Raw genomic sequence first — 53,809 nt, forward strand, 5'->3', positions numbered from 1 at the left:
GGGCCCGACAACGCCAGGCCTGGCCTCCAGCGACTGGAGCTGTCGCTCGCCGGTCGTATCGAGGACCATGAAGGGATCGGCCAGACCAGCAATCCCAAGGTCGGCGTCCTCTACAACCCAACGCCCGATCTGCTCGTGCGCGCCAGCTACGGCACCTCGTTCCGCGCCCCGTCGCTAAGGGAGTTGAACAGCGCCTACCGGCTCGGCCCGGTCTTCCTGGACCGCGCCGGCTCCAATGTGATCAGCATCGTCCAGTATGGAGGCAACCCCGACCTCATCCCGGAGACTGCGGAGTCGTGGACGGCGGGCTTCGTCTGGACGCCCGCGGCCGCCGAAGGGCTGCGAATCGAGGCCGGCTGGTTTCGGACAACCTTCGAGGACCGGATCGCGAACCTGGTCGCGGAGAACCTGATCAACGCGCTCAACGACCCGACCCTGGCCCCCTTCATCCGCTATGTGAGTCCCGGCTCCAACGCAGACGACCTGGCCTATGTCCAGTCTCTTCTCAGCCACCCGGGCAACTTCAATCCGAACGTTTTCCCGGCGACCGCCTACGGCGCCGTCATCGACAACCGGTACGTCAACGCCTCCGCCTTGGAGGTCGAAGGGCTCGACCTTTCGACGCGCTATCGCTTCACCCTGGGCTCGGACGACATCTCGCTCGACGCGACGGTGACCCATCTCCTGACCAACGACCGGACGGTCACCGCTGCATCCCCAACCGAGGACCTGCTCGGCGCCCCGAACTTTCCGGCGCGCTGGCGGGGCCGCTTCGGCGCCCAGTGGCTCCGGGGTCCGCTCACGCTCGGCGGCGCCCTCAATCATGTCAGCGGAGGACGCGATCGGGTCAACGGTCGGGGGATCGACGACTGGATCACCATCGACGGCCAGGTCCGCTACGACCTTCAGAACGGATGGGGTGAAGGTCTTTCGCTCACCCTGAATGTGCTCAATCTGACCAATGAGGAGCCGCCCTTCTACGATGCGCCGGCGGGGATCGGTTACGACGCCGCCAACACTAATGTGCTGGGCCGGCAGATCTCCCTTCAGCTCGTCAAGCGCTGGTGATCGTCCATGCGCACGGTCGCTTTGGCCCTCGCGGGCCTGCTCGCGACGGCGTGCCCGGCGTTGGCCCGGCAAGAGCCGCTCACGGTGGATGTCATTCTGGGGCTCGAGAGCTTCGGACGGGTCGCCATCGATCCGTCCGGCGCGGTCGCCGTCTTTGAGGAGCGGCGCGCCCGAGGCGATCTTCCCCGCCATGATCTGGAGGCCGAAGGCGCCAACCGGTACGCCCGGCTCTACCGCATCGACCTCGATGCCCCGGGCCGTCCGCGACCGCTCCTGCCGATGGCGGAAGACACCGGCTATTCCCTCGGCGCCTTCTCGCCGGGCGGCCGGCGTCTGGCCGTGCTTCGGCTTCGGAACGACGAATGGCGGCTCGGGATCGTCGAATTCGCGACCGGACGCGTGGTCTGGACTGAGGTGGCGCCCGAACTCGGCCTGTGGGGCCGGTCCCTGGAATGGCTAACCGACGACACCCTCGTTGTTCTTGGCATGCCGGACGGGGCGCTTCCTCCGAGACTGGCCGGTCCCCGCGCGGAACAGGCGCGTCTGCTGGCGTTGAGGGCGGCGGCGACGGCTGGGTTTCCGGCCGCGATCACGGTGGGCGGGGACGGACCGCCCGAGGCCCTGTCGCCGCGACGCCTCTGGCGGATCGACGCCGTCACCGGGGAGGCCGCGGCGATCGCCGACGGTCCCTTCCTCGACCTCGAGGCCTCTCCGGACGGACGATACGCCGCGATGCTCCTGGATGGTCCCCTCCTGTCGCCGCCGTCCGCCGACACCGCGAGCGAGGTGCGCCGCGCCCGGGGGCTGGAGATCGTTGATCTAACAACCGGGGCCGCCGTCCGGCCGCCTGAGACCGGCAACATCTCGACGAGCCTGCTGGCTTGGTCGCCCGCCTCCGACGCCCTTCTGGTGGCGACGATCGGCGACGAACCGGCCCGGCTTTTGACCGTGGCCCCGGACGGCGCGACGCGGGACGTGACCCCGGCCGGGGCGCACCCCATCACGCCGATCGACTTCCAGGGCATGGCGACGGCCGAGGGCGGTTGGCTGGGCGGCGTCCCGATCTTCAAGGGCCGCTCCGGGTCCCGCGAGGGCTGGTTCGTCGCCGGCGCCGACAGCCTGCCGCTCACGGGCCTGTCTCCGGACGCCCGGCTCGTCGCCGAGGGTCGCTCCTCGGTTCTGTTCACCAGCGGCGGTCGCGTCACGCGCCTTGGCGCAAGCGGCGAGCTCGCCGATCTCGGGACCGCCGCGTCGGTCGTAAACTCCCGTGGTCCCTTCGGATTGCGGGCGCAGAGCGGTCCGCTGAAGGCGACCTTCGCCGTGGTCGCGCGTCCAGACGGGCGACTGTGCCAGGTCTGGGCCGATCCTGAGGCGGAGTCCCGATGCGTCGAGGCGACGCCCGGGGCCGCGATCAGCTGGAGCCGAAAGATCGGCCTCGACCGGAGTGGGCCCGAGGAGGGACCCATCGTACTTCGCCTGCAGCGCGGCCAACGCCGGGAGGTGGTCTGGCGGCTGAACCCCGAACTCGACCGGATCGCGGTCGCGGCGCCCCGACGGATCACCGGCGTCGGCGGCGCGAACGGCTGGCTCTACCCCCCGCCGAACCCGATGGTGCCGCCGCCCGTGATCGTGGTGCCCTATCAGGGCGAGGCCTACCCCGCCCCGCCGTGGTGGATGCGGCGGGAGTCTACCAGCCTGTCCCTTGCGCCCCAGCTGATGGTCGCGGCGGGCTACGCCATCCTCATCCCGGACCTCCCCGCAACTCCGGAACCGGCGGATGGCCTCGCCCAGCGTATCCTGTCGGTCGTCGATGCGGCGGCGAAGGAAGGGCTGGTCGATGGGGACCGCATCGGCCTGTGGGGCTGGAGCTTCGGCGCCTGGTCGGCGGTGATGAGTGCGGCCCAGTCTCCTCGCTTCGACGCTGTGGTGGCGCTGAACGGGCCGATGAATTTCTCGACGGTCATCGGAGACGTCGGCTCGACCCTGCGGCTGGAAGGCGGGCATTCTCTCGCCGCGACGGCCAGCGCCCGCTGGCTGGAATCCGGCCAGGCCGATATGCGCGACGCCTACTGGCGGGCCCCGGACCGGTATCGCCGCAACAGTCCGTTTGAGCAGGCGGACCGCATCACCGCGCCGACGCTTCTGGTGGTGGGAGAGTACGACTTGATGCTCGGGCAGTCGGAGCAGCTCTACGGCGCTCTGCACCGTCTGAACCGCCCTGTGGCGCTGACCCTGCTGATCGGCGAGGACCACGGCGTTCAGAGCCCGGGCAACATCCGGCTCTACTACGACCAGGTCCGGGATTGGTTCGACCGGCATCTCAGGGGATCCGACAGTCCAGCCGCTCGCGCCAGCGACGCACCCAGGCCTCCGTTAGCGCCAGACTGAGCAGGTGGGAATGCCCGCCGCGCCACAGCAGGGCGTCGCGGGTTGAGGCGGTCCTCGAGGCCGGGAGCGATCAACCCCGCCTCCGCCAAGGCTCCGCCGAGCAGATAATCACGCAGGAAGTCGAGATGCCTGGCGACCGCGCCGCCATAGTAGGCGCCCAGTTCGCCCTTCGAGCGACGATCCAGGATCGAAGGTGGAAGGACGTCCGCGAAGGCGGCGCGCGCGGCGGCGCGGTCGCGTCCGCCCCAGGTCAGATCGACCGCCGACAGGGCCAGCCCCGCCTCCACCACCGGCTGGCTAAGCAGCGGATTGATGCAGGGACCGAGACGGTTGCGAACCGCCGGCCCCTGAAAGGTCTGACAGAAGGCCAGGGCGGACATCTGCAAGGCCTTGGCCGGTGGCACGCCGTCCAGATCGTCAAGCCAGGGATGCTCCCAGCCGGCCCGATGGCGGACCTCTTCGCGCCAGTCCTTGACCAACGCCGTCGGCCACAGGGGGCGCCGAAGCCAGCGCGAGAGCCGATGCAGGACCGTCCACCGCGCCCGACCTCGCCGCTCCCAGATCTCGTCCAGTCCGATCAGCAGGCTGGGCATCTGAAAGAAGACCGCGTCGCCGCCCTGCCCCGTCAGCGAGCCCCATCCGCCCGTCGCCTCGATCCGGTCGGCGATGTCGTCGTTGTAGTCTGGATCGATGTCGTTAGCGGCCGGCCGGAAGGCCTCGGCGCAGGCGGCCAGACGGGCGGCGTCGAGCCTTAGGCCGTCGCGCCGCACCTCTGTCAGGCTGAAGCCGTGCAGCCCTGCGACCGCGCGGGCGTAAGCCCTTTCGTCGCCCTCGGGCTGATCGACGTAGTGATTGACCCATTCAGCGACGCTGCGGCGCTGGTCGAGGGTCATGACGCCGGCCACGATGGCGGAGTCCAGGCCGCCGCTGACCTCGGCGATCCAGCGCCTGTCGCCCGCCAAGGCCCGCACGGACCGTTCCACTGTCCCTCGAAGGTCCGGCTCCGGACGCGAGGCCCGGTCGCGATACACCTCTGCGGGTCGCCAAATCTGGTGCGCCCGGTTGACGCCCTCCCCGACGACCCGCAGTTCGCCTCCGGCGACGGCCTGCAATCCGGTCAAGGCCAGCCGGTGCCGGTGCTCGCCGGGGCGCGCCACCAAGGCGGCGACCGCGTCCCAGTCCAGCGCGATCCCGTCTGGCAACCAGGGATCGATGACGGCTGCGGCGCTCGTCGATATCAGGGTCACCCCAGCCTTGCGCCAGACGACGCAATCCAGCGCGCCCGACGGATCGCGGATCACGGCGACATCCCCCTCGACCCGCCGGACCAGAAGGTATCGCCCCCAATGGTCTGAGCAGACGATGCGGGCGCGCGCCGCGTCCAGACGTCGGCATCCCAAGGCGCCTCGCGCTCGCAACGGCAGCGCCTGCCCCTCGCCGTCGTAGACCTCGCCGATCACCACGCCGTGTCCGTCGAGCCCCCGGGCGACCTCGAGCCGCCCGCTGGTCGGGGCGAACACCTGGATGAAGGGATCGTGGGACTTGCGCGACCAGCCGTTCCGGCTCAGGCGCTGCCGAACGGGCGCGACCAAGGCGTCGAGCGCGGCCGGGTCGTCGCCGACGAGAATGATCGCGCAGTCCGCTCCCATCTCAGATCACCATGATCGGCCGGTAGACGGTCAGGGTCTCCGGGGCCTCGCTGACGCACTGTTCGCCGATCTGTAGCCAACAGTGGGCGAGAAAGGGGAACGTGCGAACCCCGAACACCCAGTCCGCGTCGAGATCCGCCGCATTGAGGAAACGCAGCAGCAGTTCCGCTTGGAGAAGACAGGCGCCGGTCCAAGGCGCCAGCGGCAGCAGCTGACGGAACACTTCAACCCGCGCGGCGAGCGCGTCGGGATCCGACCGGCGCCGCCGCCGCCGGGCGTATCGCCGGCTAAGGTCAAGGAGCGTCGGCCGGCGCCGCACCACGTCGAGCCAGATGACGCCGAAGGTTGCGAGGTCCCGCAGGGTCGGCCGGATCGGCGGCGCGGGCGGAAGGCGCGCGGACCGCAGAGCCGGCGGCGGGACCCGGTCGTCCGGCGCCGACGTCGGATGCACCAGTTCCTCGGCGGCCAGACGAAGAAGATCGTCCATCGACCCCAGAGCGCGCCGTCCTTCGATCCGGAGATCGCCGCACTCCGGCAGGCACAGATAGGCGTCTGCGGCGAGATCGAGAAGGACTAGATCTTCACCGACGCGGACCGCGTGAATTCCCTCGGCGAGCCAGCCGCAGTCACCGTCATCGGCGCGGAGCGCATCGGCCATTCCTAGACCCTTCCTTGTTGCGGCTAAATTCGGCTAGTCCGCTCTGCGGCAGGCCCCGGCGGGGCCGTCCGATACGGACGGCCCCCTGGGCTCATTCCGGCGGCATCGTCCAGTGACGGGCCGGGTTCAACTCGGTGAACGGCCCCATCAGGATCGCCCGAGTCAGCCGACGGGCGGCCCCCAGACGCAGGACTCGCGTCGCGGTTTGGATCTTCATGGATCCCTCTCCTATGTCAGGATGGCCTCTTGGTGCGGCGTCCGGGGCAAGGCCGGGCCCGGACGTCCGGGCCGCCGAAGCGGCCCGTCCGATCATTCGCTGGGCGGAATGGTGTACTTCAGCACCGGGTTCAGCTCGTCGAATTCGCCGCGCGAGACCGCGCGGGTCAGGGTGCGGGCAGCCCCGAGGCGCACGAGGCGCGAGGTGCTCTTGGTCATGGTCGTCTCCTGTTTTGAAGGCCGACAAAACGTCGACGACGAACCATCAGCGCCTGAAAGCAAATCGATTCAAACTATATTTCGTGTATACTTCGACTGATCTGGATCGATCCGTCGGATCCGGGATGCGAGCCCCGTGGCGGCGGTCCGCCACCGCGCGTAGTAGGCCTCGACGTCGCTCCCCGGCACAGGACCGGCGGCTTTGGTCGGACCATTCAGGCGTCTGAGCGGCGCCAGGCGACGCCGCACGCGAACGAGACTCTCGACCAAGGGCTGATTGTCGCAGGCGTCGGCCAGGTCGTCGATCCACGCCTCGACCGCCGCGTCCGAGCCGTCCCGAGGCTGGGCGGCCGGCACGCAGAGCGCCGCAAGACGCACATGGGCGGCCTCCAGGTCCAGGAGGCCCAGAACATCCTCCAGAGGGGTGGCGCGCGTGAAATAACCCAGACCGCGGCGATCCTCGACGAGACCTTCGCCGCACAGGCGGGACAGGGCTTCGCGCACCGGGCTGGTGCTCAGCCCGAGCGACGCGGCGATGTCGACCACGGACAGATGCTGGCCGGGCGCGAGGCCATCCTCGAGCGCGGCGCGCAGGCTGGCAAGCGCCTGGCCAAAGGGATCGCGCTGCCTCACGACCGCCTGCGGCCCCGCCCGCAATGCAGATCGACGACCGGCAAGCTTCGGGGTGATCGCGTCATGGGCGCCTCCTATACTGATGTCCGCAAGAAAGTTGCGTGGTATCCGTAGCTTTTATGCTGTTGATCTTTCTAGGCTTTCATTTGACGCATCGCTAAGGCATTTTTCAACCTGTAGGGGTGCACTCGCTTCGTAGTCGTGTAGCGCCGAAGGCGAGGGAGTAACTGGAGACATGGACGCCCGACACACCCAGACGGCGAACGCGGTGCTCTCCTCCAGCCTGCGTCTGATCAGGTCCCACCGGCGGATGCGGGCCGCGGACGTCGCCCAGGGCATGAACATGGCGCTGCGCTCCTATGAGCATTTCGAGTCCGGCGCCGGTCGGATCAATCTCGAGCGCATTCACCGCTTTGCCGAAGTCACCGAGAGCGATCCGCACGGGATCCTCGCCGCCCTGGCCCTCGGGTCACCCGCCTTCGCCTTGCGGTGCGCCGACAACAAATTGGCGACAATCCTCGCCGTGGCGCTGCAGGAGTTCGACGAAGAGGCCGGAGACGCCATCGGCGATCTGGACGCCCGCACCATCATCAACGCCTTCACTAGAACCCTGAAGGACCTCGCCGATCAGTCCGTTCGACGCGACGCCGAAGCCGAGGCCTGGCTTGAACACCGCCGCGGACGGTTGATAGCGCCCGCCCGGGACGATGGGACCGGCGACGGCCCCTAGCACCTTCCTCCACGGTCGTAGACTTGCGGTCCGAGAGTCGCGGACTGGCGCGCGGGACAGGTTGCGCGGTTGGATTCGGGGATGAAAGTCGTCACGCCTCATCCCATCACCGCCTCCTCTTCCTGCGACCGTCTTTCGGCTCGCCAACGGGAATGTTTGGGCCTGGCGGCTCTGGGTCTGACCTCCGCCATGATCGGCGATCGTATCGGCCTGTCGCCCCGAACAGTCGACGAGCATCTCATGGCCGCCTGCCGGATTCTCGGCGTCCGGACCCGCGTACAGGCCGTGGCGCAACTGGCAGCCGCGCAGCGGCCGCCGGAACCGCGAACCTTCCTACCGTAGATTCCCGGCGGGAGGGTCGCGGGTCGCGGTCGTCGGGACTCATCGGTTTTGCTTGGGGCTCACGTTGGAGCCCGCCTTGTTGGACCTCGCCCTGATCCTCAGCCTGTCCCAGGCCTGCGCCCCGCAGGTGGCCCCGGAAACCCTGGCGGCCGTCGCCTATGCGGAAAGCCGCTTCAATCCGAACGCCATAGGGGTCAACCGCGGTCCCCGGCCCGCCCGTGCGCCGCGCGACACGACCGAGGCGGCCCGTGTGGCGCGGAGCCTTCTGGCCCGGGGCGCGAACCTCGATCTCGGCGTGGCCCAGATCAATAGCGACAATCTTGGATGGCTCGGCCTCTCTGTCGAGGCCGCCTTCGATCCGTGCCGCAACCTCGCCGCTGCCGGGACCGTCCTGCGCGCGGGATACCGTCCCGTCGAGGGAGTCGATCGTCAGACGACGCTGAGGGTCGCCCTCTCCCGCTACAACACCGGCCATCCCGAGCGCGGCTTCCGCAACGGTTACGTCGCCAGGGTCGAGGCCGCCGCCGCCACCCTCGGCCTGCAGGTGCTGCGACCCGTCGAACCCCTCGCTGACGCTCCACCACCCCAGCCCTCGCCGCCATCGCCGCCGCCGGATTGGGATGTGTTCTCGCGCGCCCGGACGAGCCTCGTCCTGACCTTCACCGCAACCCCGGACAGGGAGATTTCACGATGACCGCCCCCGCGACCGTTCGCAGGCTCGGCGCCGCCGGCGCCATCGCCCTCGCCTCCAGCCTCATCCTGGTTCAGCCGGCCTTCGCCTCGGCCAATGTCGAGGGTCTGCTGCAGAACGTCGTCGACATGCTCACCGGCAACACCGCCCGGCTGCTGGCCGTCCTGGCGGTCGTGGTGGTGGGCATCCTGTGGATGTTCGGCCTGTTCGATCTGCGACGGGCGGCCATCGTGGTGCTCGGCATCGTGGTCGTCTTCGGCGCGGCCGAAATCGTCAACCTGATCACCGGCGGCGCCTGATGGACGCCCCGCCCCCCTGGCTGACGATCGGATCGATCACGGCGCTCCTGGCCCTGGGCCTGATGCTCGGCCTGAAGCTGATCTCGCCCAAACGTTTCGCCCAGATCGTCGCCGGCCTAACCTCCGGCCTCGCCATCGGCCTCGCCCTGTCGCGTCTGCCAGCGGGAGGCGCGCATGGCTGAGGAACGCCTGACCGAGGATCCGTTGTTCCTGGCCTGCACCCGGCCGGCGATGATCCTGGGCGTGCCCATGGAGGCCATGGGCGTCAACGTCATCCTGTCGGGCGTCGTCTTCCTCGTCGGCGGCAGCCTGCTTTATCTTCTAGTCGCCCCGGGCCTGCATCTGGTGTTTCGGGCGATCTGCCGAGCCGACCACAACGCCTTTCGACTGCTGTTCGTCTACGTCGACACCAAGGGCCGGTCGCGCAACGCGGCGCTCTGGGGCGGCAGCTCGGTGACGCCGCTCTCCCTGGTCCGGCGCTATCGGCCGGTGGAGTTGTCCCGTGGCTGAGGGAAGCGTCAGCGCCGCTCGGCTCCGGCGCGAGGCCGACGCCCGGCCGCACCTGCCCTATGCGCGGCATGTCTCGGACGCCGTGGTCGCGCTCGACAGCGGCGCCCTGATGATGGTGTTCCAGATCGACGGGGCCAGTTTCGAGACCGCCGATGCGCGCGACCTCAATGACTGGCACGTCAAGCTGAACCAGGCTTGGCGCAACCTCGCCGACGACCGCCTGGCGGTCTGGCACCATGTGGTGCGGCGTCCGGTCGAGCTGGATCGGTCGACGGGATTTCGCTCGGACTTCGCCGGCGAACTGGGCGGCCTCTACGACGACCGTGTCGCGGGGCGACAGCTCTGGATCAACGAGCTCTTCGTCACCCTCGTCCTGCACCCCGGTCGCGACGCTGGCGATCGGGCCGCCGCGCTGGCCCGTCGGCTGAAGGCGGCGCGCCGGGCGAACGCCGAGGTGGAGATCGCCCACATCCAGCGGATCGAGGAGGCGGGGCGCGACCTGGTTCAATACCTCGACCGCTACGCGCCGCGCCGGCTGGACCTCTATGAGCGGGGCGGCCTGTGGTTCTCGGAGCCGATGGAGATCATGCGTCTGGTCCTGACGGGCCGGCGCTCCCCGGTTCCGATCGTCTTCGGCCACCTCGGCGCGGCGATCCATACCGTGCGGATCATCTTCGGCCGCGAGACCCTGGAGCTTCGGGACGTCGCCGACGCCCGCTACGCCGGCGTCCTGGCCGTGAAGGAATACCCGGCGGCGACCCGTCCGGGCCTGTGGGACGACCTGTTGAGCGTCCGCTTCGGCTTCGTCGCCAGCCAGTCCTTCGCCTTCCTGTCCAAGGCCGCCGCCCGCACGGTGATGGAGCGCAAGCAGAACCAGATGGTGTCCGCGCGCGATCGTGCGGCTTCCCAGATCAACGGCCTGTCCGAGGCGCTCGACGACCTCGTCAGCAACCGCTTCGTCATGGGCGAGCACCAGGCGTCGATCCTCGTCCACGGCGACACCCCGTCGGCCCTGGCCGATCACCTGTCCAAGGCGCGGGCCATTCTGGCGGACTCCGGTCTGGTGGTGGCGCGCGAGGATCTCGGACTGGAGGCGGCCTTCTGGTCGCAGTTCCCCGGCGCCTTCGCCCGCCGCACCCGGCCCGCCGCCATCACCTCGCGCAATTTCGCGGCCTTGGCGCCGTTCCACGCCCATCCCGTCGGCAAGGCCCGGGGCAACCATTGGGGCGACGCCGTCGCGGTGCTGCGCACCACGGCCGGTTCACCCTTCTGGTTCAACTTCCATGTCGGCGATCTCGGGCACACCTTCATTTGCGGGCCGTCCGGGTCGGGCAAGACGGTGGTGCAGAACTTCATGCTGGCGCAGCTGGAGCGGTTCGACGCCCAGCAGTTGTTCATCGACAAGGACCGCGGTGCCGAGATCTTCGTCCGCGCCTGCGGCGGGACCTACCTCGCCCTGCGCAACGGCGAGCCCACGGGCTTCGCGCCCTTCAAGGCCCTCGAGCCGACCCCGGCCAACCGCGCCTTCCTTGTCCGCCTCGTCCGCGCCCTCGTCGATCGCCCCAATGAAACCCTGACCGTGCCCGAGGCGCGCGCCATCGACCACGGCGTCGCCGCCCTGGAGGCCTTGCCGCGCGAGCGTCGTTCCATCGCCGCCCTGCGCAGCCTGCTTGGCCAGGGCGACGCCGGCGGCGTCGGGGCCCGGCTGGAGCGTTGGCAGCGCGGCGGCCCCCTCGGCTGGGTGCTCGACAATGACGACGACGCCCTCAGCCTGGAGGCCCGCTTCGCCGGCTTCGATATCACCCAGGTGCTCGACCACGACGAGGTCCGCACCCCGGCCATGATGTATCTTTTCCACCGCATCGCCGAGCGGGTCGACGGCCGTCGGCTCGTCCTCGACATCGACGAGTTCTGGAAGGTGCTGGGCGACCCGGCCTTCACCGATCTCGCTCAGGACGGGCTCAAGACCTGGCGCAAGCAGAATGCCCTGATGGTGTTCGGCACCCAGTCGCCGGCCGACGCCCTGCGCTCCCCGATCGCCCACGCCATCCTCGAGCAGTGCGCAACCAAAATCTTCCTGCCCAACGCCCACGGCCAGGCGCGCGACTATGTCGACGGTTTCGGCCTCACCCACGAGGAGTTCCGCCTCGTACGCGAGGTGCTGACCCCGGAGTCGCATCGCTTCCTGGTGAAGCAGGGCCACGACAGCGTGGTGGTGGAATTGGATCTCGGCGGCATGGACGACGCCCTGTCGGTCTTGTCCGGCCGGTCCGAGACCACCGCCCTGCTCGACCGGCTGCGCGCCGAAATGGGCGACGACTACGCGCGCTGGCGCGACCCCTTCCATCACCAGAGGAGGTTCCTGTGAGAGCCCGCATTCCCTTCGCCGCGGCGGCCGCCGCCCTCGTCCTCGCCGCCGCCCCGACGGTCCAGGCGCAGCAGATCGTCCACGATCCCCGGGCCCTGGCCCAGATGATCGAGGAGGCGCGCACGACGCTGGACCAGCTGAGGGCGCTGCAGACCCAGGTCGAACAGGGCCGGCAGTTGTTCGACAGCCTGAACGACCTGTCCGGCGTCAACGCCCTGGCCGGCGAACTCGGCTTGCCGACGGTGCGCAATCCGCTGCCCGACATGCGCGCGCTTCGCGCCGCCGCCGACGGCGACCTGTCCGCGCTCGGCGACCTGGCCGACCGCGCCGACGCCATCCGCCGCGACACCCGGCTCTATACGCCGCCGGCGGGCGACCTCGATCCGGCGGAGGCCTACTACCGCGACAGCCTCGAACGCGCCGGCGCGCGCACCGCGCGCGATCTGGCCGTCGGCGAGGCGGTCGGCGGCGCCGCGGACCGGCGTCTACAGGGTCTGGAGACGCTCCGCTCCGCCCTCGACACAGCACCCAACGCCCGCGCCGTCCTCGACCTCGAGGCCCGCCTCGCGGCCGAGCAGGCGTTGATCCAGAATGAGCAGGTCCGGCTGCAGGGTCTCGCCCTGACCCAGGCGGCTGAGGCGCGCCTCGAGGAGCAGCGCGCCCGCGAACGGGCCGAAGCCGCCCGGACGGCGCGCATGGACGTCTATGAAAGGGCGTTCCGGTGAGACGCTCCGCCCTGATCGTCGCCCTCGGCCTGGTCGGCTGCGGGTCGCCCGAGCGGACCGCAGAAGACTTCGCCGCCGATCCCGACGCGGCCGAAGCGATCGTGGCGGCCTGCGACGCCGGTCGAGCCGAGCGCGAATGCGAAGCGGCGCGTCAGGGCCTGGCCGAAGCGCGTCGGCAGGCGCGGATGCGCGTCTATGAGCGGGCCTTCTGAGGATCCCGACGATGAGCTTTCGCGTCTTCGAGCCCAGCTATGACTTCATCGACGAACGGCTCAACGTCTTTCTGGGCGACCGCCTGTCGTCGGTGATCGCCGAAGTCGAGGGTCCGCTGCGCATCGCTCTGGTCCTCTATGTCGTGCTCTACGGCGTCGCCATCCTGAGGGGCGCGATCAGCGAACCGGTGATGGACTTCGCGGTCCGGTCGCTGAAGCTGGCCTTCCTCTATCTGCTGGCGACCACGGCCGCCTATTCCACGTTCGTCACCGAGCCGCTGTTCACCGGCCTGCCCAACGCCCTGACCCGGGCGGTCAGCGGCGCGGACACCCCCAGCGTCGGCGCGGCCTTCGACCAGTTCTTCGCCTATGCTGCCTGGCTGGGCGAGGACATCTCGCGCGACGGCTCCGCCTTCAATCCGGGCCCCTGGGTGGTCTCGGCCGCCGTCTTCATCATCGGGACCCTGGCCGCGGCCCTCGGCTTCGGCGTGGTGCTGGTGGCCAAGCTGGCTCTGGCCCTGCTCGTCACCTTAGGCCCGATCTTCATCGCCTGCGCCCTGTTCGACGCGACCCGCCGCTTCTTCTTCGGCTGGCTCAGCCAGGCGGTGAACTATCTCGTCCTGTTCGCCCTGATCATCGTCATTTTCCAGCTCGTCCTGTCGCTCGTGCGCGACCAGTGGGGCGCGATCCAGGGGGCCGACCCGATGATCGGCGGGCTGATCTTCATCGCCCTATGCCTGCTGGGAGCGATCTTCTTCCTGCAGACTCCGGCCATCGCCGCCGGCATCGCGGGCGGAGCCAGCGCTGGCCTCGCCGACTTCGCCAACGCCGCGGCCTTGGGCGGGAGCGGCTCAAGTCGCTCCCAGGGTCCGCAAGAAGCCAGCCGCCAACCGCCCAGGGGCGGCGGCTCCATCCGACCGAGAGGCGCCTGACATGATCTATCGCTCCCTCCTGTTCGCCGGCCTGATGCTGTTGGGCGGCTGCGCCCACCAGAGCGATCCGGCCCTGCCGACCTGCGACGGCTCGGCCCGGCGACCGGCCAATCCCCACGGCTCGGTGCTCGCGCCCCAGGCCGGACCACGATCGGCCGAGGCCGCCGTCGATGCCGGCCCCGACGCCGGAACGGGAGGCTGCGCATGAGCGGCGTCCCCTCCTCCGAGCTGAAGCGCTACTTCACCGAAGCGCGGCGCTGGGACCAGGACCGCCTGGCCTCGGCGCTCCGGTCGCGCCGGCTCGCCTGGTCGATAGCGGCCACGGCCACGGGTCTGGCGGTGATCGCGACCGGCGCGGTGGCGATGCTGACGCCGCTGAAGTCCACCGAACCCTTCGTCATCCGGGTGGACCGGACGACTGGCGCGGTCGACGTCGTGCGTGGCCTCTCGGCCGAGGACGGGCCGGTCCGCTACGACGAGGCCGTCAGCAAATATTTCCTCGGCCAATATGTGCGCCAGCGCGAGGGCTACCTCGATCCGGCCGCCGAGGACGCGTTCCGTCTGGTCTCCATTCTGTCGGCGCCGGCCGAACAGCGGCGCTGGGCTGATCTGTTCCGCGGCTCCAATCCCGACAGCCCGCAGAACGTCTACGGCCGCGACGGCGAGGCCGTCATCTCGATCCGCGCCATCGGCTTCATTAACGACGGCGTCGCCAACGTCCGCTTCCACCGAACGGTCCGCCAGGCCCAGCAGACGGTGGAGAGCGACTGGATCGCCACCATCGCCTTCACCTACACCCGCGCGCCGATGTCGGAACCGGACCGGCTGAGGAATCCCCTCGGCTTCCAGGTGACCTCCTACCGCGCCGATCCGGAGGTCATCCGATGAAACGTCCCCTCGCCGTCCTTTGCCTGGCCGCCGGCCTCGCCCTCGCATGCCCGGTCGCGGCGCAGACGCCTCAGGACCCGCGCATCCGCGAGCTCGCCTATGATCCGGCCGCCGTCTACCGGATCGCCGGGGCCTTCCGCACGGCGACCCAGATCGTCTTCTCGCCCGAGGAGACGATCCGTCACGCCGCCATCGGCGACAGCGTCGCCTGGGAGGTCGCCGCCGAGGGGTCGGTGCTCTTCCTCAAGCCGCGCGAACGCCATCAGGCGACCAACCTCCTTGTCGTCACCGAGCGCGCCGGCGCGATCCGCCACTACGCCTTCGAGCTCGTCGCCCGCGAGCCCGGTGATCGGACCGCGATCGCCTATCAGGTCCGGTTCCGCTACCCGGCCGACGACCAAGCCGAGGCGGCCCGGGCGCTGGCCGTCCAGGCCGAGGCGGTGGAGCAGCGCCTCATCGGGCTGGAGCTGGAGCGCGGCGTGGTTGAAGGGATCCGCAATCTCGCCTGGTCGGCCCAGGGCGACGCCGCTCTGCAGCCGAGCGAGGTCAGCGACAACGGCCGTTTCACCGTGCTGCGCTTCCCCGGCGTCCAACCCCTGCCGGCCGTGTTCGAGGTCGGCGACGACGGCTCGGAACGGCTTATCCCCTATGACGTCCGCGGCGAGTTCGTCGTCATACACGGCGTGACGCGCGGCCTGCGGCTGCGGCGGGGGCAGTCGGTCCTGTGCCTGTTCAACGACGCCTATGACGCGCGCGGCGTCGCGGTGGGTACGGGCACGGCCTCTCCGGCCGTTGACCGCGCCCCCCTCGGAGGCCGGTCATGACCGCGCCCGATCCCATGCCGCCCATTGACGGGCCGCCGCCTCCGCCCGCCGCGCCCGGCGATCGCGGGATCTCGCCGATCGCCGGGCGGTTCGGCGGACGGCAGGGCAAGGTCATAACCCTGGCCGCTCTGGCCGTCGGCTGCGGCGTCTTCCTGATCGCCAGTTGGGATCGCGGCGACGCCGAGGGCAGCGAACCGTCGCGTCGCGACGAGCCCGCCCGGCAGACGACGCCGTTCGAGCCCGCCCGTCGCGAGCCGCCGCCCCTGCTCAGCGAGGCCGCCTTCGATCCGGATGCGCCGGTCTTGAGCGACGAAGATGCCATCCCGCCCCTGGAAGTCGCGCCCCGGGGTGAAGCACCGCCCCGTTCCGGCCCCGGTCCCGCGGAACAGCGGCGCGCCCTGGCCGAAAGCGCCCGGCGGGCGCCCGTGCTCGCCTATAGCCGGGCCGGCCGCCAGCCCGGCCCGCCGCCGATCCCGACGACCCCGACGACCCCGACGACCCCGACGCCTCTAGGCGAACCGACGTCGCTCGACCAGCTCCGTCAACTCACGCCCGTGGGCCAGACCCGCGCTGGCCGCCTGCCCGACCGCAATCTGCTGGTCACCGCCGGAACCAGCGTGCCCTGTGTCCTGCAGACGGCCCTGGACAGCACCACGCCCGGCTATGTCACCTGCGTCCTGCCGCGCGACGTCTGGTCCGACAACGGCGCCGTGGTGTTGATGGAGCGCGGCACCCGGGTTCTGGGAGAATACCGCGGCGGTCTCCAACAGGGCCGCCGCCGGCTGTTTGTGCTCTGGACCCGGGCGGTGACGCCAACGGGGGTCGCCGTCGCCCTCGCCTCGCCCGCCGCCGACGCTCTCGGCCGGTCGGGGTTCGACGGCGTGGTCGACACCCATTTCTGGGACCGGTTCGGCGGGGCGCTGCTGCTCTCCATCGTCGACGACGGCGTTTACGCCGCCGCAGGCCAAGGCGAAGGCGCCTCCTCCCTGGCGCGCGTGCCGTCGGACGCCGCCAGCGTCGCCCTACAGGGCTCGGTCGAGATCCCGCCGACGCTGCGCAAGGGCCAGGGCGCGGAAGTGTCGATCTTCGTCGCGCAGGACCTGGATTTCGCCGGAGTCTATCGGCTGCGGTCCCGCTGATGGACGACACCTCGGTCCTGGATCATTACCTTGCGCCGCTGCGCCCCTTCCTCGAACCGGCCGCCGTGACCGAGGTCGTCATCAACCGACCGGGCGAGGTGGGGGTCGAGGCGGACGGGGCCTGGCAGTGGACCGAGGCGCCCGAACTGACCGAGGCCTGGCTGCGCACCCTGGCGGTGGCCGCCGCGGCCTACACCCGTCAGGACGTCGGCCCCGAGCAGCCGATCTGCTCGACCACCCTGCCCGGCGACGTGCGCTGCCAGATCGTCCTGCCGCCGGTGGCGGCGGACGGGGGCCTTTCCCTGACCCTGAGAAAGCCGTCGCGGCGGCGTCTGGGGCTGAAGGCGTTCGCGGACGCCGGCCTGTTCGATGCGGTCGCGGACGCTCAGACGGACGCCACGGACCACGTCGACGCCGAACTGATGCGTCTGCGCCGGGCCGGCGACTGGCCGGGCTTTCTGACCCTGGCGGTCACGGCCCGACGCAACATCCTCATCTCCGGCGCGACCGGGTCGGGCAAGACGACCTTGGCCAAAGGGCTGATCGAGCTCATCCCGGACCATGAGCGGCTGCTGACCATCGAGGACACCCGCGAGTTCGTCGTGCCGCACCGCAACGTCGTCCATCTGGTCTATTCCAAGGATGGACAGGGGCTGGCCCGGATCGGCCCGAAGCAGCTTCTGGAAAGCGCCCTGCGCATGCGGCCGGACCGCATCCTGCTGCAGGAGCTTCGCGACGGCACGGCCTTCTTCTACCTGCGCAACGTCAACTCGGGACACCCGGGCTCGATCACCACGGTGCACGCGGATTCCGCCGCCCTCGCCTTTGAGCAACTCACCCTGCTGGTGCGTGAATCCGAGGGCGGGCGCGACCTGCCCCGCGAGGACATCCGCGCCCTGCTGCATCTTCTCGTCGACGTCGTCATCCAGATGAAGAAGGTCGACGGGCGTTTCCGTGTGACGGAGGTCTGGCATGACCCGGTTCGCAAGCGCCAGCCCGGGAGCTAGGGCGGCGGCCTTCGCCGTCGGCGGTCTGGCCGCCGTGGTCTTGCTGGCCGTTCTCGCCGCCCTCATCGCTCTGATGGGCCTGGGCCAATTCTCCGACGCCATCGATCCCGCCCGCGTGCCCGGATGGTTCTGGTACTATCGCCAGGATCCGGAGGTGCGGCGCTGGCTGACTGTCGGCATTTCGGTCTCGGCTCTGCTCGGCGGCGTCCTCGTCACGGCCGCGCTGCTCGCCCGGCGCCGGCCCCTGCACGGCGCCGCCCGCTGGGCCTCGGGATCCGAACAGCGACGCGCGGGTCTGCGGGCCGACCGCGGCGTCGTTCTCGGCCGGGCCGACGGCGGCTTCCTCATCGCCGATGGACCGGACCACGTCATGCTCTACGCCCCCACCCGCACCGGCAAGGGCGTCGGCGTGGTCATCCCCAACCTCCTGGCCTGGCCCGACTCCGTGGTGGTGCTGGACATCAAACGCGAGAACTTCCTCGCCACGGCCGGCTATCGCGCCGAGGCCGGCCAGACGGTCCATCTGTTCGATCCGCTGGCGCGGGACGGCCGCACGGCGCGGTTCAATCCGCTCGGTCATGTCGATCGCACGGACCCGATCGCGGTGCTGGACGAACTGCAGCGCATGGCGGCGATGCTGTTCCCGGTCCACGAGCGGGCCGATCCCTTCTGGGCGGAGGCTTCTCGAACCGGGTTCATCGGCGTCGGCGGCTATGTCGCGGCCACGCCCGACCGGCCCTTCACCTTGGGCGAGATCTTTCGCCAGCTGACCGCAGGGGACGCCCGCGCCCAACTGCCCCGGATCGTCGCGGCCCGGAACCGGGAGGGTCGCCCGCTGCCGGACCCGGTCGTGGCGGCGGTCACCGACTTCACCAGCTCCAGCGAGAACACCTACGCTTCGGTGCGCCAGTCGATCACCACCCGGATGGGGCTATGGCTCAATCCCCGGGTCGACGCCGCCACCGCCGCCTCGGATTTCGACCTGCGCGACCTGCGCGGCGGCCGGCTCTCCCTCTATCTGGGCGCCACGCCGGATAACATGCTGAGGATCCAGCCGCTCTATGCGCTGCTCTTCCAGCAGTTGGTCGACCTGAACAGCCGCGCCCTGCCCGGCCCCGCCGACCGGCCCGCCCTGATCGTGCTCGACGAATTCGCCCGTCTTGGGCCCGCGCCGGTCCTGGCCCACGCCTTCGCCTGGGTCGCCGGCTACGGTCTGCGGCTGCTTGCGGTGCTTCAGAGCCCGTCCCAGCTGAGGGCCATCTACGGCCCGGACGTGGCCGAGGAGGTGATGACCAACTGCGGGGTGGAGATCGTCTTCGCGCCCAAGGAGCTCAAGATCGCCCAGGAGCTCAGCGATCGGCTGGGCGCCTATACGACGGACGGCCGCAGCCGCAGCCGACCGACGGGACTGAGCCAGGGCCGCCGCAGCACGACGGTTTCCGACCAGCGCCGGGCGCTGATGCTGCCCCAGGAGCTGATGCAGCTCCCGCAATCAGCTCTGATCGTGCTGAAGGCCGGCCTGCCGCCGGTTCGGGGCCGGAAGATCGCCTATTTCCGGGAGCGCGTCTTCCAGCGCCGGCTGCGGCCCGCCCCCGACCTGGCGCCGGTCGCCGCGCCGACATCGCCCCCGGTTCCGGAGGAGGATCCGATGGATTTCGACGTCATTGCCCGGGCCTTCGCCGTCGAAGGCCTGCCGCCGCCTCCCGCCGGGGCGGATGAGAGCGCCGTCGGCGCCTGGCTGGACCGCGTCGTCGATGCGGCCGTGCTGGAGCGCGAGCCATGAAGCCCCCCGACGCCGGCCCATCCAACCGCCTCGGCCCTGCGCCCGGCCCGACCGGGTCGCGCCGTTCGACCGCGAAAGGCGATGTGCCCGAAGCGGTGCTCGATCGCTATCTGGTCGAGCGCGACCTGCGGGGCCGGCCCGAGCGCTTCTTCCGCGATCATCGCGCGGCCGAACCGATGTTCCGCGACCGCGGCGGCTCGCTCGTCTCCAGCCAAGCCTATCCGGACGCTGTCGTCGACATGCTCAAGATCGCGCGCCACCGCGGCTGGGACCGGATCCAGGTATCCGGCGATCCGGCCTTCCGACGCGAGGTCTGGATCCAGGCCCAGGCCCTTGGGCTGGATGTGCAGGGCCACCGACCGCGAGAGCGAGATCGACAGGCCGCCGGCCTCGACCGTCCGTCGCCTCGGCGGGACGCCGAAACCGCGAAGGCGCACGACGCGCTCGCCGAGCGTTTGGCGAAGGCCGCCATCGTGGTGGCGCGCCTGGTCCCCGACGCCGCGATCCAGACACGCCTGATTGAGGCCGCCTGGGCGCGCGCGGACCGACCCCGCCCGACGGAACGGGAACCGGCGCGCGAACGCGACCGGCAGCGTTAGCGGCGCCCTGTCTAGAACTGGTTTTTCAGGTAGGGCGAGACCGTGAAGGCCGGAAACGCAAGGCCGCCCCGCTTCAGGTTCATCAGGTCCCAGTACATGCCGAGCGCCAGAGGATCGCGGATCTCCGTCGGGACGTCGAAGCTGTAGTCGCCGTCGAACCGATCGCCGCGCCGCCAGGCCCGCGCATATTCCGGCGACAGATAGTCGAACAGGGCCCGCCGGATCTGGTCCAGGAACTCCGCGATGGTGCTGGCGTGATAGGAGAAGACGTCCCTGTAGAACCAGTGCTGGAAGTCCGGAAGGGTGCGATAAACCGTGCCCTCATCGACATCATGGCCGTGCCGGGCGAGCATTTTGCGGATCTGTTTCACCCGCGCGCCCAGCCGTGAAAAGTTGTGCTTGTTGGCGTCCCCGACCACCTTGAGCAGCCAGATCCGTGAGACACGCAGGTCCAGGGACAGATCCAGTTCGGAAAGCCAGACGGCCGGACAGTAGCATTCGGCGTTCAGCCAGTCGGCGAAGGCCGAGGCCGCCGCCGCCAGCCCCGAGGCGTCGGGACCGAGTTGCGGCTGGCGGCCGATGGCCTCGAGATAGAAGAGATAGGTCCGGTCGGTTTCGCGCGGAGCTTGGCCCGACGGCGCGAAGGCGAATGGCAGGGCCGAGGGTTTCGGCTGGGCCAGAAAGTCCGCCAGAAGGATCGCGAAGACCCGTTTGTGCGAGCCGGACTCGAACACCAGATTGGTCGGCCGGGACGTCACCGGATACTGGAAGATCTCGAAATTGACCATGTCATCGATCATGTCCCAGACGGCCTTGAGCAGGATCGCCTCCTGCTCGATGGCGGCGTAGGTCATCGTCACGCCGCCGCGGCGTTGGCGCGCCGGGCGAGATCCGCACAGGTCTCCATCAAGGCCTCGAACGGTTCGGCGTCCGCCTCCAGCAGACCATCCTCGACCATCCGGCGATAGTCCTCGCCCAAGGCCTCCAGGGACGCGCCTTCCGGCTTCAACTGAAGACCGCCGGCGACAGCCCGACCGTAGTCGATCTCCGCGCCGTCGGCGGTCTCGCGGAAGAACATCGCCTTGTGCCGCGCGACCGCCTCGGCGACCGCGCGATCGGTGATCGCCGTCCCCGCGAAACCGGCGGCGTCCAGACGGGCCAGATCGTGCCAGTGACGCGAGAAGCGATCCCCGCGCAGACGGCCCTGGACGCAATAGACATGGGCCGCCGTGGCCTTCTCCCAGAAGGTTCGTTCGGCGGCCATCACCCGCGGCGTGGCGGTCGGGAACGCCACCCCCGGCAGATGAGCGGCCGCATCGCAGACCACCGGACGGGGCGCGCTCGGTTCACCGGTCGCGCGGGCCCCGAACTCGAGCATCACGCTGGGAGAAACATAGCCCGTCCCGGTGCTGGTCGGGGCGTAGTCCACGAAGGCCTTAGCCCCCTCGATCCGCACCTCGGCGGCGACGCCGTCGGCGGCCAGCCGCGCCTCGAGCATCGGCCGAACCTCGCCCTCGACCCAGAGCGGCAACAGCCGCTGAACGTCGCGCGACCAACGCCGCTCCTCGGCGCGGGTCGCCGGCACGGGGTCTTCGGGCGCGTCGGCCAGGTCCGGAAGGAGGCGACGGATGTCATAGGTCAGGTCGATGTCTTCGGAGAAGCGCTGGATGACGTCATAGGCCTTGGACAGGGACGTGCCGCCCTTGAACACCAGCGCCTCGCCCAGGGGCGCCTCGAACAGGGCCCGAAGCGCCCACACCACCCAGACGTCCTTCTCCAGCAGATGCGCGGGACGGCCGGACTCGGCCGCCGCGGTCGCGAGCGCCTCGATCCGCTCCTCGGCGGACAGCTGCAGGAAGACGTCAGACATGCGCCGCCTGGCTCACCGACCGCGCCAGCCAGGTCGGCAGACGCGGCCCGACGGACACCAACTCCCCGAACGCCGAAGGCCCAAGCTTGCGCTTCAGGGTTTCGAGCGCCTTTCCGGCCTTCTCCGGCCCCAGCCACGCCAGGGCGCGAACCGCCTCGCCGGCGGGACGATCGGCCAGCAGCAGCTGCCATGCGGGCGCGTGCTGGAACTCCACCGTCTGCTTGCCGACGCTGAAGGTGCGGCTCTTCCCGTTGGTCAGATAGACCATGCGGATCGGCACCTGGGTGGTCAGGCCCAGGGCGTTGGCCGCCGCCGCGCCATTGGAGGCGACGACCTCGCCGCGCTGTTCGCTCACGGCGCGCACAACCTTTTCGATCGAGGGCGTGCGGGCGCCGAACCGGCTTTCGAGCGGACGCATGTACACGCCGCGCCCGGCGCGCAAAAGTCGCCCCCGACGAACCAGCCGAGACAAAGCCTGGTCCACCGCCGCGCGGCTGCCCAGATGCAGCAATGCCTTGGCGGCGATCGGCGCGCCTTCCGGCAGCATCGAAGCCCGCTCCATGATCTGATCGGCGAGAACTTGCATGATGACCTCAGTGTCAGAAATATAGGATAACTTCTGACACTTCGCAAACGCGACCAACGGGGCGTCAAGGCCGGCGCCTATCGTTCACGAGTTCGGCCGGGATCGCGTTGCGCCTCGCCTCTCTTCCGTAGCGCCTGATCGCGCGTCATCGGCGCTGGCCGGTCCCGAACGAACCGCTCCACCAGAGCGGCGAGAGCGCGATCCTCTGCCCGCTCCGATCGCGACAGACGCATCGCCTCAGCCACCAAGACTCGCCGGATGGCCCACTCACGCGTCCGGATAGCGTCCAGCCAGGGCGCTTCGCCGCCGCCCGCCGTGAGTGCGGCCCGATAGGCGGCGGCGAGCACTTCGGGCAGCGGCCCCTGCCCCGCCACGAACCGCTCGCGCATCTTGCGCACCGAGATGCGCTCGGCCTTGCGGGTCACGCCGCGCGTCCGGCGCGGCGTGGCCTCGGCCTCGATCGACCGGTCGCGAAGGGCGCGCGCGAAGTCTTCCCGCCAAACCTGCAGGTCCGCCTTGCGGGGATTCAACCGCTCGCCGTCCCGCCCCAATCTTCGCACCGCCAGATGGACGTGCGGATGGCGGCCTTCATCATGCAAGGTGAAGACATAGGGAAAGCGCTCGCCGAACGTCCCGGCTGCAAAGGCCCTCGCCGCGTCCTCCAGGCGGACGGCGTCAGTCCCGGCCGGCATGCTCAGCACGATCGAGAGGGTGATCGAGGCGTCACGCCTGCGCCCCGGCTCAAGCGCGAACTCCTCGGCCCAGTCGCGCGCCAGCTCCCGCACTTGCCCACTGCCGTCCAGCCGCTCTCCGTCGGGCCCTTCAAGCGCCAGGGCGCCGTTGCGGCTGATGTAGTCCAGGTGCGCCTTCAGATGGGCGCCGTCCCGGGTTCGTCCAGTGATCTTCACCATCACCTCGGGTACGCGGAGCGCCACCCGAGCGAACCGGACGGACGGATTGCCGCCATCCCCGCGAGACGGGCGCAGCACCGCAGGCGTGATCCGGGCGCGCCGGATCTCGACGGGCGGACGCAGCACCTCCTCGAACCCGCGCGATGCCCGAAAGTCGGTCACGACGCCGGCGCCCAGTAGGCGAGATTGCCCTCGAAGGCCTCGCCGAGCGCTTCGACCCAAGCCGAGATTTCGGCCTGAAAGGCGCCGAGTTGCGCCAGTTCCAGATCCAGCACCGCGCCGTCCATTACGGCGGTGTTCAGCGCGCGGGCGATCTGGTTGATGTTCACGCCGATCCGCCTGAGCTCGCGGCGCACCTCGATCAGGGCCAGAGCGTCGAGCCGGCTGAACTGCGGCCGATCATGCAGGCGGCGACGGATGAGCGCAACGCTCCACTGGGTTCGAGACAGCCCCATCGCCGCCGCCTCGCGCTCCAGGAGACGCAGGTCCGCTTCGCCAAGACGCAGGGTCAGCTTGCCCGACCGCACCGCCACCGGTGCTTCCTCCGGCGCCGGGAGAGCCGCCTGGGCGGCGCCGTCCATGAGCCGCCGGAGAAGTCGCGAGCGTCCGCCTCGACCGGCCGCGGCGGCGTCGAACCGGCGGATCAGATCGGGCGAAACGCGAAGGGTGAGGCGGTCCATGGGAGAGTGGGTCTGTCAGACATTGCCGGCGCAAAGCCTATCCTGCCCTAGACCGTCACCCCCTTCGCCCCGTAGGCCTCCGGTGCTGCCCGCCCTCCCCTCGGCGACCGAAGCCGGCCGCTCGCCCGCCGCCCTGAAGGGCGCCCCAGCCGGGCGGTCCACAATACTGCGGCCGCCGGTCCACAGTCTCAGGCGTTCTGACTTGTTCGCCGAAACGAAATCTGATTTCGTTTCGATATGACGCAGCCCCATGGTCCTGTGGGCCGTCAGGTCGATCAGCAGCCGGTCCGACAACGCCGCTCCGCCCTCGTCGGGCGCGTCCGCGCCTGCCTGCGCCCCACCGTCCGCACCGTCGTCCGCCGCCTCTTCCTCCGACCACGGCGACGGCGGATCGGCGGGCACGTCCTCGGCCCGGACCAGACCGCGTTCGAAGCGGGCGAGGCCGTCGTGGCCGAGCATCACCATGACCCCGGCGCGCGCCCTGGCCTCGGGGGCGTAGGCGAAGTCGGGACCGAAGGCCTGCAAGGCCTTGTCGATCTCCTCCAGCCGCGCGTCGGCCTCGGGGGACAGGCCGTCGTCACCGGCCTCCGAAACGATGCCGTCGTACTCCTCGGACAGGGCCGCGATCTCGGCGGCGTCAGCCTCCGACCGTTCGACCGCGACCGGATAGACGCGACCGAACGCGGACAGGTCGGGATACTCCAGAGCCGCTTCGGCCCACTTCCAGCCCTCCCGCCCGCGCGCTTCGTCAGCCAAACCGGTCAGCTTCTCGCCGACGAGCCGGTCGAGCAGGACCACGTCCTCCAGCCAGCCCCCACCATCCTCAGTGAACAAATCCCGGAGGATTCCCCCGCCCGCCGCCTCATAGGCCTCGACGCCGACGAAGCGGACGCGCCGGTCGCCCACCGCCACCTTGGCCTCGGTCATGGCCCGGCGAATGGCGTGGACGGGACGATACTCGCCCAACTGCTCGAACACCTGCCGCTGCCGGTTCTGATCCTCGCTGACGCAGAAGGCCATCAGCTGGTCCAAGGCCAGCGCCCCGGCCCGATAGGCCGCCATCAATTCAGGCGCCGCCGCGCCCAGCCGCAGCCGCTGACGCACGACATGGGCCGACACCCCGAACCGGGCGCCGATCTCCTCGGCGCCGTAACCCCTCTCTTCGGCGAGCCGCTGGAAGGCCTCGAACTGGTCGGCGGGATGCATGGCCTCGCGCGTCATGTTCTCGTCGAGACTGATCTCGTGGGCGTCGTTCTCGGCGTCCACGATGCAGCGCACCGGATGGGTCCGCTTGATCGCCTTGCGCTTGGCCAACAGCCGCAGCCCCTGACGGCGGCCCTCGCCGATGGTCACGAGGTAGTTCCCGGTCGGAACGCCCTCCCCGTCCCGCTCGACCTCGACCACAGGCGGCTGCAACACTCCCTTGGCCTTGATGGAGGCCGCGAAGGCCTCGATGGTCGCCGGGCTGTGCGGGGTCTTCCTCGCATTCTTCGGCGAGGCCTTGAGCCGGTTCAGCGGCACGATCACCTCCGCGCCATGCTGCGGCGCGGTCGCTTCGGTCGGGGCGGTTTGGGTGGATTGAGCAGTCATGTCTCTGCCTCCTTTGGGCAAGGGTTGCAGGCACGCGAACCGCGCGCCTGAAACCCTGCCCGTCGGCGAGACCGGGGTAGCAAGGGCCAGGGCGGACCGGCCGGAGGGGGATCGCCCGACCTGCACAAGCCTGACCGTGATGATTGGCATGACGCCCTTCGCCTGCGCGGAAGGTCGGGGAGACCGGCCGGGCCGGCGGCGAAGCCGCTTTACCCTGGCCTGCGCGAGGGCGTCGCCCTTAGCTCTTGGCGGCGGCGTCGCCGGCGCGGTCGCGCGCCTCCAGACCTGAAGCGTCGCAAGGGCGTGGCGCGGACACTTTGCGCCCGGCCGATTGTCGCGCCGGGATCTCCGGCGGCCTCAGTTTTGTATCAGTCGAAGCAGCGTTCCGTCGGGATCGATCAGGGCGCCCACCCAGCCGCCCCAGTCCTCGACCCTCGGCGCATGCAGGCGCGGCTGGCCCCAGCAGGTTTCGGCGAGTCCCGTCGACTTGCAGATCTCATAGAAAGTGTCGAGATCGTCCAGTCGCAGGCAGCAGCTGAAGTCGTTGGTCGACGGGTCGAGGTCGGGATGGGGGAAGAACTCCAGCGTCAGTTCGCCACGCGTCAGGATCATCCAGCCGTCGTCGCGCCAACCCTGGACGAAGCCAAGGGCGATGTAGAAGCGCGAGGTCGCTTCGAAGTCGCGGGACGGGAGGTTGGGGGTTGCGTGATCGCTCATCGCGCCAGACTAAGCGCAGCAACCCTTTCCATCCACCTGGATCGGCGGACAGGGCACGTCGGCGTAGGAGCAGAAGACGCAACAGTCACCGGCCTTGGGCTTGAGCGTTCGACCGCAGCCCAGGCAGTCATAGAAATACAGGCAGGCGTTCGTGGGCATGGTCTCGGTCGCAGAGTGGCCGCAGTGCGGGCACACCAGCGTGGACTGCAACTCCACCGCGGCCGTCATCGGGCCACCGCCAGGCGGGGCAGCGCCCACGGCTCGATGATGGGTTGCCAGGCCAGAGACAGCGTGACCAGCACCGTGGCCGCCACGAGCAGCCAGAACGCCACACGCGACGGCCGCCGGCACGACGCATCGCGGCGACATCGCTGGCGCCGCCGCCAGTGAAGCGCCCATCCTGCGAGCAAGGCCGCGATCGCGACGAGCGTCAGCCAGCCGCGCATCCCGGCGATCACCGCCGCTCCCGCGAACGTGACCCCTGCGAGCGAGAGCGCGAGCGGCAGGACGCAACAGGCGGCCCAAGCGAACAGGGACGCGGCGGCGCCGGCGGCGGCTGACACGCTGACCGCCATCTCCGGAACGTTTCCGTTTTTGTTTTCTGGCGCGTCCATGGCTTTCCCTCGCTCGATCGATCGCTAGGATGCAACCCGTAGCGGCTACGGGATCAAGCGGAAATGTCGGCGAGTGTCTTGACGATCGGAAAGTTGGCGGCGGGCGCTGGCGTGAACCTCGAAACGGTGCGCTACTACGAAGGCATCGGCCTGATGCCGAAGCCGGGCCGCACCCGCGGCGGCCACCGCAGCTATGACCCCGAACATCTCGAGAGGCTGCGGTTCATTCGCCGCTCGCGGGAGCTGGGATTCGGCGTCGACGCCATTCGCAAGCTGATCGCGCTTAGCGAACCGGGCCTGCAAGCCTGCGCCCAGATCAGGGACCTTGCGAGCGAGCATGTCGCCGGCATCGACGCCAGGATCGCCGACCTTCAAAGATTGCGGGGTGTGCTCCAGCAAGCGGTCGACGCCTGCGAGGCGGGCCGGCGAATCCACTGCCCGGTCATCGCCGAACTCGGCTCATCGGAGCCGGCGAGGGCCTTGCTCCAGACCCGTCGATCTTGACTCGGCATGGCGTGAGGAGCCTAGTCGGGTTCGCATGTGGGCCCTGATCCGCTCCCTTCTCGTCGCCTTGGCCCTGACCGGCTTCGTCGGTCAGACGACGGCGCATGCGACCCCTTCGCCCCCGATGACGCCGGCGACGGCGACCACGATGGACATGTCGGACTGCTGTCCGGACTGCCCCGAAACGGCCGCGCCGGTTTCTGACCCGTCCTCCAAGTCCAAGGCGCCGTGCCGGGACATGAGCTCCGCCTGCCTCGCCAAGGTCGGCTGCGCCGGCCTGGCCGTTCCCTTCCCCGGCCCGGCGGCGCTGGCCGCCCCGTTTCCCCCACATCGTCTGGCCGTCCTGCGTCCGGCCGACACCGACCGCGACGGAGTCGGTCCGCCGCCGCTGCAAGGTCCTCCAAAGCCCCAGGCCTGAAGCCACGCCCTGAACGACTGCCGACGCCGTCTGGCGTCGCGCCGCCGTCCGTCGCGCTCGCTCGAGCCTCGTCAACTTTCGGACCTTGACCCATGTCGAACCCCATTTGGCCGACCGCGCCAGGCGTCGCGCCGCGCCGCGCCGGCCTCGCGGCGAGCCTGATCGCCCTGCTCCACGCGTCCGGGCCCGCCCTCGCCGACCCCCTTACGTTCGACCAGGCCCTGACCCGGGCCGAGTCGGCGCCGGATCTGAGAGCCAGCGACCTGGAGGTCGCAGCCGCCCGCTCCGGCGCCGACGCGGCCGGACGACTGCCGGACCCGGAGTTGACCTTCGGCGTCGACAATTTTCCGGTGTCGGGTCCGATGGCCGGCCGCTTCGGCGACGACGAGATGACCATGGCCCGCATCGGCCTGATGCAGAGCGTGCCGAGCGGCGAGCGGCGGCGCGCCGAACGCGCGGTCGCCGACGCCGACATCGGCGTGGCCGAGGCCCGGGCGGGCATCGCCCGGCGCGACGTCCGCCTCGCGGCGGGGCTGGCCTGGATCGACCTGCACTACGCCGACCGCAAGCGCCGCGCGGTCGAAGAGGTCCTGGCGACCCTGGAGCCGCTGTGGGAGGCCGCCCCCGCCGGCGTCGCCTCGGGCGCCGACCGGCCGGCGACGGGGCTGGCGCCCGTCCGCCTCAGGGCCGCCCTGGAAGATCGACTCGCGGGCCTGCGGGCCGACGAGGCCCGGGCGCGCGCTGAGGTGACCCGCTGGACTGACGATCCCGCGCCCACGACCGCCGGGACGCCGCCTCACGTCGAGGTCGATCCTGCGACCCTGCGGGCCGCCCTGGACCGCCTGCCGATGCTGCAGGCCTACGCCGCGGCGGGCACGCGCGCCGACGCCGATGTCGCCATGGCCCAGGCCGGGCAAAGGCCCGACTGGGCGTTCGAGGTCGAGTACGGCCGACGCGACCCGATGTTCGGCGACATGGTCTCGGTCGGCGCGCGTGTCAGGTTGCCTCTGTTCGCCGACCAGCGACAGGCTCCGGTGATCGCGGCCCGGTCCGCCGACGCCGCCCGGGTCCGTGTCGAGCGCGAGGCCGCGCTGCGGACGCTGCGGGCTCAGCTCGAGAGCGACCTCGCAGACCATGTCATGCATCACGACCAATGGCTGAGGGCGCGGGACGTGGTCCTGCCTGACGCCCTGCGGCGCGCGGACCTGGAGACCGCCAGCTACGGCGCGGGCCGCGCCGGGATCGGCGAGGTGCTGGAAGCCTTCACCGCCGTCGCCGACGCCCGCCTGGAGGCGTTGGACCGCGAGGCCGCCGTGGCCCGCGACGCCGTGCGGCTCACGCTCATCTATGGGAGCGCCGATCAATGACCCGCCTCATGTCCCCCCGCGCCCGGCTGGCGGCGGCGGCCGTCCTGTTGCTCGCCGTCGGCCTGGGCGGCGGCCTGCTGGCCGGCCGATGGCTGCCGGCCGCCAAGGCGCCGACCGCCGCCTCGGGCGACGGCCGCGCCGTGCTCTACTGGTACGATCCCATGGTCCCGGACCAGCATTTCGACGCACCTGGCAAATCGCCCTTCATGGATATGCAGCTGGTTCCTCGCTACGCCGACGAGGCCGGCGCGGCGCCGGGCGTCCGCATCGACCCGTCCCGAATTCAGGCCTTGGGCGTCCGCTTCGCCACGGCGCGACAAGGTCGGCTGGCGGACGATCTGACCGCCACCGCCGTGGTCGATTTCAACCAGCGCGACATCGCCGTCGTCCAGGTCCGAGCCGCCGGATTCGTGCAGCGGACCTACAATCGCGCGCCCGGCGACATCATCGTCGCCGGGGCGCCGCTGGCCGATCTGCTCGTCCCGGACTGGGGCGGGGCCCAGACCGAGTATCTGGCGGTGCGGCGCAGCGGCGACGATCGCCTGATCGAGGCGGCGCGCCAGCGCCTGGTGCTGCTGGGCATGCCCGAGAGCCTGATCACTTCGGTCGAGCGGAGCGGCCGGCCGCGCACCGTCATCACCGTCACCAGTCCCATCGGCGGCGTGATCCGCACCTTGGGCGTCCGGTCTGGCATGAGCGTCCCGGCGGGCGCGACCCTGGCTGAGATCAACGGCCTGTCGACGGTCTGGCTCAACGCCGCCGTTCCTGAAGCCCTAGCCGGCCGCCTGCGCACCGGTCAGATGGTGGACGTCACGCTCGCCGCCTTCCCGGGCGAGCGGTTCACCGGTCGTCTCACGGCTCTGCTGCCCGAGGTGGCCGGCGAGAGTCGCACGGTCACCGGGCGCGTCGAACTCGCCAACCGTGGCGGCCGGCTGCGGCCGGGGATGTTCGGCCAGATCGCCCTCGGCGGTGGCGGAACTGACGCCCTGGTCGTCCCTTCCGAAGCGGTGATCCGCACCGGAACCCGTACGCTGGTCATGCTGGCCGAGCCGGGCGGGCGGTTCCGCCCGGCCGAGGTCCGTATCGGCCGCGAGGCCGCCGGCCAGAGCGAAGTCCTCGCCGGCCTCGCCGAAGGGGAGCGGGTGGTGGCCTCCGGCCAGTTCCTGATCGATTCCGAAGCCAGCCTCTCAGGGGTCGAGGCGCGGCCGATCGGATCGCCCGGCGCCGCGACGGCGGCGGCCGCTCCGACAGTCCACCAGACGACGGGACGGGTCGAAGCCTTGACGCCCGGGTCAATCACCATTTCGCATCCGCCGATCGCCAGCTTGAACTGGCCGGCCATGACCATGGCCTTCGACCTTCCCGACGCCGCCCGTACGCGCGGCCTGGCCGTCGGCGACCGGGTCCGCCTCGACTTCGAGCTGAAGGCCGGCAAGGCGACGATCCTGCGTCTCACCCCCGTCGAGGCCAGACCGTGATCGCCGCCGTCATCCGCGCCTCGGTCAAGGCCCGCGTCTTCGTCCTGCTTGCGGCGCTGGCCCTACTCGCCGCCGGTCTGTGGGCCGCGCGCAGCACCCCGGTCGACGCCCTGCCGGACCTCAGCGACGTTCAGGTCGTCATCCGCACGAGCTATCCGGGCCAGGCGCCCCAGATCGTCGAGAACCAGGTCACCTATCCGTTGGCCACGACAATGATGTCCGTCCCGGGCGCGCGCACGGTGCGCGGCTATTCCTTCTTCGGCGACAGTTTCGTCTATGTGCTGTTCGACGACGGGACCGACCTCTACTGGGCCCGCTCACGGGTGCTGGAATACCTCAACCAGGCTCAGTCCAGGTTGCCCGAGAGCGCCCGACCGGCGCTTGGGCCGGACGCCACCGGCGTGGGCTGGATCTACGAATACGCCCTGGTCGATCGGACCGGCCGCCACGACCTGTCGCAGCTGCGGTCCCTGCAGGACTGGTTCTTGCGCTATGAGCTCAAGACCGTGCCGGGCGTAGCTGAAGTCGCCAGCGTCGGCGGCATGGTCAAGCAATACCAGGTGGTCCTCGATCCGGCCCGGCTCGCCGGCTACGGCGCCACCCACCAAGCCGTCGTCGAGGCCATCCAGCGCGCCAATCAGGAGACCGGCGGCTCGGTGCTGGAACTGGCCGAGGCCGAATACATGGTCCGGGCCAATGGCTACCTGACCGACCTGGACGATTTCCGGGCCGTTCCGATCCGGACGGCGGCAGGCGGCGTGCCGGTCCGGCTGGGCGACGTGGCGACGATCCAGGTCGGACCGGAGATGCGCCGCGGCATCGCCGAACTGAACGGCCAGGGTGAGGTGGCGGGTGGGATCGTGATCCTGCGCTCCGGCGAAAACGCCCGCGCCGCCATCGCCGCCGTCCGGGACAAGCTGGAAGGCCTGAAGGCGAGCCTGCCGGCCGGGGTCGAGGTGGTGACCACCTACGACCGCTCTCAGTTGATCGACCGGGCCATCGCCAATCTCAGCACCAAGCTCCTGGAAGAGTTCCTGGTCGTGGCCCTGGTCTGCGGCCTGTTTCTCTGGCATGCGCGCTCGGCCCTGGTCGCCATCCTGACCCTGCCGCTGGGGGTGCTGGCCGCCTTTCTCGTCATGCGCGTCCAGGGCGTGGACGCCAACATCATGTCGCTAGGCGGCATCGCCATCGCCGTCGGGGCCATGGTCGATGCCGCGGTCGTGATGATCGAGAACGCTCATAAGCATATCGAGCGCTGGGAGCACGACCATCCAGACGAGCGTCTGCAAGGCGAGGCCCGCTGGCGGGTCGTCACCGACGCAGCCGCCGAGGTCGGGCCGGCGCTGTTCCTGAGCCTTGTCATCATCACCCTGTCGTTCGTGCCGGTGTTCAGCCTGCAAGCCCAGGAAGGCCGGCTGTTCGCGCCGCTGGCCTTCACCAAGTCCTACGCAATGGCGGCGGCGGCCATCCTGTCCGTCACGCTGGTCCCGGTGCTGATGGGCTATCTGATCCGCGGCCGCATCCCGGCCGAGCGGGAAAATCCGCTGAACCGGGCGTTGACCCGAGCCTACCAACCCGCGCTGGACTGGGTGATGGGCCGACCCCGGCTGACGCTGCTGCTCGCGGCCCTGGCCTTCGCCACCACCGCCTGGCCGCTCAGCCAGCTGGGCGGCGAGTTCCTGCCCAGTATGGACGAGGGCGACCTGCTCTACATGCCCTCGGCCCTGCCCGGCCTGTCGGCGGCCAAGGCTTCGGACCTGCTGCAACAGACCGACCGGATGATCTCGACCGTGCCGGAGGTGAAGACGGTGTTCGGCAAGGCCGGGCGGGCCGAGACGGCCACCGACCCCGCGCCGCTGGAGATGTTCGAGACCACCATCCAGTTCAAGCCGCGCGATCAGTGGCGGCCGGGCATGACGCCAGAGAAGCTGGTCGAGGAGCTTGACCGCGCCGTCCAGGTTCCGGGGCTGGCCAATGTCTGGGTGCCTCCGATCCGCAACCGCATTGATATGCTGGCGACCGGCATCAAGAGCCCCATCGGAGTGAAGGTTTCTGGGGCCGATCTGGCCGAGATCGACCGGATCGCCGCCGAGGTGGAACGGGCGGCCAAGGGCGTGCCGGGCGTGAGCTCCGCCTTGGCCGAGCGGCTGACCGGCGGCCGCTATATCGATGTCGACATCGACCGCGCCGCCGCCGCGCGCTACGGCCTCAACATCGCCGACGTGCAGTCCATCGTCGCCGGCGCCATCGGCGGCGAGACCATCGGACAGACCATCGAGGGACTCGCCCGCTACCCCATCAACGTCCGGTATCCGCGCGAACTGCGCGACAGCCTCGAAGGGCTGCGCGCCTTGTCTGTGCTGACGCCGTCAGGACAGCAGATCACGCTCGGCACGGTCGCCGAGGTCCGGATCGCTGACGGTCCGCCGATGCTGAAGACCGAGAACGGCCGGCCATCGACATGGGTCTACGTCGACGTCCGCGGGCGCGACCTGGCGTCGGTCGTTTCCGACCTCAGGACGGCCGTGGCCCGGGACGTGCGGTTCTCTCCCGGGGTCAGCGTCGCCTATGCCGGGCAGTTCGAGTACCTGCAGCGGGCCGCGGCGCGGCTGATGATCGTCGTGCCCGCGACCCTGCTGATCATCTTCGTCCTGCTCTACGTGACCTTCGGCCGACTCGACGAGGCCGCCCTCATCATGGGAACCCTGCCGTTCGCCCTGACCGGCGGAATCTGGATCCTCTATTTGCTGGGCTATCACCAGTCTGTCGCCACCGGTGTGGGGTTCATCGCCCTCGCCGGGGTTTCGGCGGAGTTCGGCGTGGTCATGCTGATCTACCTCAAACATGCTCTGGCCGACCGGGGGCCTTCGCCCTCGCCGGACCAGGTCGCCGAGGCCGTGCGCGAAGGCGCGCTGCTGCGGGTGCGCCCCAAGGCCATGACGGTCGCGGTGATCCTCGCCGGCCTCTTCCCCATCCTGGTCGGCCACGGCGCCGGCTCGGAGGTCATGAGCCGCATCGCGGCGCCCATGATCGGCGGCATGCTGACCGCCCCCCTGCTCTCGATGCTGGTGATCCCCGCGGCCTACCTGCTCCTGAGACGCCGATCGTCCCCCTCCACTGCTTCAATCCAAGGAGACACCCCTTGAAGCGCTTTCTGACCCTCACCGCCTTCGCCTCGACCGCCTTGCTCGCTGCCTGCGGCCAGCCGACCGAACCGGCGCCAGACACCGCCGCGCCCGCCGAGGACGCAGCAATGGCGCCCATGGCGCCGACCCCCGCCGCGCAGACGACCGGCCACGGAACCGGTGTCGTAACCGCCGTCGATCCTGCAGCCGGGACCGTCACGCTCGACCATGGCCCAATTCCGGAGGTGGGCTGGCCGGCCATGACGATGGGCTTCAAGGCGGATCCGGCGCTACTGGCGACGGTCAAGACCGGCGACCGGGTCCGCTTCGACCTGGTGATCAAGGGCGGGACCAGCGAGATCACCGCCATCCGTCCGGAATAGACCGGTCCGGGTCGGTCAAGGTCGGTCGTCGCCGCGACATCACGGACGTCGCGGCGACGACGCGCCCCGCCTAGAGTCATCCTTGTCAGCCTCTCAAGGAAGTCCGATGTCATCCATCTTCCTGTCACGCAGAGTCCTGCTGGCCGCTGCGCCGGCTCTCACTGCCGCTGGAACCGCTTGGGCCGCACCCGAGAATCGGTTGACCGCCTACAAGACGCCCTGGTGCGGCTGCTGCGGCGGCTGGATCAGCCACATGCGTCAAGCCGGTTGGACGGTCGAGGTCATCGAGCATGAGGACCTCGCGCCGATCCGGGCCCGACACGGGATCCCGGATCGATTGGCCTCCTGCCACACGGCCGTCGTCGGCGCCTATGCGGTCGAGGGTCATGTGCCGGCCGGCGACGTCGATCGCTTGCTGCGTGAACGCCCGGCTGCTCGCGCCCTGAGCGCCCCCGGCATGCCCGCCGGCTCGCCGGGCATGGAGGCCGCAGGACGCGAGCCCTACACCACGATGCTGATCCTCAACGACGGTTCCACCCGGGTGTTTGGACGGCACAACGGCGCCTGACCCTCCGTCGGCGAGCGGGCTAGGCCTCGTCCGCTTCCGAGCCCCGCGCGTCCTCCAAGATCTCCAGGCCGCCCTTGGCCGCGACGCCAGCGACCAGAACTCCGACCACCAGATCCGGCCACGACTGTCCGAGCCAAAGCACCAGACCGCCGGCAACGATGATCCCGCCGTTGGAGGCGAAGTCGTTGAAGCTGAACGTCTCGGCGGCGCGCAGATTGACATCGTCGCCGTCCAGCCGCCGCAGCATCTGCAGGCAGATCAGGTTCACGACCGCGGCGATGACCGCAAGGCCGATCATGGTCCAGCCGATTGGCTCCGCCCCGAACCACCAACGCCGCCCCGCATCGATCAGCACCCCGGCGGCGAAAACCAGCAGAAGGACGCCCGAGACCCGGGCGGCCCGCCGCTTCCACGCAATTGCGCGCCCCACGGCCAGGAAACTGATCAGATAGACGACCGAGTCCGAGGCGTTGTCGACCGCGTTAGCCAGCAGGGCGCTGGAATCGGCGATCACTCCGCCGATACCGAGCGCTGCGAAAAGCAGCGCATTCAGGATCAAAACGACGAGCAGAGTGCGTCGCTGCTCGCGGTCTTTCGCGTTCAAGGCTGTCAATCGTCCATTCCTTCCGAGGCTCGGTGTCTGACCGCCCTGGCGGCGAAGGTCGGCAAGACCAGAAGGGTCAACGCCGTTGCGGTCAAAAGGCCGCCGATGACCACGGTGGCCAAGGGCTTTTGCACCTCTGCGCCCGCCCCGTGCGCCAGCGCCATCGGAATGAAACCGACGATCGCCACGAGCGCGGTCGTCAGGACCGCTCGCAGACGACTGGAGGCGCCTTCGACCGCCGCCTCCATCGCCGGCAGGCCGGATGTCAGTCGCTCGCGAATAGCCTGCATCAGCACCAGGCCGTTGAGGGTCGCCACGCCCGAGACCGCGATGAAACCGACGGCGGCCGAGACGGAGAACGGCATCCCGCGCAAAAAGAGAGCGAGGGCTCCGCCAACGAGCGCAAGCGGCACGCATGCGAAGACCAACCCAGCCTCGGCGAAGGAGCCCAGCGCCAGGAACAGCAAGACTCCGATCAGGATGAAGACGATCGGAATGACGACGCCGAAGCGCTGCTCAGCGCGCTTGAGATTTTCAAACTGGCCGCCCCAGTCGAGATGCACGGCCGCCGGCAGGTCGATCTCTCCAACCCGCGACTGGGCCTCGGAGACGAAACCGCCCAGATCCCGTCCCCGCACATTGGCCTGGACGACCATCCGCCGGCTGCCGTTCTCGCGGCTGATCTGGTTGGGGCCTTCGGCGGTCTGAATCCGGGCCACCGAAGCGAGCGGTACGACGACGCCTGACGACGAGACGATCGGCAAGGCGGCGAGGGCTGCGGGATCATTGCGAGCGTCATCCGGCAGACGGACCACCACATCGAAGCGACGATCGCCTTCGAAGATGCGACCCGCTTCTGCCCCCCCGACGCCCACGGATACGGCCTCGCTGACATCGGCCGCTGACAACCCGTAATTGGCGGCGGCGAACCGGTCGACGCTGACCGTCAGCGTCGGCAAACCCGACGCCTGCTCCACCCGCACGTCAGCCGAGCCCGGCGTTGCTCGCAGAGCCGCGGCGACCTGGTCCGCGACGCCCTGCATCGTGACGAAGTTGTCGCCGAAAACAGTGACTGCGAGGTCGCTTCTCACGCCTGAGCTCAGTTCGTTGAAACGCATTTCGATTGGCTGACTAAATTCGAACGCGTTTCCGAGCTGCTCCATGGCGGTGGCCTCGAGGCGCTCGACCAGTTCCTCCTTGTGTAGACCGGGCTCGGGCCAGTCGTTTCGATCCTTCAAGATGATGACCGCATCGGAGATATTCGGCCCCATTGGGTCGATCGCGACCTCGGCGGTGCCCGTCTTGGAGAAAACCGATTGAACCTCGGGCGTCGCCAGAAGAGCGCGTTCGAGATTCTGCTGCATTCGAAGCGACTGTTCGAGTGACGTCGCCGGAGGTTTGGCCACGAACATCGACACGTCGCCCTCGTCGAGCGTGGGGATGAACTCCCTGCCCAAGGCCATGAAGGACGCCGCGCCGACCGCTACGGCCGCCACCGCCGAGATCAGAACGACCTGGGGCCGGGCCACCGCCTGCCGGATGGCCGGCTCGATCCACCGGCGGGCGAAGCGGAGGATCCGCGTTTCATGTTCGACGACCTCCCCGTCGGGTCCGACGTGCGAGGATTTGGGATCTCGCACGAGCAGCGCGGTCATCGCGGGCACGAAGGTGAAGGAGAAGATGAAAGCCCCTACGAGCGCCAGCATCACGGTGGCGCCCATCGGCTGGAAGGTCTTGCCTTCCACGCCTTCCAGCAGCAGCAACGGTGCGAAGACGAGGAGGATGATCAACTGGCCGAAAGCGGCTGGCTTAACCATCTGGCGCGCGGATTGGATCGCCACCCCTAACCGCTCGTGGCGGGTAAGCACCCGACCGAGTTGGGCGCGCCGTTGAGCCAGCAGCAGAAGGGTGTTCTCGATCACCACCACTCCGCCGTCAACCATCAGCCCGAAGTCCAGGGCGCCCAGGCTCATCAGGTTGCCGCTGATCCCGAAGTGGTTCATGCCGATGACGGCGAACAGAAAGCTGAGCGGGATCATCAGCGCGGTGATGCTCGCCGCGCGGATGTTGCCCAGCAGCAGGAACAGGATCACCACCACGAGCAGGGCGCCCTCGGTCAGATTGCGCGCCACTGTGGCGATGGTGGAATTGACCAGCTCGCTCCGGTTCAACACCGGCGTTGCGACGATCCCCGGCGGCAGGCTGTCGCCGACCTCGGTTAGACGTTCCGCCGCGGCTTGAGCCACCGTGCGGCTATTGCCGCCGGCGATCATCAGAGCCGTTCCCATGACCACCTCGTGGCCATCCCGGCTGGCGGCTCCGAGCCGAAGCCCCTGCCCGACCTCGACCGTGGCGACGTCAGCGACGCGGATGACGAGACCGCCCCGGTTCACAATCGGCGCCTGCCTCAAATCCTCGACGTTGCCCGCCAAGGCATCCGTGCGAACGACCAGGGCCTCTCCACCCCGTCGAATGAAGCCGGCGCCGGCCTGGGTGTTCGCCCGTTCGAGCGCTTCGGTCAGGTCATTCAGCCCAAGACCATAGCTGGAGAGCCGCGCTACATCCGGTCGAACCGCATACTCCTTGACGTAGCCGCCGATCGTATCGACGCCGGCAAGTCCCTCGGTGCCGCGCATCAGAGGCGCGACGATCCAGTCCTGAACCGTGCGGAGATAGGTGGCGCGCTGCTCTGGCGTCGCGAGCCGTTCGCCTTCGGGAGTCAGATAATCGCCCCCCGCTTGCCAACCCGGCTGGCCGGGTCGGGACAGGTTCTGGCTGTTGAACGGCACATAATCGACCGTCCACATCAGCACTTCGCCCAAGCCGGTGGTGATGGGAGAAAGCGCGGGCTCGACACCCTCGGGCAGACCCTCACGAGCGGCCGCCAGCCGTTCCGCGACCTGCTGGCGCGCGAAATAGATGTCTGTCTCATCGGTGAAGATGGCGGTGATCTGGCTGAACCCGTTGCGCGATAGCGATCGGGTGCTCGTCAGGCCAGGAACGCCCGACAGCGCGGTTTCAAGCGGATAGGTCACCTGGCGCTCGATCTGTTCCGGCGCGAGGGCGGGAGCGACCGTGGTGATTTGCACTTGGCGGTTGGTGATGTCCGGGACCGCGTCGATCGGAAGCTTGGTCAGTTCAAACAGACCCAGTCCGGCGACGAGGGCGACGGCGATGACGACGAACCAGCGGAACCGGACCGACGCCGAAATGACGGCATTGAACATGGATCGATCCCTAGTCTTCGTCTTCGGCCTCGCCCTTGGCGAGTTCCGCTTTCAGGAGGAAGGCGTTGGCCCCCGCGATACGTTCGGAGCCGTCCAATCCGCGCAGGATTTCGGTTCGGTCTCCGGCTTGCCGGCCGATCAGCACCGGAACGGCCCGGAAGCCGTCCGCCGTTTGCACGAAGACCACAGCCGAGCCGTTCACGGTCTGGACGGACTCGGACGGCACGGCGAGACCATCCGACAAGGCGCCGGTCACGACCGTACCGCTGACGGCCGAGCCGGCGGGAGGCAAGCCTGCGTCGACGGGCCGGGCGCGGATGATCGTCGCGCCGCTTTGTTCGCTTGCATCGACGGCGACCCCGGTGACGACCGCAGCGAACTCGCCGTTCGCCCCTTGCACATTCATCCGGACGCCGGGGCTGACTTGAGCGGCCAAGGCGGGAGGCGCATTGAAAACGATCTCGACACGGGCGGGATTGGTGACCTCCGCGATCACGCTCCCTTGGGCCGCGAAGCCACCAGGTCCGACCTGAACGCTGGTCACAACGCCGTTGATCGGGCTGGCGACGCTTACGCGACCCGATGCGCTTGGCGATCCGGCTGCAGCCGTGCGGGCGCGCGCTGCCCGCGCCGCCGCCTCCGCGCTCAGCGCCTGCGCCCGCGACGCTTCGACGTCCTGTCGGGCGACGACGCCCGCCTGCTCCAGATTTTGATCCCGCTCGTAAGCGCGACGCGCGGCCTCCGCTGAAGCGTTGGCGGCTTCCGCGTCCGCGCGGTAGGTGGCGGCGTCGCCACTCACCAGAATGGCCAAGGGCTGTCCGGTTCGCACCGGTTGTCCGGGCGCCACCAGAACCCGCTCGACCCGCCCGCCAATCACCGCCGCGACAGAGGCTCGCGCATCGACCATCGGTTCGACCCGACCGCTCAACCGGGTCTCGCCGCCTCCGCCACCAGCGACCGTCACCACGGCGATACCGGCCGCCTGGATCTGGGCCGGAGTGAGGACCACGACGCCCTCGGCGGCGCCGCTTTCCGCCTCATGGCCTTCCTCCCCACTTTCTTCGGCGGCAGGCGCGGGCTCCGGGCCGAAGACCGAATAAAGCCCGACGCCGCCAAGCAGGATCACGGCGGCGGCTCCACCCAGGAGCCAGGGTTTGCGAAGCGAGGTGTGATTCATTGCGACGTTCCAAAAGGGGCGCGGCCTTGCAGGCGCGCGAGGTCGATTTCGGCGCGGACCCGCGCGAGGCGAGCGTCAACGGCGGCGTTGCGGGCGGAGATCAAGGCAGCGCGGGATGAGCGCAGCTCGAGTTGTGAGATACGGCCGGCTTCGAATCCGATCCTCGATAGCCGGTAGGCCTCCTCGGCCGCGGCGACGCCGGCGTCGGCCGCGGCGACCCGGCTAGCCGAAGCGCTGAGACGCGCCATCGCGGCGTCACGATCCGCCTGCGCCTCTTGACGGGCGCCCAGCAGCCGGGCGTCGGCGGCCCGAAACTCGGCCTGCGCCGCTTCGATGTTGCCTCGGTTGCGATCGAACAAGGGCAGCGGCAAGCTCACGCCCAGCGTGACGGCGGTGGCGTCTTCGGCTTCATAACGGCGAACGCCGACGGACGCGGTCACGTCGGGTCGGGACCTCAAGCGCTCCACGTCGATCCGGCGCTCCGCCGCCTCACGATCCGCTTCCGCCACCCGTACTGTAAGCGTTCCGGCTGCGCCGTCGTCGCTCGCCGCCAGGGGCGCGCGGTCGAGCAGGCCGCTGTCGATGGAGGTCACCGGAGCGGTGGCGACCGCCCTCAGCCGGGCGAAAGCCGCATCGCGTTCTGCTTGGGCTTCATCCAGCGCGGCGCGGGCGGCGGCCGCTTCGCTCTCTCCCTGGATACCGCGCAGCAAGGGCTCACGTCCCTCCTCGACCAGAGTCAGGGCCGCCCGCGTATCGGCTACGGTGAGCGATAACGCCTCCTGAGCGAGGTCCGCGCGCCTTTCCGCAGCCTCAGCCTCGGCATAGACCAGCGCGAGACGTCCCGCGGCCTCGATGCCCGCCATGTCACGCCGCAAGGAGGCGGTTCCGGCGTCGGCGCGCGCCGCTTCGACGCGGGCGCCCCGGCGACCCCACAATTCCAGGTCCTGGCTGAGCGAGAGCGTGGTTTCGGCGTTGTTGTAGCCCTCGAATGGGCCGCTTCCGAAGGCGTTTTCAACCTCGAGCGCAGCGGTCGGATTCGGCCTGACCCTCGCCTGACGCACGCGCGCCTCGGCGGCGTCAAGCAAGGCGTCGGCCTCAAGCGTCGCCGGTGATTGGCCGAGACGCTGCAGAAGCGTTTCGTAGCTCGGCGCGGGATCGGCCCAGGCGGGACCGGTCAGACTGGTCGCCAGGGCGACCAGCGCGCAGCCCGCCGCGAGATGCGGCCGACGGCGAATGGGAGAAGGCATGATCTCATGTCCCGAAAGGTTGACGTGAAAGGCGCCGCTCAGGGCGCAGTCCCGTCAGCCTTGGGGCGGTCGATCCGGTCCGGACGGCGTGCGCGAGACGAAGGCGTCGGCCGGGGCGACCCGGCTGGAGACGCTGCGAACCGGCATCAGGGCCGGAGGCGAAGGCGCGTCCGCGGCGGTCATGGCGATGTGGTGACACTGGCAGTAGCTGCAGAACGGCCCGCACTGGCGGGGCTCGTCCGGCCGGGAGTCCGCCGGTTCCGAAACGACCACCGTCGCGGCCGTTGTGGATCCCGCCGGCCATTCACAGGCCATCGCATCGACGGACGTCATGCCGAAAACGGCGATGAACGCCGCCAGAAGCGTCGCCAGTAGACCACGATGGAATCGGGAACGTCCCATAAGCCCCCTTACCATGATTGTCCGACAGATCAATCAGAACGGCATGGCTCGCTGTCGACCGTCCGCTTCGCGCATTTTCCGCTTGATCCTCTAGTTGCTAGAGGATGCAGAAGGGGGGTGTTCTCACCGGAGTCTCCCCATGTCGACGCCTCTGACACCCGACGCAACCCCCGCTGCAGGATGCGGTTGCAGCACGCCGAAGTTCGATGGCGCCACCCCGGCGTACCGCCGGATCCTGGTGACCGTGATCGCCATCAACGCCCTCGCGTTCGTGGCGATCATCGGGGGTGCGATCGCACAAGGGTCCGCCTCGCTCGGCGCCAACGCCCTCGACTTCCTGGCCGACAGCGCCACCTACGCGATCAGCCTTTGGGCCATCGGCCGGAGCGTTCGCGTCCGCGCGGGCGCCGCGCTTCTAAAGGGGGCCAGCCTCGGCTTGCTGGCGCTCTCGATCCTTGGCTTCGCCATCTGGCGTGCGGTCACGGGGGCTCCGCCGGAGGGCTCGGTGATCACCGGCCTCGGACTGTTCGGGTTTGCCGCCAACGTCATCGCCGCCCTCCTTCTGGTGCGCCACCGAGACGGCGACGCCAACGTCCGCTCGGTCTGGCTGTGCACCCGCAACGACCTGATCCAGAGCCTCGTGGTCGCCGGGGCGGGCGCCCTCGTCTGGTTGACCGCGTCGCGGTGGCCGGACCTGATCGCCGGAATTCTGCTGGCCGGGGTGTTTCTGCAGTCCTCCTGGGCGGTCGTGCGTCAGTCGCGCGACGAACTGCGCGAGGCCGCATGACGACGATCGACTACACGCCCGCCCTCGGTCACTCAGGCCTGAGCGGCCTCTACGACCTGGCTATTGCGCTCTGGACGCGCGAGCGCCGCTGGCGATCGGCCTTCCTCGACCAGATCGCCCCCGGGGCTTCTGAAACACTCGTCGATGTCGGTTGCGGCACAGGCGCGCTCACCGCCTTGATCGCGGCAGAGGCGCCGACGGCGAAGGTGATCGGGATCGATCCCGATCCGGATATTCTCGCCCGCGCCCGAAACCGGGCGACGAAGCGCGGCCTGGCCGTCGTCTTTGCCCGCGGATACGCCGACGACGCGGCGACGCTGGTCGGACCCGGCCGGGCGGACAAGGCCGTCTCCAGCCTGGTCTTCCATCAGGTTCCGCTCGCCGGCAAACGGAGCGGCCTCGCCGCGATGTTCGACGCCCTCCGGCCCGGCGGCGAGCTGCATATCGCCGACTACGGTCTGCAACGCACTCCGCTGATGCGATTTCTCTTCCGCCAGGTCCAGGCGCTCGACGGTCGGGAAAATACCCAGCCGAGCGCTGAAGGCGTTCTCCAGGGCCTCATGGCCGAGGTCGGCTTCGAGGGCGTGGAGGAATGCAAGGTCATTCCCACGCCGAGCGGCTCGATCTCCCTCTACAGGGCGCGCAAGCCGCTAGCTCGCCCTATCGCTGCTCGACCCTGACTCATCCCCTCACCAAAGGAGCCTTCAATGCGCACGGTTCTCTCCATGCTCACCCTCTTAGCCGCCTTCGCCGCTGCCCCCGTCGTCGCCCAGTCAACCGCGCCGACACGCGCGGTCCTGGCGGACGCGTCGCGCGTCCCCGCCCGCGCCACCATCATCGATGGTGCGAACTGGCGCTGCGAAGGCCAGACCTGCACCGCCTCAGGCGGTGTTGATCAGCCGGCGCCGCGCGCCTGCCGCCGCGTCGTGGCCCGTTTCGGCGCCGTGACAGAGTTCTCGTGGAAGGGCACGGTCCTCTCGGGCGAGCAACTGGCCGTATGCAACCGGTGACGGCGGTAACGTCAATGTCGATGTCATGCCCGACCCGTCAGGGTTTAGAGACAATGGTCTTCTCGCCAAGCCTGGTGGCCGACACCGCCTCCGACGCCGAACGGCTGGATTTCCTTTTACAGAGCGCGCAAGTCCGTGGGCGGCGCCGATGACTAAAACGCCCTTGCCTTCCAGCCTCGCACGAACGCTCGGCTTTGCTCTGGCGGGGTTCCTCGTGGTCGTGGACCAATCGACCAAGGCCTGGGCTCGCGCTCAACTCGACGAGCCGGTGGACCTCGGTCCTTTCCTGAACCTGATCCTCGGCTTCAACCGGGGCGTCAGCTTCGGCTTGCTGTCGGCCGATGGGGATGCGGGGCGCTGGCTCCTCGTAACGGTCACCGGTTTGATCGCGGCGGCGATGCTGGTCGCGATCGGCCGTTCACGACGTCAAGCATGATCTTCGCACTGGCGCTGGTGGCCGGCGGGGCGCTGGGCAACATCGTCGACCGCGTCCGATCGGGCGCGGTGACGGACTTCATCGACGTTCATATCGGCAAGGCGCATTGGCCGACGTTCAACCTCGCCGACGCCGCCATTGTTCTCGGCGTGGCGGCCCTGATCTTCTTGTCGGCGCGGAACGCCAGGGACGACGGCGCCGTGGAGATTCGGCGGTGAGCTTGCGGTCGGAAGGTCAGTTGCGCCCGGAGGCCCGCTCGCCCGCCGGGATGAGGGACACGACATGATGAGGCTCGACAAGGAGCAGACGCTCATCCTCATCTGGTCGATGGCCGCCATCGCAATGACCGTCGCCGTGCTGGTCGGGGCCTGGATGGGGCTGCCGCCGCAGTGGGCGGGGATCGACGGAGCGCCGCCGCTCGCCGAGCGGCTGGCGTATGCTTTGCGGGTCGATCTGCCAATCTTCCTCTGGCTGGCTGGCTGCGTCCGCGTAGTGGCCAGCGTGCGTTTTCGCTCCGACGCGGACCGCCCGGGGTCGGCCTACGCGCCGCCGAGCGCCCGGCTGGCGGCGCCCGCGGCCGTCCTGCAGAACTCCCTGGAGCAGACGGTTTTGGCCTTCGGCGGCCATTTGATCCTGGCTACCACCTTGAGGGGGCCCGAGCTCGTCCTCCTGCCCGCTCTCGTCGCGCTCTACCTTTTCGGTCGTGTGACCTTCGCGTTCGCCTACCCCAAAGGCGCGGCGGCCCGGGCCTTCGGCATGGCGCTCACCGGCGCCTCGACCTTGGCCGCTTACGCCATCGCCATCTTCCAGATTTTCTTGGGTCGTTGAGTTCGCCCTCCGCCTCTAGTCGCGGACCATCCCGCCCCCTAGGTTCCCGCCATGCCCGATGCTCCCGCCTTCGCCCTGCAAACCATCGGCAAGCTGGCGGCCGCCACCGGGGTGAAGGTCCCTACCATCCGCTTCTATGAGCAGATCGGTCTGCTCCCCGTCCCACCGCGCACGGCTAGCGATCGGCGACTTTACGACGGGGACGCGTTGCGCCGACTGTCCTTCATCCGTCACGCGCGTCAGCTGGGTTTCGACCTCGACGCCATTCGATCGCTGCTGGATCTGGCCGACCATCCTGAAAGGCCCTGTAGCGAAGCCAACGCTATCGCCCAGCGCCACCTCGCCGATGTCACGATCAAAATCTCTCAGCTGAAGGCGCTCCAGGGAGAGCTATCCCGCATGACCGCCGAATGCGCAGGCGGCCGCGTCTCGGCCTGCAAGGTCATCGAGGTCTTGCATGATCCGGCGCCTGCAGCCGTCCCGACGGCCTAAGCGCGACATTGGCCGCGACACCTCGTCGCACGAATGCTAATGCGACCCGTTCACAGCTAGGCTCGTCATGCGTCATCTGCTCCGATCGCTTCTCTTGGCTCTTGCCTTGGGCTTCTCCATTCCCGCCCACGCCCAAGCCCCCGCCGCCTCCGAGGCCCAGGTCGCCTGGCGCTTGCTGGATTATGTCGCGGTCGACTATGCCGGCGCCGTCGCGAACGGACAGGTCATCAGCGCTGCCGAATACGGAGAAATGATCGAGTTCGCCGGTCAGATCCGCACCCGGATCGCCGCCCTCCCCGCCCATGAGGCGAAAGCGGACCTCTCGCGGAACGCCGCAGCGCTCGAGAGCAGCATCCGCGCCAAAGCCTCGCCGGAAGACGTCGGCGCCCGGGCCAAGTCCCTCGCCGCGGCGCTGCTCGCGGCCTATCCGAGCCCGCTGGCGCCGGCCTTCCCACCCGATCTCGCCCGGGGGCAGGCCCTCTATCAGGAGCAGTGCGCCGTCTGCCACGGCGTCACCGGACGAGCCGACGGCGAGGGCGCCCAGGGGCTGGATCCCGCGCCCATCGCCTTCGCTGACGTCGAGCGCGCCCGCCAGCGCAGCGTGTTCGGCCTCTATCAGGTGATCGACCAGGGCCTGGACGGCACCGCCATGGCCAGTTTCGCGCATCTCCCGGCGGAGGATCGCTGGGCCCTGGCCTTCTACGTCGGGCGGTTCGCCTTCACCGACGCCGAGGCCGCCGAAGGCCAACGTCTGTGGGAGAGCGATCCGGCGATCCGCACCGCCTTCCCCACCTTGGCCTCCGTCACCCAGACCACGCCCGCCGACCTGGCGTCGCGCATCGGCGAGACCAAGGCCCGCGCCGTCACCGCCTACATCCGCCGGCATCCGGATGCCGCCTCTCCGGCCTCGGGCGGCGCGCTCACGCTCGCCCGCACACGCCTGGCGGAAAGCCTGGCGGCCTACCGCGCGGGCGACCGCAAACAGGCCGCCGATCTGGCGCTCTCGGCCTATCTCGACGGCTTCGAGCCGGTGGAGCCGGCGCTCGGCGCCCGCGACGGCGCCCTGCTGCGTCGTGTCGAAACCGCCATGACCGGCCTGCGGGCCGCCATCGGGCGCGGCGCGCCCGCCGAAGAGGTCCAGGCCCAGGTCGCGCGGCTCAACGCCCTGCTCGACACCGCCGAACGGGCCCTGGCCCCGCAGGAGGCGGACAACGTCGCCAGTTTCGCGGGCGCCTTCACCATCCTGCTTCGCGAAGGCCTGGAGGCTCTGCTGATCGTGGTCGCCATGATCGCCTTCCTGCGCAAGGCGGAACGCCCCGAGGCGCTGCGCTATGTACACGGCGGCTGGGTCGCGGCCCTGCTCGCCGGCGGGGCCACCTGGGCGGCGGCGACCTTCCTGATCTCGATCAGCGGGGCGAGCCGGGAGCTGACGGAGGGCTTCGGTTCTCTGCTGGCGGGCGCGGTCCTGGTCTCGGTCGGCATCTGGATGCATGGCAAGTCCCACGCGGACGCCTGGCAGATCTACATCCGCGAGAAACTGTCCAAGGCCCTGTCGGGGCGGTCGGCCTGGCTGCTGTTCCTGCTCGCCTTCGTGGTGGTCTACCGCGAGGTGTTTGAGACCATCCTGTTCTACGCCGCCATCTGGAGCCAAGGCGGCCATGTCGGCATGCTGGCCGGCGCCTTGACCGCCGTGGCCATTCTGGCGGTCATCGCCTGGGCCCTGCTGACCTACAGCAAGCGCCTGCCGATCGGTCAGTCCTTCTCCCTCAGCTCGATCCTGATGGACGTGCTTTCGGTCGTGCTGGTCGGCAAGGGGGTCGCGGCCCTGCAGGAGGCGGGCTGGATCGATGTCCATCCGATCGCCTGGCTTCCCCGAATCGAGATCCTTGGCCTCTACCCGACGCTCGAGGTCGTCGGGGTCCAGATCCTGACCGTGGCCATTCTTGCGATCGGCTTCGTCCGATCGTCCCGGCCGTCGGGCACAAAGGCCCCGACTGCCGCCTGATCTCTAATGAGCGCGCGTCTAACGCCGTCAGGTCGGCGTGGAAGGACTTTGCGGGACCTGCGGCTTGAAGGCGATGGCCGACAGATCCGTCGCGGCGTCGATCGCAAGCCCGGAGGCTCTACGCTCGGAGTAGCGGTCGACCAGCTGGACAGCGTGGGGCCGGGTCAGGATGGTGAAGCGCACCAGCTCCTCCATTACGTCGACGATCCGCTCGTAGTAGGCGGAGGGCTTCATCCGCCCGGCGTCGTCGAACTCCTGAAAGGCCTTGGCAACGCTCGACTGGTTGGGGATAGTGATCATCCGCATCCAGCGGCCGAGCAGGCGCAGGGTGTTGACGGCGTTGAAACTCTGGGACCCGCCGGAAACCTGCATGACGGCCAAGGTCCGCCCCTGAGTCGGGCGGACGCCGCCCATGCTGAGGGGCAGATGGTCGATCTGCAGCTTCATCAGGCCCGAGACCTGGCCATGCCGTTCGGGGCTGCACCAGACCATGCCTTCGGACCAGAGGGCATGCTCGCGCAGTTCGCGCACGGCCGGGTGGTCGTCGTCGCCCGGCGCCCCCGGAAGGGGCAGGTCCGACGGATCGAAGATGCGGGTTTCGCATCCCATCCACTGCAGCAGGCGGGCCGCCTCCTCGACGCAGAAGCGCGAGTAGGACCGTTCGCGCAGCGATCCGTACAGAAGCAGGATCCGGAGCGGAGGGTCGTGCGGCCCCAGACCGCGAGCAGGATCGACCGACAAATAGGCCTTGTCCAGGGCCGGCAGATGATCCGGATCAGGCAGCGCCCGCAGGCGGTCGAACGTCATCACAGGTCCTTGGTCAGATAGGCCGCCGATGCCGGGCACAGCCCCGCGAACTCGCGGGTCCGCCGGATCGCCTCCGGCGCCGTCTGGCGGTCCGCCGCCCGGTAGCCGTGCCGAGTGAAGAAGGGCTCGGCCGTGGTGGTGAGCAGATGAAGGCGTGCGCCGCCCAAGTCACCGGCGACGGTTTCGACGGCGGCCAGCATCCGGCTTCCGAGGCCACGCGCCTTCCGGTCGGCGAGCACCACCAGGGAGCGGAGCAGCAGGTCGCGCCCCTCCCCTTCAAGCCCGACGTAGCCGACGACGGCGCCGTCGTGATCGGCGCTGAAGTAGCGGCCGGCCTCAGGCGCGGGCAGGCCTTCGGCCCGCAGCGCGGCGATCAGGCCGACGTCGTGCGCCTCGATCAGATGCAGGACCACCATCACCCGGCGTCCGCCGGCGGAACGGTGTCGGGGAACCAGCGCCGGCCCATCCAGAGGGCGACCGACACCAGCAGGATCAGCACCGGCACCTCGACCAGCGGGCCGATGACGGCGGCGAAGGCGACCGGCGAGGCCAGGCCGAAGGCCGCGATGGCGACCGCGATGGCCAGCTCGAAATTGTTGGAGGCCGCGGTGAAGGCCAGGGCCGTGGTGCGCGGGTAGTCGGCCTCGCTCAGCTTGCCCATCAGGAAGCTGACGACGAACATGACGAGGAAGTAGATCGTCAGCGGAATGGCGATGCGCAGGGCGTCCAGCGGCAGGGCGACGACCTCTCCGCCCTTGAGGCTGAACATGGCCACGATGGTGAACAGCAGCGCGATCAGGGTGATCGGCCCGATGCGCGGAAGAAAGCGGCGCTCGTACCATTCGGCGCCCTTACGGGCGATCAGGCTGCGGCGGGTCAGGAAACCCGCCAGGAACGGCATGCCGAGATAGACCAGCACGGCTCCGGCGATGGTCCAGACGCGGACGTCCACCACGCTGCCCTGCAGGCCGAACAGCGGCGGCAGGACGGTGAGGAAGAGCCAGGCGTAGAGGCTGAAAAACAGGATCTGGAAGACCGAGTTGAAGGCCACGAGGCCGGCCACATACTGGTTGTCGCCGCGCGCCAGCTGGTTCCATACCAGCACCATGGCGATGCAGCGCGCCAGGCCGATCAGGATCACGCCGGTCATGTACTCCGGCTGATCGCGCAGGAAGATCACCGCCAGGACGAACATCAGCACCGGCCCGAGAACCCAGTTCTGGATCAGGGACAGGGCCAGGACCCGCTTGTCGACGAACACGCGCGGCAAGGCCTCATAGCGGACCTTTGCCAGCGGCGGGTACATCATCAGGATCAGGCCGATGGCGATCGGGATGTTGGTGGTCCCGACCGAGAGGCTGTCGACCCAGGCGGGCAAGCCCGGCACGACGGTTCCGAGCAGGACGCCCAGCGCCATGGCGGCGAAGATCCATAGCGTCAGCCAGCGGTCGAGGAACGACAGGCGGCGCGGCGAAGCGGCGGGTGCGTCGGTCATCGCGTCACCCGCCGGCCGTCGGCGTCGATGACGACCTCCCCGTCTTCCTTGGTGAAGGGCTTCAGGTTCTCGGCCGGCAGCAGGTCCAGCACGGCCTCCGATGGGCGGCAGAGGCCCACGCCCAGGGGACTTACGACGATCGGACGGTTGAGCAGGATCGGATGGGCCTCGATCGCATCGAGCAGCTGCTCATCAGTCAGGTCGGGGTTCTCGAGACCCAACTCGGCGAAGGGCGTGCCCTTCTCCCGCAGCAAGTCGCGCAGCGGGGCGCCCGTGCGCTCCGCCAGCCAGGCGATCAGGGCGCGCGTCGGCGGGGTCTTTAGATACTCGACTACGTGAGGCTCGATCCCGACGTGCCGGATCAGCTCGAGAGCGTTGCGAGACGTCCCGCAGGCGGGGTTGTGATAGATGATGATGTCCATGTTGTCCTCAGGGGCGACAGGGCGCGAGTTCGGCCAGCAAGGGCTCGCACAGGTCCGCCCGGCCCCCGCAGCAGTCCTTGAGCAGGAACAGGACGAGGTCGCGAAGCCGGTCCAGATCGGCCCGGTAGATGATCGATCGACTGCGACGCTCCGACTTGATCAGTCCCGCCCGGGTCAGGACGCCGAGATGGGACGACAGCGTGTTCGCCGGAATGGCCAAATGGTTAGAGATGTCACCAGCCGGCAGACCGTCGGGCTCGTGGCGGACCAATAGGCGAAACGCCTCCAGCCGCGTTGACTGCGCCAAGGCGGCCAGGGCGAGAATCGAAGCTTCGGTTTCCATTATTCCATATTAGTCGAATTATGGAAATATTCAAGTCGCGTGTCCCGGGAGTTGCGCAAGCCTACGGTGGAGAGGGTACGGCTAGGCCCGTCGGACTCTTTCGAGTTCGATTCTTCGCAGCAAAGCGGAGATTACGATGGCCCAGACCACCCCACCCCTGCGGCGCACGATCAAGAAGCCCGAACTGCACCAGATGGTGCCGCTCGCCGACAGCACCATCTGGGAGATGGAGCGCCGCGGCGAATTCCCGAAGCGGTTCCTCCTGACGCCCCGCTGCGTGGTCTGGGACCTGGCCGAGGTCGAGGCCTGGCTGGAGCGGCGCCGTAACCAGCCGATCCGGCGCGCGCCCCCGCCCGACGTCCGCCGGCGCGTCAGCCGACCGGTCAGAACTTCGGATCGAAGCGAGGCCCCTCTCCCTCCGGCACACTGAGCACCGGCGTGAACGTCCGCCCGGCCTCCCACGCCTCGACCGCGTCCGACCACTGCTGCGCCATGTGCCGCCGCTGCATTTCGAACTCCGCCTTGTTGTACACGCCCCGGGACGACCGTTCCTCGTGGGCCAGGCCTTTCTCGATCCAGTCGGAGTTGAAGCCCATTTCGTGCAGCAGTGTCGAGGCCGTCCGCCGCAGGTCGTGCACTGTGAACGGCTCCAGAGGCAGTCCTCGCTTCTTCGCCAACTCGGCGATGGCGGAGGTCACGCGATTGAAGGTCGCCCGCGACATCGGCGCGTCCGCGTCGTAGCGCGACGGCAGGATGTATCTGGAGTTCCCCGCGCAGGTCTTCAGGGCGATCAGGATGTCGAGCATCTGGGTCGACAGATAGACGTTGTGGGGCCGGGAGCGTTTCATCCGCGCCGCGGGGATCGACCAGACGGCGTTCTCGAAATCCACCTCCGGCCAGACGCCGTCCTGCAGCTCGCTCTTTCGCACCATGCTGAGCAGGATAAACTTCAGCCCGAGGCGGATCGTCGGCAGGGTCGCCACCTCACCGAGGAGGCCGAGCATGATGCGGATCTCGCTGGGCGACAGACTGCGGTCGCGCGGCCGGAAGGTCGCGATCGATGCAGGCCCGACGCCGTCCGCCGGATTGTCGATCTTCTCGCCGTGCAGGATGGCCCAGGCGTAGATCTGTTTGACGATATCGCGGACGTGGATCGCCGTCGCCGGCGCGCCGCGATCGACGATGGTCTTGCAGTGGGCCCGGATGTCGTCCGGGGTGATCTCGCTGAGCAGGCGGTTTCGCCACTGCGGCAGCACCTCGCGATTGAAGATCGACCGGCGCATGTTCCGCGTGCTGTCCGCCATCGGGGCGGTGTCCATCCAGCGCTGGGCGACATGCTCGAAGCTGCGCGCCTCTTTCAGACGACGCTTGGCGCGCTGCTTCTCCAGAGCGGGCGAGACGCCCTCCGCGATGGTCCGCTTGACCTCGAACAGGCGCTCCCGAGCCTGCGACAAGCTCAGACCACCCCGACCGTATCGGCCAAGCGTCAGCGTCTCCCGCCGACCGTTGAAGCGATAGTCGTAGCGGAACGAGATCGCGCCGCCCGGCGAGATGTAGGCGTACAAGCCGTCCCTGTCGGTACTCTTGTAAGGCTTTGATTTTGGTTTCAAATTCTTCAGGGCGGCGTCGGTAAGCACGGTAAAATCTCCTCGCACCGGACAGGGTCGGAATTCGGGGGTTCGAGGTCGATATTTCTCAATCTTTCCAGCACCCTGTGCGAAAAGAATACCGTCATCGGCTCGCCGTGGTCCTGACGGTATGAGCCGGTTTCCATGGGAGCAACGGGACGCGATACCGTCAGACAGGTCGGCATCACGAAAAAAAAGACCCTCCGAAAGGCTTCGAAGGGTCTCGACAGAATTCACTTTTACGTCAGTGCCTTACGGATCAAATCGGAAGCGTTCTCGAAAGCTCCCGAAGGGCCCGAATTATTCCCACTCGATCGTGCCCGGCGGCTTCGACGTCACGTCGTACACGACGCGGTTGACGCCGCGGACTTCGTTGATGATGCGGGTGGCGGTTTTGGCCAGGACGTCCCAGGGGAATTGGTAGAAGTCGGCGGTCATGCCGTCGGTGGAGGTGACGGCGCGCAGGGCCAGGACCTTTTCGTAGGTGCGGGCGTCGCCCATGACGCCGACGGTCTTGACCGGCAAGAGGACGGCGAAGGCCTGCCAGATGTCGTCGTAGAGGCCGGCCTTGCGGATTTCGTCCAGATAGATGGCGTCGGCGTCCTGAAGCGTGGCGACGGCGTCGGGGGTGATCTCGCCGGGGATACGGATGGCCAGGCCGGGTCCCGGGAACGGGTGGCGGCCGACGAAGGCGTCGGTCAGGCCCAGTTCGCGGCCCAGGGCGCGAACCTCGTCCTTGAACAGTTCGCGCAAGGGCTCGACCAGTTTCAGCTTCATATAGTCGGGCAGGCCGCCGACATTGTGGTGGCTCTTGATCACGTGGGCCTTGCCGCTGGACGAGGAGACGCTTTCGATCACATCGGGATAGAGAGTGCCCTGAGCCAGGAATTCGGCGCCCTCGATCTTGGCGGACTCGCGGTCGAACACCTCGATGAACAGGCGGCCGATGGTCTTGCGCTTGGTCTCCGGGTCCGAAATCCCGGCCAGTTCGCCCAGAAATTCCTTCGACGCATCAACATGAACCAGCGGGATATTGTAGTGTTCTCGGAAGAGGGTCGTGACCTGGGTCGCCTCGTCCTTGCGCAGCAGGCCGGTGTCCACGAAGACGCAGGTCAGCTGGTCGCCGATCGCCTCGTGAATCAGAACGGCGGCGACCGAGGAGTCCACGCCGCCCGACAGGCCGCAGATCACCTTGGCGTCGCCGACCTGTTCGCGGATCTGGGCGATCTTTTCGTCGCGATATGCGGCCATGGTCCAGTCGCCCTTTAACCCCGCGATGCCGTGGGTGAAGTTCTTCAGCATCTGGTGGCCGCGCGGGGTGTGCATCACCTCCGGGTGAAACTGCACGCCATAGAAGCGGCGGGCCTCGTCGGCGATCACCGCATAGGGGGAACCGTCCGAAGAGGCGACGACGTCGAAACCTTCGGGGATGGCGACGATCTTGTCGCCATGGCTCATCCAGACGGTTTCCTCCTCGCCGACCGGGGCCAGACCGGCCAGCAGGGGCGAGGCCTTTTCGACCGTGATCTCGGCGCGGCCGAACTCGCGGGTGTGGCCGCCCTCGACCTTGCCGCCCAGCTGTTCGCACAGGGTCATCTCGCCGTAGCAGATGCCCAGCACCGGCACGCCCGCCTCGAACACGCCCTGCGGCGCGCGGGGACTGCCTTCCTCGTGAACGCTTTCCGGCCCGCCCGACAGGATGATGGCCGCCGGGTTCATCGCGGCCAGGGCGGCCTCGGCCTTCTGGAACGGGTGGATCTCGCAATAGACGCTGGCCTCGCGCAGGCGGCGCGCGATCAGCTGCGTCACCTGGCTGCCGAAATCGACGATGAGGACCTTTTGGTGGTCTTGCGGCGTGGTCATGGCGTGATCGAATCCGGGGCGGGAAGTTGCGCGGGGTCTTGGCCGGGTAAGGCCGAAAGTTCAAGGGCGGCGAGGCCGTCGGCCTCAAGCACCGCGATCAGGCGATCCAGCGCGATGGCCATATTCCGGTCGACGTGATCCAGGGTGGAGGTCCAGTCCTCCAGCGCCTTCAGCTCGGCGCGGCCGTCCGATACGCCGCGCAGGGCGATCAGCGGCAGGCCGAACGTCTGGGCGGCGCGGACCAGGGCCCAGGTCTCCATGTCCACCATCTCGGCGTCGATGGCGTCATAGGCGGCGCCGGACACGACGTTGGCGCCGGTCGACAGGCGCGCGACCGGCACGCCG

General features: G+C 69.2%; 62 protein-coding genes (2 of these 62 cut by a window edge). 35 read left to right on the top strand and 27 right to left on the bottom strand.

What is annotated here, in order from left to right; all coding sequences use genetic code 11:
• Together B3Z70_RS04915 and B3Z70_RS04920 are read left to right on the top strand one after the other, a co-directional pair.
• Nucleotides 1–1,068, top strand: the final stretch of a protein-coding gene (locus B3Z70_RS04915) for a TonB-dependent receptor (RefSeq protein ID WP_292019422.1). It extends 1,884 nt beyond the left edge of the window; the window shows 1,068 of its 2,952 coding nt (coding positions 1,885–2,952); its start codon lies beyond the left edge, outside the window; the stop codon is at nt 1,066–1,068.
• Nucleotides 1,069–1,074: 6 nt separating this feature from the next.
• Nucleotides 1,075–3,456, top strand: coding sequence for a S9 family peptidase (locus tag B3Z70_RS04920; protein ID WP_292019420.1), 2,382 nt, complete (start codon nt 1,075–1,077; stop codon nt 3,454–3,456).
• Here the strand turns inward: B3Z70_RS04920 and B3Z70_RS04925 are convergent.
• The 5 genes from B3Z70_RS04925 to B3Z70_RS04945 all read right to left on the bottom strand — a co-directional run bounded on the left by B3Z70_RS04925 (nt 3,354) and on the right by B3Z70_RS04945 (nt 6,831).
• Nucleotides 3,354–5,105, bottom strand: coding sequence for an asparagine synthase-related protein (locus B3Z70_RS04925; RefSeq protein WP_292044836.1), 1,752 nt, complete (start codon nt 5,103–5,105; stop codon nt 3,354–3,356). The two genes, B3Z70_RS04920 and B3Z70_RS04925, sit on opposite strands and share 103 nt — an antisense overlap.
• A 1-nt stretch (nt 5,106) precedes the next feature.
• Entirely contained in the window at nt 5,107–5,763 is a 657-nt protein-coding gene (locus B3Z70_RS04930; RefSeq protein ID WP_292044838.1) for a lasso peptide biosynthesis B2 protein, read from the bottom strand.
• Nucleotides 5,764–5,854: 91 nt separating this feature from the next.
• On the bottom strand, nt 5,855–5,980 hold the full coding sequence (locus B3Z70_RS04935; RefSeq protein WP_292023730.1) for a hypothetical protein: 126 nt from the start codon (nt 5,978–5,980) through the stop codon (nt 5,855–5,857).
• 92 nt (nt 5,981–6,072) lie between these two features.
• Nucleotides 6,073–6,198 (bottom strand): hypothetical protein, encoded by a 126-nt coding sequence (locus B3Z70_RS04940; RefSeq protein ID WP_280513207.1) that lies wholly within the window; start codon nt 6,196–6,198, stop codon nt 6,073–6,075.
• A gap of 69 nt (nt 6,199–6,267) precedes the next feature.
• A complete protein-coding gene (locus B3Z70_RS04945) occupies nt 6,268–6,831 on the bottom strand; it encodes a GntR family transcriptional regulator (protein WP_292023728.1) in 564 nt (187 codons plus the stop codon).
• Nucleotides 6,832–7,066: 235 nt separating this feature from the next.
• Between B3Z70_RS04945 and B3Z70_RS04950 the strand changes: the two genes are divergently transcribed.
• The 17 genes from B3Z70_RS04950 to B3Z70_RS05030 all read left to right on the top strand — a co-directional run bounded on the left by B3Z70_RS04950 (nt 7,067) and on the right by B3Z70_RS05030 (nt 19,880).
• Complete coding sequence (locus B3Z70_RS04950; RefSeq protein WP_292044840.1) at nt 7,067–7,561, top strand: helix-turn-helix domain-containing protein; 495 nt, start codon at nt 7,067–7,069, stop codon at nt 7,559–7,561.
• An 81-nt stretch (nt 7,562–7,642) separates the two neighbouring features.
• Complete coding sequence (locus B3Z70_RS04955) at nt 7,643–7,903, top strand: helix-turn-helix domain-containing protein (protein ID WP_292023723.1); 261 nt, start codon at nt 7,643–7,645, stop codon at nt 7,901–7,903.
• Nucleotides 7,904–7,979: 76 nt separating this feature from the next.
• Nucleotides 7,980–8,597: a lytic transglycosylase domain-containing protein gene (locus B3Z70_RS04960; protein ID WP_292044841.1), complete on the top strand. Its 618-nt coding sequence runs from the start codon at nt 7,980–7,982 to the stop codon at nt 8,595–8,597.
• A complete protein-coding gene (locus B3Z70_RS04965) occupies nt 8,594–8,893 on the top strand; it encodes a TrbC/VirB2 family protein (RefSeq protein ID WP_292023719.1) in 300 nt (99 codons plus the stop codon). The genes B3Z70_RS04960 and B3Z70_RS04965 overlap by 4 nt, the downstream gene beginning before the upstream one ends.
• Nucleotides 8,893–9,075, top strand: a complete 183-nt coding sequence (locus tag B3Z70_RS04970; RefSeq protein ID WP_292023717.1) for a hypothetical protein — start codon at nt 8,893–8,895, stop codon at nt 9,073–9,075. Before B3Z70_RS04965 ends, B3Z70_RS04970 begins: the two co-directional genes overlap by 1 nt.
• A complete protein-coding gene (locus tag B3Z70_RS04975; RefSeq protein ID WP_292023715.1) occupies nt 9,068–9,403 on the top strand; it encodes a type IV secretion system protein VirB3 in 336 nt (111 codons plus the stop codon). Before B3Z70_RS04970 ends, B3Z70_RS04975 begins: the two co-directional genes overlap by 8 nt.
• A complete protein-coding gene (locus tag B3Z70_RS04980; RefSeq protein WP_292023713.1) occupies nt 9,396–11,771 on the top strand; it encodes a VirB4 family type IV secretion/conjugal transfer ATPase in 2,376 nt (791 codons plus the stop codon). Before B3Z70_RS04975 ends, B3Z70_RS04980 begins: the two co-directional genes overlap by 8 nt.
• Nucleotides 11,768–12,496: a type IV secretion system protein gene (locus B3Z70_RS04985; protein ID WP_292044844.1), complete on the top strand. Its 729-nt coding sequence runs from the start codon at nt 11,768–11,770 to the stop codon at nt 12,494–12,496. The genes B3Z70_RS04980 and B3Z70_RS04985 overlap by 4 nt, the downstream gene beginning before the upstream one ends.
• Nucleotides 12,493–12,708 carry an EexN family lipoprotein gene (locus B3Z70_RS04990; protein ID WP_292044846.1) on the top strand — a complete coding sequence of 72 codons (216 nt, stop codon included), beginning with the start codon at nt 12,493–12,495 and terminating at the stop codon, nt 12,706–12,708. The genes B3Z70_RS04985 and B3Z70_RS04990 overlap by 4 nt, the downstream gene beginning before the upstream one ends.
• Before the next feature lie 11 nt (nt 12,709–12,719).
• Nucleotides 12,720–13,640, top strand: a complete 921-nt coding sequence (locus tag B3Z70_RS04995; protein ID WP_292044848.1) for a type IV secretion system protein — start codon at nt 12,720–12,722, stop codon at nt 13,638–13,640.
• 1 nt (nt 13,641) lies between these two features.
• Nucleotides 13,642–13,848 (top strand): hypothetical protein, encoded by a 207-nt coding sequence (locus B3Z70_RS05000; RefSeq protein ID WP_292044850.1) that lies wholly within the window; start codon nt 13,642–13,644, stop codon nt 13,846–13,848.
• A complete protein-coding gene (locus B3Z70_RS05005; RefSeq protein ID WP_292044851.1) occupies nt 13,845–14,528 on the top strand; it encodes a virB8 family protein in 684 nt (227 codons plus the stop codon). The genes B3Z70_RS05000 and B3Z70_RS05005 overlap by 4 nt, the downstream gene beginning before the upstream one ends.
• Nucleotides 14,525–15,352, top strand: a complete 828-nt coding sequence (locus B3Z70_RS05010; RefSeq protein ID WP_292044853.1) for a TrbG/VirB9 family P-type conjugative transfer protein — start codon at nt 14,525–14,527, stop codon at nt 15,350–15,352. The genes B3Z70_RS05005 and B3Z70_RS05010 overlap by 4 nt, the downstream gene beginning before the upstream one ends.
• Nucleotides 15,349–16,491 (top strand): type IV secretion system protein VirB10, encoded by a 1,143-nt coding sequence (gene virB10, locus B3Z70_RS05015; protein ID WP_292044855.1) that lies wholly within the window; start codon nt 15,349–15,351, stop codon nt 16,489–16,491. The genes B3Z70_RS05010 and virB10 overlap by 4 nt, the downstream gene beginning before the upstream one ends.
• Nucleotides 16,491–17,498 carry a P-type DNA transfer ATPase VirB11 gene (gene virB11 / locus B3Z70_RS05020; protein WP_292022079.1) on the top strand — a complete coding sequence of 336 codons (1,008 nt, stop codon included), beginning with the start codon at nt 16,491–16,493 and terminating at the stop codon, nt 17,496–17,498. Before virB10 ends, virB11 begins: the two co-directional genes overlap by 1 nt.
• Nucleotides 17,464–19,281 carry a type IV secretory system conjugative DNA transfer family protein gene (locus B3Z70_RS05025; RefSeq protein WP_292022080.1) on the top strand — a complete coding sequence of 606 codons (1,818 nt, stop codon included), beginning with the start codon at nt 17,464–17,466 and terminating at the stop codon, nt 19,279–19,281. Before virB11 ends, B3Z70_RS05025 begins: the two co-directional genes overlap by 35 nt.
• Nucleotides 19,278–19,880 (top strand): LPD7 domain-containing protein, encoded by a 603-nt coding sequence (locus B3Z70_RS05030; RefSeq protein ID WP_292022082.1) that lies wholly within the window; start codon nt 19,278–19,280, stop codon nt 19,878–19,880. Before B3Z70_RS05025 ends, B3Z70_RS05030 begins: the two co-directional genes overlap by 4 nt.
• A gap of 11 nt (nt 19,881–19,891) precedes the next feature.
• Here the strand turns inward: B3Z70_RS05030 and B3Z70_RS05035 are convergent, their stop codons facing one another.
• The 9 genes from B3Z70_RS05035 to B3Z70_RS05075 form a co-directional block, all read right to left on the bottom strand.
• Entirely contained in the window at nt 19,892–20,734 is an 843-nt protein-coding gene (locus B3Z70_RS05035; RefSeq protein ID WP_292022084.1) for a hypothetical protein, read from the bottom strand.
• Between the two features lie 2 nt (nt 20,735–20,736).
• The gene (locus tag B3Z70_RS05040; RefSeq protein WP_292022086.1) at nt 20,737–21,750 is read right to left on the bottom strand and encodes a nucleotidyl transferase AbiEii/AbiGii toxin family protein; all 1,014 of its coding nucleotides are present in this window, start codon (nt 21,748–21,750) and stop codon (nt 20,737–20,739) included.
• Complete coding sequence (locus B3Z70_RS05045) at nt 21,743–22,336, bottom strand: DUF6088 family protein (RefSeq protein ID WP_292022088.1); 594 nt, start codon at nt 22,334–22,336, stop codon at nt 21,743–21,745. The genes B3Z70_RS05040 and B3Z70_RS05045 overlap by 8 nt, the downstream gene beginning before the upstream one ends.
• A 77-nt stretch (nt 22,337–22,413) precedes the next feature.
• Nucleotides 22,414–23,373, bottom strand: coding sequence for a relaxase/mobilization nuclease domain-containing protein (locus tag B3Z70_RS05050; protein WP_292044858.1), 960 nt, complete (start codon nt 23,371–23,373; stop codon nt 22,414–22,416).
• A gap of 32 nt (nt 23,374–23,405) precedes the next feature.
• A complete protein-coding gene (locus tag B3Z70_RS05055; protein WP_292022092.1) occupies nt 23,406–23,927 on the bottom strand; it encodes a MobC family plasmid mobilization relaxosome protein in 522 nt (173 codons plus the stop codon).
• A gap of 15 nt (nt 23,928–23,942) precedes the next feature.
• Nucleotides 23,943–25,517: a ParB/RepB/Spo0J family partition protein gene (locus B3Z70_RS05060; RefSeq protein ID WP_292022093.1), complete on the bottom strand. Its 1,575-nt coding sequence runs from the start codon at nt 25,515–25,517 to the stop codon at nt 23,943–23,945.
• A 357-nt stretch (nt 25,518–25,874) separates the two neighbouring features.
• Nucleotides 25,875–26,234, bottom strand: coding sequence for a bleomycin resistance protein (locus B3Z70_RS05065; RefSeq protein WP_054765270.1), 360 nt, complete (start codon nt 26,232–26,234; stop codon nt 25,875–25,877).
• A 9-nt stretch (nt 26,235–26,243) separates the two neighbouring features.
• The gene (locus B3Z70_RS05070) at nt 26,244–26,462 is read right to left on the bottom strand and encodes a GDCCVxC domain-containing (seleno)protein (protein ID WP_082382644.1); all 219 of its coding nucleotides are present in this window, start codon (nt 26,460–26,462) and stop codon (nt 26,244–26,246) included.
• The gene (locus tag B3Z70_RS05075; RefSeq protein WP_054765269.1) at nt 26,459–26,848 is read right to left on the bottom strand and encodes a hypothetical protein; all 390 of its coding nucleotides are present in this window, start codon (nt 26,846–26,848) and stop codon (nt 26,459–26,461) included. The genes B3Z70_RS05070 and B3Z70_RS05075 overlap by 4 nt, the downstream gene beginning before the upstream one ends.
• Nucleotides 26,849–26,926: 78 nt before the next feature.
• On the opposite strand from B3Z70_RS05075, the gene B3Z70_RS05080 reads away from it, so the two are divergent.
• The 7 genes from B3Z70_RS05080 to B3Z70_RS05110 all read left to right on the top strand — a co-directional run bounded on the left by B3Z70_RS05080 (nt 26,927) and on the right by B3Z70_RS05110 (nt 34,691).
• The gene (locus tag B3Z70_RS05080; protein ID WP_224761354.1) at nt 26,927–27,352 is read left to right on the top strand and encodes a MerR family transcriptional regulator; all 426 of its coding nucleotides are present in this window, start codon (nt 26,927–26,929) and stop codon (nt 27,350–27,352) included.
• 34 nt (nt 27,353–27,386) lie between these two features.
• Nucleotides 27,387–27,770, top strand: coding sequence for a hypothetical protein (locus B3Z70_RS05085; protein WP_292044861.1), 384 nt, complete (start codon nt 27,387–27,389; stop codon nt 27,768–27,770).
• A 92-nt stretch (nt 27,771–27,862) separates the two neighbouring features.
• On the top strand, nt 27,863–29,137 hold the full coding sequence (locus B3Z70_RS05090) for a TolC family protein (protein ID WP_082382643.1): 1,275 nt from the start codon (nt 27,863–27,865) through the stop codon (nt 29,135–29,137).
• A gap of 8 nt (nt 29,138–29,145) precedes the next feature.
• The gene (locus B3Z70_RS05095) at nt 29,146–30,615 is read left to right on the top strand and encodes an efflux RND transporter periplasmic adaptor subunit (RefSeq protein WP_054766879.1); all 1,470 of its coding nucleotides are present in this window, start codon (nt 29,146–29,148) and stop codon (nt 30,613–30,615) included.
• Complete coding sequence (locus B3Z70_RS05100) at nt 30,612–33,761, top strand: efflux RND transporter permease subunit (protein ID WP_292023525.1); 3,150 nt, start codon at nt 30,612–30,614, stop codon at nt 33,759–33,761. The genes B3Z70_RS05095 and B3Z70_RS05100 overlap by 4 nt, the downstream gene beginning before the upstream one ends.
• Nucleotides 33,758–34,123, top strand: a complete 366-nt coding sequence (locus B3Z70_RS05105) for a copper-binding protein (RefSeq protein ID WP_292023527.1) — start codon at nt 33,758–33,760, stop codon at nt 34,121–34,123. The genes B3Z70_RS05100 and B3Z70_RS05105 overlap by 4 nt, the downstream gene beginning before the upstream one ends.
• Before the next feature lie 106 nt (nt 34,124–34,229).
• The gene (locus B3Z70_RS05110; protein ID WP_292023529.1) at nt 34,230–34,691 is read left to right on the top strand and encodes a DUF411 domain-containing protein; all 462 of its coding nucleotides are present in this window, start codon (nt 34,230–34,232) and stop codon (nt 34,689–34,691) included.
• A 19-nt stretch (nt 34,692–34,710) separates the two neighbouring features.
• On the opposite strand, the gene B3Z70_RS05115 is transcribed toward B3Z70_RS05110, so the two are convergent.
• From B3Z70_RS05115 to B3Z70_RS05135, 5 genes are read right to left on the bottom strand one after another with little or no spacing between them, the layout of a single operon-like run.
• Nucleotides 34,711–35,304, bottom strand: coding sequence for a cation transporter (locus B3Z70_RS05115; RefSeq protein WP_292023531.1), 594 nt, complete (start codon nt 35,302–35,304; stop codon nt 34,711–34,713).
• Nucleotides 35,301–38,522, bottom strand: a complete 3,222-nt coding sequence (locus tag B3Z70_RS05120; RefSeq protein ID WP_292023533.1) for an efflux RND transporter permease subunit — start codon at nt 38,520–38,522, stop codon at nt 35,301–35,303. The genes B3Z70_RS05115 and B3Z70_RS05120 overlap by 4 nt, the downstream gene beginning before the upstream one ends.
• 10 nt (nt 38,523–38,532) lie before the next feature.
• A complete protein-coding gene (locus B3Z70_RS05125) occupies nt 38,533–39,699 on the bottom strand; it encodes an efflux RND transporter periplasmic adaptor subunit (protein ID WP_292044866.1) in 1,167 nt (388 codons plus the stop codon).
• Nucleotides 39,696–40,946 (bottom strand): TolC family protein, encoded by a 1,251-nt coding sequence (locus B3Z70_RS05130; RefSeq protein ID WP_292044870.1) that lies wholly within the window; start codon nt 40,944–40,946, stop codon nt 39,696–39,698. The genes B3Z70_RS05125 and B3Z70_RS05130 overlap by 4 nt, the downstream gene beginning before the upstream one ends.
• A 54-nt stretch (nt 40,947–41,000) precedes the next feature.
• The gene (locus tag B3Z70_RS05135) at nt 41,001–41,348 is read right to left on the bottom strand and encodes a hypothetical protein (RefSeq protein ID WP_292020428.1); all 348 of its coding nucleotides are present in this window, start codon (nt 41,346–41,348) and stop codon (nt 41,001–41,003) included.
• Nucleotides 41,349–41,487: 139 nt separating this feature from the next.
• On the opposite strand from B3Z70_RS05135, the gene B3Z70_RS05140 reads away from it, so the two are divergent.
• The 8 genes from B3Z70_RS05140 to B3Z70_RS05175 all read left to right on the top strand — a co-directional run bounded on the left by B3Z70_RS05140 (nt 41,488) and on the right by B3Z70_RS05175 (nt 46,906).
• The gene (locus B3Z70_RS05140) at nt 41,488–42,135 is read left to right on the top strand and encodes a cation transporter (RefSeq protein ID WP_292020427.1); all 648 of its coding nucleotides are present in this window, start codon (nt 41,488–41,490) and stop codon (nt 42,133–42,135) included.
• A complete protein-coding gene (locus B3Z70_RS05145; RefSeq protein ID WP_292020425.1) occupies nt 42,132–42,815 on the top strand; it encodes a class I SAM-dependent methyltransferase in 684 nt (227 codons plus the stop codon). The genes B3Z70_RS05140 and B3Z70_RS05145 overlap by 4 nt, the downstream gene beginning before the upstream one ends.
• Before the next feature lie 27 nt (nt 42,816–42,842).
• A complete protein-coding gene (locus B3Z70_RS05150) occupies nt 42,843–43,145 on the top strand; it encodes a CC_3452 family protein (RefSeq protein WP_292020423.1) in 303 nt (100 codons plus the stop codon).
• Nucleotides 43,146–43,293: 148 nt separating this feature from the next.
• Nucleotides 43,294–43,581 carry a signal peptidase II gene (locus tag B3Z70_RS05155; protein WP_292020421.1) on the top strand — a complete coding sequence of 96 codons (288 nt, stop codon included), beginning with the start codon at nt 43,294–43,296 and terminating at the stop codon, nt 43,579–43,581.
• On the top strand, nt 43,578–43,799 hold the full coding sequence (locus B3Z70_RS05160) for a signal peptidase II (protein ID WP_292020419.1): 222 nt from the start codon (nt 43,578–43,580) through the stop codon (nt 43,797–43,799). The genes B3Z70_RS05155 and B3Z70_RS05160 overlap by 4 nt, the downstream gene beginning before the upstream one ends.
• A gap of 64 nt (nt 43,800–43,863) precedes the next feature.
• Complete coding sequence (locus B3Z70_RS05165; RefSeq protein ID WP_292020417.1) at nt 43,864–44,409, top strand: MAPEG family protein; 546 nt, start codon at nt 43,864–43,866, stop codon at nt 44,407–44,409.
• Between the two features lie 75 nt (nt 44,410–44,484).
• A complete protein-coding gene (locus B3Z70_RS05170) occupies nt 44,485–44,901 on the top strand; it encodes a MerR family transcriptional regulator (RefSeq protein WP_349677227.1) in 417 nt (138 codons plus the stop codon).
• Between the two features lie 67 nt (nt 44,902–44,968).
• Nucleotides 44,969–46,906 (top strand): cytochrome c/FTR1 family iron permease, encoded by a 1,938-nt coding sequence (locus B3Z70_RS05175; RefSeq protein WP_292044873.1) that lies wholly within the window; start codon nt 44,969–44,971, stop codon nt 46,904–46,906.
• A gap of 27 nt (nt 46,907–46,933) precedes the next feature.
• On the opposite strand, the gene arsH is transcribed toward B3Z70_RS05175, so the two are convergent.
• From arsH to B3Z70_RS05200, 5 genes are read right to left on the bottom strand one after another with little or no spacing between them, the layout of a single operon-like run.
• The gene (gene arsH / locus B3Z70_RS05180; protein WP_292020411.1) at nt 46,934–47,713 is read right to left on the bottom strand and encodes an arsenical resistance protein ArsH; all 780 of its coding nucleotides are present in this window, start codon (nt 47,711–47,713) and stop codon (nt 46,934–46,936) included.
• Entirely contained in the window at nt 47,713–48,129 is a 417-nt protein-coding gene (gene arsN2 / locus B3Z70_RS05185; protein ID WP_292020410.1) for an arsenic resistance N-acetyltransferase ArsN2, read from the bottom strand. The genes arsH and arsN2 overlap by 1 nt, the downstream gene beginning before the upstream one ends.
• The gene (arsB, locus tag B3Z70_RS05190; RefSeq protein WP_292020408.1) at nt 48,129–49,208 is read right to left on the bottom strand and encodes an ACR3 family arsenite efflux transporter; all 1,080 of its coding nucleotides are present in this window, start codon (nt 49,206–49,208) and stop codon (nt 48,129–48,131) included. The genes arsN2 and arsB overlap by 1 nt, the downstream gene beginning before the upstream one ends.
• Nucleotides 49,205–49,630, bottom strand: a complete 426-nt coding sequence (gene arsC / locus B3Z70_RS05195; protein WP_292020406.1) for an arsenate reductase (glutaredoxin) — start codon at nt 49,628–49,630, stop codon at nt 49,205–49,207. Before arsC ends, arsB begins: the two co-directional genes overlap by 4 nt.
• Before the next feature lie 7 nt (nt 49,631–49,637).
• On the bottom strand, nt 49,638–49,973 hold the full coding sequence (locus B3Z70_RS05200) for an ArsR/SmtB family transcription factor (RefSeq protein ID WP_174086283.1): 336 nt from the start codon (nt 49,971–49,973) through the stop codon (nt 49,638–49,640).
• A gap of 136 nt (nt 49,974–50,109) precedes the next feature.
• On the opposite strand from B3Z70_RS05200, the gene B3Z70_RS05205 reads away from it, so the two are divergent.
• The gene (locus B3Z70_RS05205; RefSeq protein ID WP_174086284.1) at nt 50,110–50,403 is read left to right on the top strand and encodes a helix-turn-helix transcriptional regulator; all 294 of its coding nucleotides are present in this window, start codon (nt 50,110–50,112) and stop codon (nt 50,401–50,403) included.
• On the opposite strand, the gene B3Z70_RS05210 is transcribed toward B3Z70_RS05205, so the two are convergent.
• From B3Z70_RS05210 to B3Z70_RS05220, 3 genes are all read right to left on the bottom strand, one after another.
• Entirely contained in the window at nt 50,357–51,610 is a 1,254-nt protein-coding gene (locus B3Z70_RS05210) for a tyrosine-type recombinase/integrase (protein ID WP_292020435.1), read from the bottom strand. The genes B3Z70_RS05205 and B3Z70_RS05210 overlap by 47 nt on opposite strands.
• A gap of 291 nt (nt 51,611–51,901) precedes the next feature.
• Nucleotides 51,902–53,464, bottom strand: a complete 1,563-nt coding sequence (gene guaA, locus B3Z70_RS05215) for a glutamine-hydrolyzing GMP synthase (RefSeq protein WP_292020404.1) — start codon at nt 53,462–53,464, stop codon at nt 51,902–51,904.
• On the bottom strand, nt 53,461–53,809 hold the 3' end of the coding sequence (locus B3Z70_RS05220; protein ID WP_292020402.1) for a 5'-methylthioadenosine/S-adenosylhomocysteine nucleosidase. The gene runs 359 nt beyond the window's last position; the window shows 349 of its 708 coding nt (coding positions 360–708); its start codon lies off the right edge, out of view; its stop codon occupies nt 53,461–53,463. Before B3Z70_RS05220 ends, guaA begins: the two co-directional genes overlap by 4 nt.

This window comes from Brevundimonas sp. UBA6550 (genome assembly GCF_002434505.1).
Classification (GTDB): domain Bacteria; phylum Pseudomonadota; class Alphaproteobacteria; order Caulobacterales; family Caulobacteraceae; genus Brevundimonas.

Coding starts and splice junctions, on each gene's coding strand:
- B3Z70_RS04920 (WP_292019420.1), top strand. CDS start 1,075: ATGCGCACGGTCGCTTTGGCCCTCGCGGGCCTGCTCGCGACGGCGTGC.
- B3Z70_RS04925 (WP_292044836.1), bottom strand. CDS start 5,105: ATGGGAGCGGACTGCGCGATCATTCTCGTCGGCGACGACCCGGCCGCG.
- B3Z70_RS04930 (WP_292044838.1), bottom strand. CDS start 5,763: ATGGCCGATGCGCTCCGCGCCGATGACGGTGACTGCGGCTGGCTCGCC.
- B3Z70_RS04935 (WP_292023730.1), bottom strand. CDS start 5,980: ATGAAGATCCAAACCGCGACGCGAGTCCTGCGTCTGGGGGCCGCCCGT.
- B3Z70_RS04940 (WP_280513207.1), bottom strand. CDS start 6,198: ATGACCAAGAGCACCTCGCGCCTCGTGCGCCTCGGGGCTGCCCGCACC.
- B3Z70_RS04950 (WP_292044840.1), top strand. CDS start 7,067: ATGGACGCCCGACACACCCAGACGGCGAACGCGGTGCTCTCCTCCAGC.
- B3Z70_RS04955 (WP_292023723.1), top strand. CDS start 7,643: ATGAAAGTCGTCACGCCTCATCCCATCACCGCCTCCTCTTCCTGCGAC.
- B3Z70_RS04965 (WP_292023719.1), top strand. CDS start 8,594: ATGACCGCCCCCGCGACCGTTCGCAGGCTCGGCGCCGCCGGCGCCATC.
- B3Z70_RS04970 (WP_292023717.1), top strand. CDS start 8,893: ATGGACGCCCCGCCCCCCTGGCTGACGATCGGATCGATCACGGCGCTC.
- B3Z70_RS04975 (WP_292023715.1), top strand. CDS start 9,068: ATGGCTGAGGAACGCCTGACCGAGGATCCGTTGTTCCTGGCCTGCACC.
- B3Z70_RS04995 (WP_292044848.1), top strand. CDS start 12,720: ATGAGCTTTCGCGTCTTCGAGCCCAGCTATGACTTCATCGACGAACGG.
- B3Z70_RS05000 (WP_292044850.1), top strand. CDS start 13,642: ATGATCTATCGCTCCCTCCTGTTCGCCGGCCTGATGCTGTTGGGCGGC.
- B3Z70_RS05005 (WP_292044851.1), top strand. CDS start 13,845: ATGAGCGGCGTCCCCTCCTCCGAGCTGAAGCGCTACTTCACCGAAGCG.
- B3Z70_RS05010 (WP_292044853.1), top strand. CDS start 14,525: ATGAAACGTCCCCTCGCCGTCCTTTGCCTGGCCGCCGGCCTCGCCCTC.
- virB10 (WP_292044855.1), top strand. CDS start 15,349: ATGACCGCGCCCGATCCCATGCCGCCCATTGACGGGCCGCCGCCTCCG.
- virB11 (WP_292022079.1), top strand. CDS start 16,491: ATGGACGACACCTCGGTCCTGGATCATTACCTTGCGCCGCTGCGCCCC.
- B3Z70_RS05025 (WP_292022080.1), top strand. CDS start 17,464: ATGACCCGGTTCGCAAGCGCCAGCCCGGGAGCTAGGGCGGCGGCCTTC.
- B3Z70_RS05030 (WP_292022082.1), top strand. CDS start 19,278: ATGAAGCCCCCCGACGCCGGCCCATCCAACCGCCTCGGCCCTGCGCCC.
- B3Z70_RS05035 (WP_292022084.1), bottom strand. CDS start 20,734: ATGACCTACGCCGCCATCGAGCAGGAGGCGATCCTGCTCAAGGCCGTC.
- B3Z70_RS05040 (WP_292022086.1), bottom strand. CDS start 21,750: ATGTCTGACGTCTTCCTGCAGCTGTCCGCCGAGGAGCGGATCGAGGCG.
- B3Z70_RS05045 (WP_292022088.1), bottom strand. CDS start 22,336: ATGCAAGTTCTCGCCGATCAGATCATGGAGCGGGCTTCGATGCTGCCG.
- B3Z70_RS05055 (WP_292022092.1), bottom strand. CDS start 23,927: ATGGACCGCCTCACCCTTCGCGTTTCGCCCGATCTGATCCGCCGGTTC.
- B3Z70_RS05060 (WP_292022093.1), bottom strand. CDS start 25,517: ATGACTGCTCAATCCACCCAAACCGCCCCGACCGAAGCGACCGCGCCG.
- B3Z70_RS05065 (WP_054765270.1), bottom strand. CDS start 26,234: ATGAGCGATCACGCAACCCCCAACCTCCCGTCCCGCGACTTCGAAGCG.
- B3Z70_RS05070 (WP_082382644.1), bottom strand. CDS start 26,462: ATGACGGCCGCGGTGGAGTTGCAGTCCACGCTGGTGTGCCCGCACTGC.
- B3Z70_RS05075 (WP_054765269.1), bottom strand. CDS start 26,848: ATGGACGCGCCAGAAAACAAAAACGGAAACGTTCCGGAGATGGCGGTC.
- B3Z70_RS05085 (WP_292044861.1), top strand. CDS start 27,387: ATGTGGGCCCTGATCCGCTCCCTTCTCGTCGCCTTGGCCCTGACCGGC.
- B3Z70_RS05090 (WP_082382643.1), top strand. CDS start 27,863: ATGTCGAACCCCATTTGGCCGACCGCGCCAGGCGTCGCGCCGCGCCGC.
- B3Z70_RS05095 (WP_054766879.1), top strand. CDS start 29,146: ATGTCCCCCCGCGCCCGGCTGGCGGCGGCGGCCGTCCTGTTGCTCGCC.
- B3Z70_RS05110 (WP_292023529.1), top strand. CDS start 34,230: ATGTCATCCATCTTCCTGTCACGCAGAGTCCTGCTGGCCGCTGCGCCG.
- B3Z70_RS05120 (WP_292023533.1), bottom strand. CDS start 38,522: ATGTTCAATGCCGTCATTTCGGCGTCGGTCCGGTTCCGCTGGTTCGTC.
- B3Z70_RS05125 (WP_292044866.1), bottom strand. CDS start 39,699: ATGAATCACACCTCGCTTCGCAAACCCTGGCTCCTGGGTGGAGCCGCC.
- B3Z70_RS05130 (WP_292044870.1), bottom strand. CDS start 40,946: ATGCCTTCTCCCATTCGCCGTCGGCCGCATCTCGCGGCGGGCTGCGCG.
- B3Z70_RS05135 (WP_292020428.1), bottom strand. CDS start 41,348: ATGGGACGTTCCCGATTCCATCGTGGTCTACTGGCGACGCTTCTGGCG.
- B3Z70_RS05140 (WP_292020427.1), top strand. CDS start 41,488: ATGTCGACGCCTCTGACACCCGACGCAACCCCCGCTGCAGGATGCGGT.
- B3Z70_RS05145 (WP_292020425.1), top strand. CDS start 42,132: ATGACGACGATCGACTACACGCCCGCCCTCGGTCACTCAGGCCTGAGC.
- B3Z70_RS05150 (WP_292020423.1), top strand. CDS start 42,843: ATGCGCACGGTTCTCTCCATGCTCACCCTCTTAGCCGCCTTCGCCGCT.
- B3Z70_RS05155 (WP_292020421.1), top strand. CDS start 43,294: ATGACTAAAACGCCCTTGCCTTCCAGCCTCGCACGAACGCTCGGCTTT.
- B3Z70_RS05160 (WP_292020419.1), top strand. CDS start 43,578: ATGATCTTCGCACTGGCGCTGGTGGCCGGCGGGGCGCTGGGCAACATC.
- B3Z70_RS05165 (WP_292020417.1), top strand. CDS start 43,864: ATGATGAGGCTCGACAAGGAGCAGACGCTCATCCTCATCTGGTCGATG.
- B3Z70_RS05175 (WP_292044873.1), top strand. CDS start 44,969: ATGCGTCATCTGCTCCGATCGCTTCTCTTGGCTCTTGCCTTGGGCTTC.
- arsH (WP_292020411.1), bottom strand. CDS start 47,713: ATGACGTTCGACCGCCTGCGGGCGCTGCCTGATCCGGATCATCTGCCG.
- arsN2 (WP_292020410.1), bottom strand. CDS start 48,129: ATGGTGGTCCTGCATCTGATCGAGGCGCACGACGTCGGCCTGATCGCC.
- arsB (WP_292020408.1), bottom strand. CDS start 49,208: ATGACCGACGCACCCGCCGCTTCGCCGCGCCGCCTGTCGTTCCTCGAC.
- arsC (WP_292020406.1), bottom strand. CDS start 49,630: ATGGACATCATCATCTATCACAACCCCGCCTGCGGGACGTCTCGCAAC.
- B3Z70_RS05200 (WP_174086283.1), bottom strand. CDS start 49,973: ATGGAAACCGAAGCTTCGATTCTCGCCCTGGCCGCCTTGGCGCAGTCA.
- B3Z70_RS05205 (WP_174086284.1), top strand. CDS start 50,110: ATGGCCCAGACCACCCCACCCCTGCGGCGCACGATCAAGAAGCCCGAA.
- guaA (WP_292020404.1), bottom strand. CDS start 53,464: ATGACCACGCCGCAAGACCACCAAAAGGTCCTCATCGTCGATTTCGGC.